At 59.8% G+C, this 57671-nt stretch carries 40 protein-coding genes and 4 pseudogenes (2 of these 44 only partly in view); 16 read left to right on the top strand and 28 right to left on the bottom strand.

The features are described 5' to 3' along the window. Both ACZ9BB_RS11140 and ACZ9BB_RS11135 read left to right on the top strand, forming a co-directional pair. On the top strand, positions 1-943 hold the 3' portion of the coding sequence (locus tag ACZ9BB_RS11140) for a putative bifunctional diguanylate cyclase/phosphodiesterase (RefSeq protein WP_476213823.1). The gene continues 1139 nt to the left of window position 1, outside the view; 943 of the gene's 2082 nt are visible here — the last part of the coding sequence; its start codon lies beyond the left edge, outside the window; the stop codon is at positions 941-943. Between the two features lie 280 nt (positions 944-1223). After that, positions 1224-1970, top strand: coding sequence for an SDR family oxidoreductase (locus ACZ9BB_RS11135; RefSeq protein ID WP_476213822.1), 747 nt, complete (start codon positions 1224-1226; stop codon positions 1968-1970). 81 nt (positions 1971-2051) lie between these two features. Here the strand turns inward: ACZ9BB_RS11135 and mapR are convergent, their stop codons facing one another. The 3 genes from mapR to ACZ9BB_RS11120 all read right to left on the bottom strand — a co-directional run bounded on the left by mapR (position 2052) and on the right by ACZ9BB_RS11120 (position 5515). Next, positions 2052-3461, bottom strand: coding sequence for a GntR family transcriptional regulator MpaR (mapR, locus tag ACZ9BB_RS11130; protein ID WP_476213821.1), 1410 nt, complete (start codon positions 3459-3461; stop codon positions 2052-2054). Between the two features lie 194 nt (positions 3462-3655). Beyond that, positions 3656-5086, bottom strand: coding sequence for a cytochrome c oxidase accessory protein CcoG (gene ccoG, locus ACZ9BB_RS11125; protein ID WP_476213820.1), 1431 nt, complete (start codon positions 5084-5086; stop codon positions 3656-3658). Between the two features lie 195 nt (positions 5087-5281). Further along, entirely contained in the window at positions 5282-5515 is a 234-nt protein-coding gene (locus ACZ9BB_RS11120; RefSeq protein ID WP_476213819.1) for a DUF3203 family protein, read from the bottom strand. 423 nt (positions 5516-5938) lie between these two features. Between ACZ9BB_RS11120 and ACZ9BB_RS11115 the strand changes: the two genes are divergently transcribed. The 3 genes from ACZ9BB_RS11115 (at position 5939) to glgB (ending at position 13746) form a co-directional block, all read left to right on the top strand. After that, complete coding sequence (locus ACZ9BB_RS11115) at positions 5939-7936, top strand: alpha-1,4-glucan--maltose-1-phosphate maltosyltransferase (protein WP_476213818.1); 1998 nt, start codon at positions 5939-5941, stop codon at positions 7934-7936. Between the two features lie 234 nt (positions 7937-8170). Then, positions 8171-11512: a maltose alpha-D-glucosyltransferase gene (gene treS, locus ACZ9BB_RS11110; RefSeq protein WP_476213817.1), complete on the top strand. Its 3342-nt coding sequence runs from the start codon at positions 8171-8173 to the stop codon at positions 11510-11512. A 2-nt stretch (positions 11513-11514) separates the two neighbouring features. After that, positions 11515-13746: a 1,4-alpha-glucan branching protein GlgB gene (gene glgB, locus ACZ9BB_RS11105; RefSeq protein WP_476213816.1), complete on the top strand. Its 2232-nt coding sequence runs from the start codon at positions 11515-11517 to the stop codon at positions 13744-13746. Positions 13747-13855: 109 nt separating this feature from the next. On the opposite strand, the gene ACZ9BB_RS11100 is transcribed toward glgB, so the two are convergent. The 12 genes from ACZ9BB_RS11100 to ACZ9BB_RS11045 form a co-directional block, all read right to left on the bottom strand. After that, positions 13856-14920, bottom strand: a complete 1065-nt coding sequence (locus tag ACZ9BB_RS11100) for an autotransporter domain-containing protein (protein ID WP_476213815.1) — start codon at positions 14918-14920, stop codon at positions 13856-13858. A gap of 426 nt (positions 14921-15346) precedes the next feature. Continuing rightward, the gene (locus tag ACZ9BB_RS11095) at positions 15347-16147 is read right to left on the bottom strand and encodes an endonuclease/exonuclease/phosphatase family protein (protein WP_476213814.1); all 801 of its coding nucleotides are present in this window, start codon (positions 16145-16147) and stop codon (positions 15347-15349) included. 272 nt (positions 16148-16419) lie between these two features. Then, positions 16420-17178, bottom strand: coding sequence for a PIG-L deacetylase family protein (locus ACZ9BB_RS11090; RefSeq protein WP_476213813.1), 759 nt, complete (start codon positions 17176-17178; stop codon positions 16420-16422). A gap of 303 nt (positions 17179-17481) precedes the next feature. Beyond that, a complete protein-coding gene (glgX, locus tag ACZ9BB_RS11085) occupies positions 17482-19638 on the bottom strand; it encodes a glycogen debranching protein GlgX (RefSeq protein WP_476213812.1) in 2157 nt (718 codons plus the stop codon). Positions 19639-19844: 206 nt separating this feature from the next. Beyond that, the gene (locus ACZ9BB_RS11080) at positions 19845-20189 is read right to left on the bottom strand and encodes a DUF2934 domain-containing protein (RefSeq protein WP_476213811.1); all 345 of its coding nucleotides are present in this window, start codon (positions 20187-20189) and stop codon (positions 19845-19847) included. Positions 20190-20210: 21 nt separating this feature from the next. Then, on the bottom strand, positions 20211-23006 hold the full coding sequence (locus tag ACZ9BB_RS11075; RefSeq protein WP_476213810.1) for a malto-oligosyltrehalose synthase: 2796 nt from the start codon (positions 23004-23006) through the stop codon (positions 20211-20213). Beyond that, positions 23003-25081, bottom strand: a complete 2079-nt coding sequence (malQ, locus tag ACZ9BB_RS11070) for a 4-alpha-glucanotransferase (protein ID WP_476213809.1) — start codon at positions 25079-25081, stop codon at positions 23003-23005. The genes ACZ9BB_RS11075 and malQ overlap by 4 nt, the downstream gene beginning before the upstream one ends. Further along, positions 25078-26874: a malto-oligosyltrehalose trehalohydrolase gene (treZ, locus tag ACZ9BB_RS11065; RefSeq protein ID WP_476213808.1), complete on the bottom strand. Its 1797-nt coding sequence runs from the start codon at positions 26872-26874 to the stop codon at positions 25078-25080. The genes malQ and treZ overlap by 4 nt, the downstream gene beginning before the upstream one ends. A gap of 13 nt (positions 26875-26887) precedes the next feature. Then, positions 26888-28474, bottom strand: a complete 1587-nt coding sequence (glgA, locus tag ACZ9BB_RS11060) for a glycogen synthase GlgA (RefSeq protein ID WP_476213807.1) — start codon at positions 28472-28474, stop codon at positions 26888-26890. Positions 28475-29000: 526 nt separating this feature from the next. After that, positions 29001-29954 (bottom strand): D-2-hydroxyacid dehydrogenase family protein, encoded by a 954-nt coding sequence (locus tag ACZ9BB_RS11055; protein WP_476213806.1) that lies wholly within the window; start codon positions 29952-29954, stop codon positions 29001-29003. A 144-nt stretch (positions 29955-30098) separates the two neighbouring features. Further along, positions 30099-30533 carry a YqaA family protein gene (locus tag ACZ9BB_RS11050; protein WP_476213805.1) on the bottom strand — a complete coding sequence of 145 codons (435 nt, stop codon included), beginning with the start codon at positions 30531-30533 and terminating at the stop codon, positions 30099-30101. Further along, a complete protein-coding gene (locus tag ACZ9BB_RS11045; RefSeq protein ID WP_476213804.1) occupies positions 30533-30979 on the bottom strand; it encodes a DUF411 domain-containing protein in 447 nt (148 codons plus the stop codon). Before ACZ9BB_RS11045 ends, ACZ9BB_RS11050 begins: the two co-directional genes overlap by 1 nt. 345 nt (positions 30980-31324) lie before the next feature. Between ACZ9BB_RS11045 and ACZ9BB_RS11040 the strand changes: the two are divergent. Further along, a pseudogene (locus tag ACZ9BB_RS11040) lies at positions 31325-31507 on the top strand (hypothetical protein); the annotation flags it as partial. A gap of 61 nt (positions 31508-31568) precedes the next feature. Here ACZ9BB_RS11040 and ACZ9BB_RS11035 read toward each other — a convergent pair. After that, positions 31569-32564: an aldo/keto reductase gene (locus tag ACZ9BB_RS11035; RefSeq protein ID WP_476213803.1), complete on the bottom strand. Its 996-nt coding sequence runs from the start codon at positions 32562-32564 to the stop codon at positions 31569-31571. A gap of 117 nt (positions 32565-32681) precedes the next feature. Between ACZ9BB_RS11035 and ACZ9BB_RS11030 the strand changes: the two genes are divergently transcribed. Continuing rightward, complete coding sequence (locus ACZ9BB_RS11030; RefSeq protein ID WP_476213802.1) at positions 32682-33608, top strand: LysR family transcriptional regulator; 927 nt, start codon at positions 32682-32684, stop codon at positions 33606-33608. On the opposite strand, the pseudogene ACZ9BB_RS11025 reads toward ACZ9BB_RS11030, so the two are convergent. The 5 genes and pseudogenes from ACZ9BB_RS11025 to ACZ9BB_RS11005 all read right to left on the bottom strand — a co-directional run bounded on the left by ACZ9BB_RS11025 (position 33597) and on the right by ACZ9BB_RS11005 (position 38938). Further along, positions 33597-34564 (bottom strand): annotated as a pseudogene (locus ACZ9BB_RS11025) (GNAT family N-acetyltransferase). The gene ACZ9BB_RS11030 and the pseudogene ACZ9BB_RS11025 sit on opposite strands and share 12 nt — an antisense overlap. Then, a complete protein-coding gene (locus ACZ9BB_RS11020; RefSeq protein ID WP_476213801.1) occupies positions 34564-35853 on the bottom strand; it encodes an AMP-binding protein in 1290 nt (429 codons plus the stop codon). Before ACZ9BB_RS11020 ends, ACZ9BB_RS11025 begins: the two are co-directional and overlap by 1 nt. Positions 35854-35894: 41 nt before the next feature. Beyond that, a pseudogene (locus ACZ9BB_RS11015) lies at positions 35895-37256 on the bottom strand (phenylacetate--CoA ligase family protein); the annotation flags it as partial. A gap of 2 nt (positions 37257-37258) precedes the next feature. Then, on the bottom strand, positions 37259-38500 hold the full coding sequence (locus ACZ9BB_RS11010) for an MFS transporter (protein WP_476213800.1): 1242 nt from the start codon (positions 38498-38500) through the stop codon (positions 37259-37261). Between the two features lie 300 nt (positions 38501-38800). Beyond that, entirely contained in the window at positions 38801-38938 is a 138-nt protein-coding gene (locus ACZ9BB_RS11005; RefSeq protein ID WP_476213799.1) for a hypothetical protein, read from the bottom strand. A gap of 156 nt (positions 38939-39094) precedes the next feature. Here ACZ9BB_RS11005 and ACZ9BB_RS11000 point away from each other — a divergent pair, with 156 nt between their 5' ends. Continuing rightward, a complete protein-coding gene (locus ACZ9BB_RS11000) occupies positions 39095-39283 on the top strand; it encodes a hypothetical protein (protein ID WP_476213798.1) in 189 nt (62 codons plus the stop codon). Here the strand turns inward: ACZ9BB_RS11000 and ACZ9BB_RS10995 are convergent. Next, positions 39273-39662: a fe2+ zn2+ uptake regulation protein gene (locus ACZ9BB_RS10995; protein ID WP_476213797.1), complete on the bottom strand. Its 390-nt coding sequence runs from the start codon at positions 39660-39662 to the stop codon at positions 39273-39275. The genes ACZ9BB_RS11000 and ACZ9BB_RS10995 overlap by 11 nt on opposite strands. A gap of 230 nt (positions 39663-39892) precedes the next feature. On the opposite strand from ACZ9BB_RS10995, the gene pvdQ reads away from it, so the two are divergent. Next, on the top strand, positions 39893-42229 hold the full coding sequence (gene pvdQ / locus ACZ9BB_RS10990) for a bifunctional acylase PvdQ (protein WP_476213796.1): 2337 nt from the start codon (positions 39893-39895) through the stop codon (positions 42227-42229). A gap of 54 nt (positions 42230-42283) precedes the next feature. Here pvdQ and ACZ9BB_RS10985 read toward each other — a convergent pair whose 3' ends face one another. Further along, positions 42284-43285: a FecR family protein gene (locus ACZ9BB_RS10985; RefSeq protein ID WP_476213795.1), complete on the bottom strand. Its 1002-nt coding sequence runs from the start codon at positions 43283-43285 to the stop codon at positions 42284-42286. Positions 43286-43556: 271 nt separating this feature from the next. Beyond that, a complete protein-coding gene (locus ACZ9BB_RS10980) occupies positions 43557-47273 on the bottom strand; it encodes a dermonecrotic toxin domain-containing protein (RefSeq protein ID WP_476213794.1) in 3717 nt (1238 codons plus the stop codon). Here ACZ9BB_RS10980 and ACZ9BB_RS10975 point away from each other — a divergent pair. After that, entirely contained in the window at positions 47262-48245 is a 984-nt protein-coding gene (locus ACZ9BB_RS10975) for a hypothetical protein (RefSeq protein ID WP_476213793.1), read from the top strand. The two genes, ACZ9BB_RS10980 and ACZ9BB_RS10975, sit on opposite strands and share 12 nt — an antisense overlap. A 405-nt stretch (positions 48246-48650) precedes the next feature. Next, positions 48651-49691, top strand: coding sequence for an Ldh family oxidoreductase (locus tag ACZ9BB_RS10970; protein ID WP_476213792.1), 1041 nt, complete (start codon positions 48651-48653; stop codon positions 49689-49691). Positions 49692-49923: 232 nt separating this feature from the next. On the opposite strand, the gene ACZ9BB_RS10965 is transcribed toward ACZ9BB_RS10970, so the two are convergent. Further along, complete coding sequence (locus ACZ9BB_RS10965; protein ID WP_476213791.1) at positions 49924-50241, bottom strand: ElaB/YgaM/YqjD family protein; 318 nt, start codon at positions 50239-50241, stop codon at positions 49924-49926. 165 nt (positions 50242-50406) lie between these two features. On the opposite strand from ACZ9BB_RS10965, the gene ACZ9BB_RS10960 reads away from it, so the two are divergent. Continuing rightward, positions 50407-50658 carry a hypothetical protein gene (locus ACZ9BB_RS10960; RefSeq protein ID WP_007983592.1) on the top strand — a complete coding sequence of 84 codons (252 nt, stop codon included), beginning with the start codon at positions 50407-50409 and terminating at the stop codon, positions 50656-50658. Positions 50659-50670: 12 nt separating this feature from the next. Here ACZ9BB_RS10960 and ACZ9BB_RS10955 read toward each other — a convergent pair whose 3' ends face one another. Beyond that, complete coding sequence (locus ACZ9BB_RS10955; RefSeq protein WP_476213790.1) at positions 50671-51579, bottom strand: LysR family transcriptional regulator; 909 nt, start codon at positions 51577-51579, stop codon at positions 50671-50673. An 85-nt stretch (positions 51580-51664) separates the two neighbouring features. Here ACZ9BB_RS10955 and ACZ9BB_RS10950 point away from each other — a divergent pair. Then, a pseudogene (locus ACZ9BB_RS10950) lies at positions 51665-52589 on the top strand (carbon-nitrogen hydrolase family protein). 67 nt (positions 52590-52656) lie between these two features. Then, positions 52657-54219: an alkaline phosphatase D family protein gene (locus ACZ9BB_RS10945; RefSeq protein WP_476213789.1), complete on the top strand. Its 1563-nt coding sequence runs from the start codon at positions 52657-52659 to the stop codon at positions 54217-54219. A gap of 7 nt (positions 54220-54226) precedes the next feature. Here ACZ9BB_RS10945 and ACZ9BB_RS10940 read toward each other — a convergent pair whose 3' ends face one another. Then, the gene (locus ACZ9BB_RS10940) at positions 54227-54694 is read right to left on the bottom strand and encodes an LEA/WHy family protein (protein WP_476213788.1); all 468 of its coding nucleotides are present in this window, start codon (positions 54692-54694) and stop codon (positions 54227-54229) included. Between the two features lie 127 nt (positions 54695-54821). Further along, positions 54822-55724: a LysR family transcriptional regulator gene (locus tag ACZ9BB_RS10935; protein WP_476213787.1), complete on the bottom strand. Its 903-nt coding sequence runs from the start codon at positions 55722-55724 to the stop codon at positions 54822-54824. A 101-nt stretch (positions 55725-55825) separates the two neighbouring features. On the opposite strand from ACZ9BB_RS10935, the gene ACZ9BB_RS10930 reads away from it, so the two are divergent. Then, the gene (locus ACZ9BB_RS10930) at positions 55826-56917 is read left to right on the top strand and encodes a polyamine ABC transporter substrate-binding protein (protein ID WP_476213786.1); all 1092 of its coding nucleotides are present in this window, start codon (positions 55826-55828) and stop codon (positions 56915-56917) included. 21 nt (positions 56918-56938) lie between these two features. Then, positions 56939-57671, top strand: partial view of an agmatinase gene (speB, locus tag ACZ9BB_RS10925; protein WP_476213785.1) — the 5' portion only. Its footprint extends 227 nt past the window's final position; 733 of the gene's 960 nt are visible here — the first part of the coding sequence; the start codon lies at positions 56939-56941; the stop codon falls past the right edge of the window.

Genomic DNA, 57671 nt, shown 5'->3' with positions numbered 1-57671 from the left:
GCAGATTTCCGCCAGCGTCGGCATCGCGCTCTATCCGGGTAACGGTCAAACCGCCGAGGAGTTGCTGATGAACGCCGACGCGGCGATGTACCACGCCAAGGGCGCTGGAAAAAACGGCCACAGCTTCTTCGACGCCTCGATGAACAGCAACGCGCGCAAACAGCTGCAATTGCTTCAGGACTTGCGCAACGCCCTGGATCAGCAGCAATTCAGCCTCTATTACCAGCCCAAGTTCGACGCCGGCCATGGCCGACCGGTGGGTGCCGAGGCGTTGCTGCGCTGGGAACACCCGACCCAGGGCATGCTTCAGCCGGACACGTTCATTGACCTGGCAGAGAAGACCGGCCTGATCATTCCGATTGGCGAATGGGTACTCAACGAAGCGTGCCGGCAGATGCGCGAGTGGTATGTACTCGGTTATACCGACTGGCGCATTGCGGTGAACCTCTCGGCCCTGCAGTTCTGCCACGCTGGGCTGGTGCAGAGCGTCGCCAAGGCTTTGGCCGCGCATCATTTGCCGGCCAACAGCCTGACCCTGGAAATCACCGAAACCACCGCCATGAGCGACGCCGATGCGAGCATGACGGTGCTGCGGGAGCTTTCGGAAATGGGCGTCGACCTGTCCATCGATGACTTTGGCACCGGCTATTCCAGCTTGATGTACCTCAAGCGTCTGCCGGCCAATGAATTGAAGATCGATCGGGGTTTCGTCCGCGATCTGGAGCATGACAGCGACGACGCGGCCATCGTCTCAGCCATCGTCGCCCTGGGCCAGGCATTGGGCTTGCGGATCGTGGCCGAAGGGGTGGAAACCGGTGTCCAGCAAGACTTCCTGACCCAACTGGGCTGCGACTCGTTGCAGGGCTACCTGCTGGGACACCCGCTGCCCGCCGATCGCTTCATGGCCGACATTCACCGTGGGGAGCAATTGGCGGCTGGCTGAAACTGGGCAGCTTACTGGGGGCAGACCTGTGGCGAGGGAGCTCTGTGGCGAGGGGGCTTGCCCCCGTTCGGCTGCGAAGCAGTCGTAAATTCAGGCAACTCGGTCAGGATGAAAAATCGAAGGGGGCCGCTTCGCGGCCCAACGGGGGCAAGCCCCCTCGCCACGGAGCCCCCTCACCACAGGTTGTCGTCATTGGAATTGACGCAGGCCCATGCAAAACCCGCCAATGGCGGTTATTCTTGGCCCCGACTGCTTACGCTTGAAACGGGGGAAAGCCAACATGGACAAAGTCATCGTCATCACGGGCGGCAGCCGCGGAATCGGCGCCGCCACGGCCCTGTTGGCCGCAGAGCAGGGCTATCGGATCTGTATCAACTATCAGTCCGACGAACAGGCGGCGCAAAGTGTGCTGGAACAAGTCCGCGCACTGGGCGCCCAAGCCATTGCGGTGCGCGCCGACGTCAGCATCGAAGACGAAGTGATCGGCCTGTTTCACCGGGTGGACACCGAACTGGGTCGGGTCACGGCGCTGGTGAACAACGCCGGCACCGTCGGGCAAAAGTCGCGGATCGACGAAATGTCCGAATTCCGTATTCTCAAAATCCTCAAGACCAACATCCTGGCACCGATCCTCTGCGCCAAACACGCGATATTGCGCATGTCGCCCAAACACGGCGGGCAGGGTGGCAGCATCGTCAATGTGTCGTCGGTCGCTGCACGCTTGGGCGCTCCCAGCGAATATGTCGACTACGCGGCGTCCAAAGGCGCGCTGGACACCTTCACCATCGGCCTGTCCAAAGAAGTGGCGGGCGAGGGCATTCGTGTCAACGCGGTGCGCCCGGGCTACATCTACACCGATTTCCATGCCTTGAGCGGCGATCCGGATCGGGTCAGCAAGCTGGAATCGGCGATCCCGATGGCCCGGGGTGGGCGGCCGGATGAAGTGGCGGAGGCGATTGTCTGGCTGTTGTCGGATAAAGCGTCGTATGCGACCGGGACGTTCGTCGATCTGGGTGGTGGGCGTTAAACCTTAGAGTGGTGTTATCTGTTCTGGCCCTATCGCGAGCAGCCTGCTCGCGATAGCAATCTTTCAAACGACACCGAACTTTCAGAACGACCGCACAATCCGCCCCAACGTCTCCATCGCCTTCTCCGAATCCTCAGTCCACGGGCTGCCGTAGTTCAGCCGGATACAATTCCTGAAGCGCTGGGTCGGTGAAAAAATCGGCCCCGGCGCAATGCTGATTCCTTGCGCCAGCGCCATTTGAAAGAGCTTCAGCGAGTCCATCTGCAGCGGCAGCTCCAGCCACAGGAAGTAGCCGCCGGCCGGTTGGCTGACGCGGGTCTGCGCCGGGAAGTAGCGGGCGATGGCGGCGAGCATGGCGCTTTGCTGTTCTTCCAGGGCGTAGCGCAGTTTGCGCAGGTGCCGGTCGTAGCCGCCATGTTGCAGGTAGTCGGCGATGGCAGCCTGGGCCGGCATTGAGGCGCAGAGCGAGGTCATGAGTTTCAGACGTTCGATTTTTTGTGCATAACGCCCGGCCGCGACCCAGCCGATGCGGTAACCGGGCGCCAGGCTCTTGGCGAACGAACCGCAGTGCATCACCAGCCCTTCGGTGTCGAAAGCCTTGGCCGGTTTTGGTGCCTGTTGCCCGTAATAAAGCTCGGCGTAGACGTCGTCCTCGATCAGCGGCACTTGATGACGGCGCAACAGCTCCACCAGTTCCTGCTTCTTCGCCTCGGGCATGGTCGCGCCCATCGGGTTCTGGAAACTGGTCATGCACCAGCAGGCTTTGATCGGATGTCGTTCCAGCGTCTGGGCCAGCACGCCAAGGTCGATGCCGTCGCGCGGGTGCACGGGAATTTCCACCGCTTTGAGCTTCAGCCGTTCCAGCACTTGCAGGCTGGCGTAAAACGCCGGGGCTTCGATGGCCACCAGGTCCCCGGGCTCGGTGACGGCTTGCAGGCACAGGTTCAGCGCTTCCAGCGCGCCGTTGGTGATCAGCAGTTCTTCCATCGGCAGCATCAGCCCGCCGACCATGTAGCGCAGGGCGATTTGCCGGCGCAATTGCGGGTTACCCGGCGACATGTCGGTGACCACCATGCGCGGGTCCATCTCCCGGGCGGCGCTGGCCAGTGAGCGCGACAGCCGCTGCAGCGGGAACAGCGTGGGGCTGGGGAAGGCCGAGCCGAAGGGCACGGTGTTCGGGTCCTTGATCGAGTCCAGTACCGAGAACACCAGTTCGCTGACGTCGACTTCGGTGGACTCGTTGACCTGGCTGCTGATCACCGGCTCCGAAAACGGGCTCGGTGCATGGGTATTGACGAAGTAACCGGAGCGCGGCCGGGCGCGGATCAGGCCGCGGCGCTCAAGCAGGTAATAGGCCTGGAACACCGTGGACGGGCTGACCCCGTAAGTCTGGCTGGCGTAGCGCACCGAAGGCACCCGCTGGCCAGGACCGAGGACGCCGGAGCGGATCAGTTCAGCGATGTCGTCGGCGAATTTTTCGTAGCGTTTCATTTAAGTCCCGGTTTGGAGCGCGCTATTGGGCAAATGGAGCTTTATGTGGCGAGGGGGCTTGCCCCCGTTGGGTTGCGCAGCAGCCCCTTCATTTGTTCATACAAGAGAATCTGACATGCAGGTTTTACGACTGCTTCGCAGCCGAACGGGGGCAAGCCCCCTCGCCACAGGACAAAGGATTGCATCTTAAAGGCTCAACGGTTCATCGGTGCAACAAACCGGCTCTTGGCCACGCTGTGGATGTCTGGCTCATCGCTGTCGACAATCTTGAAGCTGATGGTCTGCGAGCTGCTGCTCGGCCGTTCCACGGTCATAGCCACCGATACCGGTACGTCAACGATCTCACCGGGGGCCAGGCTCAGTTCGGTCTTGCCTTGCAACTGGAAGCCGTCGCCATCGACCAGCGTCAGGCGGTAATCCTGACGTTGCTGGGTCTTGTTGATGACCTTCAGGCTGTAGATGTTTTCGATCTGGCCTTCACTGTTCTCGCGGAACAGGCCGCGGTCCTTGCTCACGTCCAGCGACACCATCGGCCGTTCCACCAGCGCCAGGGCGAGGGCGCCGATCATCACCAGCAGCACCGCGGTATAACCGATCAAGCGCGGGCGCAGCAGATGGGTCTTGCCACCCTGCAATTGATGCTCCGAGGTGTAGCTGATCAGCCCACGGGCGTAGCCCATTTTGTCCATGATCGAATCGCAGGCGTCGATACACGCGGCGCAACCGATGCATTCCATCTGCAAGCCATCGCGGATATCGATGCCGGTCGGGCAAACCTGCACGCACAACTGGCAGTCGATGCAATCACCCAGTCCGACCTCGGCCGGTTTCACGTCGCGTTTGCGCGGGCCACGGTTTTCGCCGCGCGCCACGTCGTAGGAAATGGTCAGGGTGTCTTTGTCGAACATCACGCTCTGGAACCGCGCATACGGGCACATGTGCATGCACACCGCTTCGCGCAGCCAACCGGCATTGATGTAGGTGGCACCGGTGAAAAACAGCACCCAGAACAGGCTGACCCCGCCGATTTGCAAGGTCAGCAGTTCTTCGGCCAGTGGCCGGATCGGCGTGAAATAGCCGACAAAGGTCAGGCCGGTGAGCAGGCTGATCGCCAGCCACAGGGTGTGCTTGGCCGAGCGACGAAGCAGTTTGTTCAGGCCCCAGGGCGCGGCTTGCAGCTTGATTCGCTGGTTGCGCTCGCCTTCGGTGATCTTCTCGCACCACATGAAGATCCAGGTCCAGGAACTCTGCGGGCAGGTGTAGCCGCACCAGACCCGGCCGGCGAACACGGTGATCGCAAACAGGCCGAATGCGGCAATGATCAGCAGTGCCGAGAGCAGAATGAAATCCTGCGGCCAGAAGGTCGCGCCGAAGATGTGGAATTTACTGTCGGCAAGGTCCCAGAGCACCGCCTGGCGGCCGCCCCAGTTCAGCCACACCGTGCCGAAGAACAGCACAAACAGAAACCCCGCGCCGCTCATGCGCAGGGTGCGGAACAAACCAGTGAAGCTGCGGGTGTGGATCAGGTTGTCGCTGGACTTGGCCTTCATCTTTGGACGCGAAGGCTCATAGTGCTGTACTGCCGGGGCGCTTTCTACTAATCGGACGGGGATTCTATCGCTCATGGTCTTTCGCTCATCAGCCTCCATCAGGCCTGAGCACTATGACCAGCGATCTGTTTGCATAACAGACTCAGCTAAAGCAATAAAAAGCGGATCAGATGGGCTGCCGGCACCCGCCTGCGACAACTTGATGCACCCGCAATGGCTGGCCGCAAACGCTCGTGTCAGGTGTTTGCGGCGCGTGTTGATGCAGGTCAGTCAAATCACCGAATCACTGTCGGTGGCCTTCAAATGCCGGCGACCGTCCACTGCGCCTGCTACGGTCAATGCATCGGCTTCTGCTTCGGTGATGTAGATGCGCTGGCCGTCGAGCTCGACCGCCGACATGGCCTTTTCCGGGTCGGTGATGATGGTGACGTCGGGGCAAAGACGAATTTCTTCGCCGTTTTGGGTGATGAAGAAGCAGGTCTGGTTTTCGATGCGCACGGTCATGGGGGTGTCCTTTTTTGCAGGTTCTAGATCGTTAGGACGCAGCTGCCGCTCATCGTTCTGTGCAACCGATTAATGGTGGGGGCGGTTCACCCGGCGGTTCCTGTTCTGGGACCGGGGCGGGCTCGGTCGGTGGTGTGGGTTGTGTCGGTGGCAGCGTCGGCTTGTCGATGTTCGGATCGGGTGTTTCTGGCGGGGTGGGAATGTTCATCGATGCCGTCTCCGGTGGCAGGTGGCGCGAGTCGTGCTTAAGTGGATTGACACATGGATGGGGGATTTGATTCCCCGAAAAATTGGCAAACCCTCTGAACTTTTACCGGCGCTTGCCGCTCGGAACCTAAGTGAGTTCATGTCGGGGCGGACACGCTCCATGTGAATGGCGACCAGGCACAAGAGCGTCCTTGGGGCGTAAAGGAGAGATGCTCGATGACCGCTGAAAAACCCACAGAGCTGAGCTACAACCCTCATATCCCGCTGTCCCAGGCTTTACTGCTGCCGCGCATCGTGTTCGAAAACACCATGCCGACCCTCGATGGCGGGCAATTCGCCGTGAAAGCCGTGGTCGACCAGGACGTGGTGGTGACCAGCAAAGTGTTTGCCGATGGTCACGAAAAACTGGCGGTGCGAATTCGCTGGCGTGCCGACAGCGACGAAATCTGGCAGAGCGAGGTGATGGCCGAGCTGGGTAATAACGGCTGGCAGGGCCAGTTCCGGGTCCAGAAGCAGGGCCGTTATGTGTTCTGCCTCGAAGCCTGGATCGATCAGTTCGCCAGCTTTTGTTATGAGCTGAAAAAAAAGCACGACGCCGGCGTTTCGGTCAGTCTGGAATTGCAGGAAGGCCGCACGCATGTCCAGCAGGCGGCCGAACGCAGCGAAGGCCCCCTCAGTGAGCAACTGGCGGCGTTGCACCATAAGCTGTCCGGTCTGCTCGAAACCGAGCAGGTCGCCTTGTTTCTGCACCAACGCAGCGCGGACTTGATGGCCCAGGCCGACCATCGTCCCTTCCTGAGCCTGAGCCCTGAATACCCGGTGGACGTGGAGCGCACGCTTGCGCAGTTCGCCAGTTGGTATGAATTGTTTCCGCGCTCGATCACCGACGATCCGGCCCGCCATGGCACCTTCAACGACGTGCATTCGCGGCTGGCGATGATCCAGGACATGGGCTTTGATGTGCTGTACTTCACGCCGATCCACCCGATCGGCCGCAGTTACCGCAAAGGCCCGAACAACTCATTGATCGCCGGCCCCGACGATCCGGGCAGCCCTTATGCCATCGGCAGTGAAGAGGGCGGGCATGAGGCGATTCACTCGGAACTGGGCACTCGCGAAGATTTTCGCCGGCTCGTCGCGGCCGCCGCCGAGCATGGGCTGGAAGTCGCCCTCGACTTTGCAATTCAGTGTTCCCAGGATCACCCGTGGCTCAAACAGCATCCGGGCTGGTTCAACTGGCGGCCGGACGGCACAATCAAATACGCCGAGAACCCGCCGAAGAAATACCAGGACATCGTCAACGTCGACTTCTATGCCGTGGACGCGATTCCCGGCCTGTGGCTCGAGTTGCGGGACATTGTGGTGGGCTGGGTCGAGGAGGGCGTGAAGCTGTTTCGCGTCGACAACCCCCACACCAAACCGTTGCCGTTCTGGCAGTGGATGATCGCCGATGTGCGGGCGCTGTACCCCGAGGTGATCTTCCTGGCCGAAGCCTTTACCACGCCGGCGATGATGGCGCGTCTGGGCAAGGTCGGTTATTCCCAGAGCTACACCTATTTCACCTGGCGTAACACCAAGACCGAGCTGGCGACCTATTTCACCGAACTCAACGAGTCGCCGTGGCGTGAATGCTACCGGCCGAATTTTTTCGTCAACACCCCGGACATCAACCCGGCGTTCCTGCATGAATCCGGACGCCCCGGTTTTCTCATCCGTGCCGCGCTGGCGACCATGGGCTCCGGCCTGTGGGGCATGTATTCGGGGTTTGAGCTATGTGAAGCGGCACCAGTGCCGGGCCGGGAGGAATACCTCAATTCCGAGAAGTATGAAATCCGCCCACGGGACTTCAATGCGCCGGGCAACATCATTGCCGAAATCGCCCAGCTCAACCGTATCCGCCGACAGAACCCGGCGCTGCACACCCATCTGGGCCTGAAGGTCTACAACGCCTGGAACGACAACATTCTGTACTTCGGCAAGCGCAGCGTTGACGGCAGCAATTTCATTCTGGTGGCCGTCAGTCTCGATCCGCATCACGCCCAGGAAGCGAATTTCGAATTGCCGCTGTGGGAAATGGGCCTGCCCGACGATGCCAGCACCCAGGGCGAAGACTTGATGAACGGCCACCGCTGGACCTGGCATGGCAAATACCAGTTCATGCGGATCGAGCCGTGGCATCTGCCGTTCGGGATTTGGAGGATTACCGCTTCTTGACTGTGGCGAGCAGGCTCTGTGGCGAGGGGGCTTGCCTGTGGCGAGGGGGCTTGCCCCCGTTGGGTCGCGAAGCGGCCCCCACATAACCCAGGCAATACATTCCCCCAGCCAGATTCAGATACACAGGTTTACGACTGCTTCGCAGCCGAACGGGGGCAAGCCCCCTCGCCACAAAAGCACCATCACCATCAGTTGGTGCTCGGCTCATGACGAATTCTTCAACAGGAGTTACAAATGGCGAAGAAACCCAGGTCAGCCACCTTCATCAAGGACCCGCTCTGGTACAAGGATGCGGTGATTTACCAGGTTCACGTTAAGTCTTTTTTCGACTCCAACAATGACGGGATCGGCGACTTTCCCGGCCTTATCGCCAAACTCGATTACATCGCCGACCTCGGCGTCAACACCATCTGGCTGTTGCCGTTCTACCCCTCACCACGGCGCGACGATGGCTATGACATCGCCGAATACCGTGGCGTACACGCCGACTACGGCACCATGGCCGATGCCAAGCGCTTCATTTTCGAGGCCCATAAACGTGGCCTGCGGGTGATTACCGAATTGGTCATCAACCACACCTCGGACCAGCACCCGTGGTTCCAGCGTGCGCGCAAGGCCAAACCCGGCTCGGCGGCCCGTGACTTCTATGTCTGGTCCGATAACGACCAGAAATACGACGGCACCCGCATCATCTTTCTCGACACCGAAAAGTCCAACTGGACCTGGGACCCGGTGGCCGGTCAGTACTTCTGGCACCGTTTCTATTCCCATCAGCCGGACCTGAATTTCGACAACCCGCAAGTGATGAAAGCGGTGTTGTCGGTGATGCGTTACTGGCTCGACATGGGCATCGACGGTCTGCGGCTGGACGCGATCCCGTACCTGATCGAGCGCGATGGCACCAACAATGAAAACCTCCCCGAGACCCACGACGTCCTCAAGCAGATCCGCGCCGAGATCGACGCCAATTACCCCGACCGCATGCTACTGGCCGAGGCCAATCAGTGGCCGGAGGACACCCAGTTGTACTTCGGCAACACAGACGCCAGCGGCCAGAACGGCGACGAATGCCACATGGCCTTTCACTTCCCGTTGATGCCGCGCATGTACATGGCGCTGGCCCAGGAAGATCGTTTCCCGATCACCGACATTCTGCGCCAGACTCCAGAAATTCCGGCCAACTGCCAATGGGCGATTTTCCTGCGCAATCACGATGAGCTGACCCTGGAGATGGTCACCGACAGGGAGCGCGACTACCTGTGGAATTACTACGCGGCCGACCGTCGGGCGCGGATCAACCTGGGGATTCGTCGGCGCCTGGCGCCGTTGATGGAACGTGATCGCCGCCGGGTGGAACTGCTCAACAGTCTGCTGCTGTCGATGCCTGGCACGCCGACCCTGTATTACGGCGATGAAATCGGCATGGGCGACAACATCTACCTCGGCGATCGCGATGGGGTGCGCACGCCGATGCAATGGTCCATCGACCGTAATGGTGGTTTCTCCCGCGCCGATCCGGCCAGCCTGGTGCTGCCGCCGATCATGGACCCGCTCTACGGCTACCTGTCGGTCAACGTCGAAACCCAGGCCGGTGACCCGCATTCGTTGTTGAACTGGAACCGGCGCCTGCTCGCGGTGCGCAAGCAGTCCAAGGCTTTCGGTCGCGGGACGCTGAAGATGCTCTCGCCGAGCAATCGGCGGATTCTGGCTTATACCCGCGAATACACCGGTGCGGACGGCAAGTACGAGGTCATTCTGTGTGTGGCCAACGTGTCCCGCAGCGCGCAAGCGGCGGAGCTGGACCTGTCGGCGTACGTCGGCATGGTTCCGGTGGAGATGCTCGGTGGCAATGCGTTCCCGCCCATCGGCCAGTTGAATTTCCTGCTGACACTGGCGCCTTACGGTTTCTATTGGTTCGGGCTGGCGGCGGAAAACCAAATGCCAAGCTGGCACGTGGAGCCGGCGCAAAGCTTGCCGGACTTCACCACTCTGGTGCTGAAGAAACGCATGGAAGAGCTGCTCGAAGCGCCGAGCCGCCACGCGCTGGAGCAGGGCGTGCTGCCGAGCTGGTTGCAGAACCGCCGCTGGTTCGCCGGTAAGGACGGCGCTATCGACAAGGTCAACCTTGCTTACGGCGTGCGCTTCGGCGATCCGCAGCATCCAGTGCTGCTGGGTGAAATCGACGTCACCAGCGGCGGGCAGACCAGTCGTTATCAACTGCCTTTCGGTTTTATCTCCGAGGAACAGGTTGGCGCGGCGTTGCCGCAGCAATTGGCACTGGCCAGGGTCCGGCGCGGTCGTCAGGTCGGCCTGATCACCGACGCCTTCAGCCTCGAGAGCTTTATTCATGCTGTGTTGCAGAGCATGCAGGCCAGCATGGTGTTGCCGTCGGATGGCGGCGAGATCCGCTTCGAACCTACCGACGAATTGGCCAGGCTCGGCCTGAGCGCCGAGTCGGAGGTGCGTTACCTGTCCGCCGAGCAATCCAACAGTTCGGTGGTGATCGGCGGCAGCCTGGTGCTGAAACTGATCCGCAAGGTCGCCTCAGGCGTGCACCCGGAGCTGGAAATGAGCGCGTACCTGACCGGTGCCGGTTTCCGCAATATTTCGCCGCTGCTGGGGGCGGTGATCCGTCGCGACGCGGCGGGCGAGGACACGCTGTTGATGATCGCCCAAGGCTATTTGAGCAATCAGGGCGATGCGTGGGAGTGGACCCAGAACAACCTCGAACGGGCGCTTCGCGACGAACTCGCCGATGCCGTGTCCGAACAGGAGCAGCATTACAACGCCCTCGGCGAGCTGAAGGATTTTGCCGGCATGCTCGGCCAGCGTCTGGGGGAAATGCATCAGGTGCTGGCGGCCCCGAGCGCTAACCCGGACTTCGCCCCACAGATCACCACCCAGAAAGATGCCCTGGCCTCGGCCAAGGACGTGGCGGCGCAAGTGGAACATGCCCTGAAGCTGCTCAAACAGCATCAAACTGAACTGCACGCGGCGGACCAGGCATTGGTCAGTCGATTGCTGGATAACAAAAAAGCCATCCTCAGCCACGTTCAGGAGTTGGGTAAGAAAGCGGTCGGTGGCCTGCGCATTCGCGTGCATGGCGACTTGCATCTGGGGCAGGTGCTGGTGATCAAGGGCGATGCCTACCTGATCGATTTCGAGGGTGAACCGGCGCGGCCGCTGCGTGAGCGCCGGGGCAAACACAGCCCCTATAAAGATGTCAGCGGCGTGTTGCGCTCCTTCGATTACGCCGCGGCGATGACGATCAACGTGCACAACGTCGATAACACCGCCGACGTCCAGGCGGCGCGTCAAAGAGTCGCCGAGCGTTATCTGAGAGAGGCACGGCAAGCATTTGTCGACGCTTATCGGCTGGCGGCAGCTAGTCTTGCTCATGCATGGCAAGATCCTGAAGGCGAGGACGCTGCGCTGGCGTTGCTCGGTCTGGAGAAGGCGGCTTATGAAGTGGCCTATGAGGCCGAAAATCGACCCACCTGGCTACCCGTGCCGTTGCACGGTTTGTACGGTTTATTAAGTGGGCTCAAACCCTTTTCCGATCTTGGTGGAGAGTAGTCATGAGTATCTCGAACAAGGAACAGGGGCACGTTAAAGAGGCGCTGCTGCCCAGGGCGCGGGATATCGACGCATTGGTACGCGCCGAGTACCAGGACCCCTTTGCAATACTCGGCCCGCATAGTGATGGCGCAGGGGGGCAATTCATTCGGGCTTATCTGCCGGGGGCCTTGAGCGTGCAGGTGGTGGACAAAGCGTCCGGGGAGGAACTCGGCAGTCTTGAAACCACGTCAACCCCAGGGTTGTTCGTCGGGCACTTCGAGCGGGCCCAGCCATATCTGTTGCGAACCCGCTGGGCCGGCGGCGAGCAACTTGCCGAGGATCCTTACAGCTTTGGCCCGTTACTCGGCGAAATGGACTTGTACCTGTTCGCCGAGGGCAATCACCGTGACTTGAGCAGTTGCCTCGGCGCACAGCTGAATACGGTCGATGGCGTGGACGGCGTGCGTTTTGCCGTGTGGGCGCCGAACGCCAAAAGGGTCTCGGTGGTCGGTGATTTCAACGTCTGGGACGGCCGCCGGCATCCGATGCGCCTGCGCCATCCCAGCGGGGTCTGGGAATTGTTCATCCCGCGCCTGCAAGCGGGGGAGGCCTACAAATACGAAATCCTCGGCGCCCACGGCATTCTGCCGCTCAAGGCCGATCCGGTGGCCCTTGCCACGGCGCTGCCGCCAGACACCGCGTCGAAAGTCGCCTCACCGCTGACAATCGACTGGCAGGACCAGGGCTGGATGCAGTCGCGGGGCGAGCGTCAGCGAACCAGCGCACCGCTGTCGATCTACGAGTTGCACGCCGGTTCCTGGCAATGTGAGCTGGATGACTTGGGCGAGGTCGCCCGTCAGTACACCTGGCCCGAACTGGCCGAGCGGCTGATTCCTTACGTGAAGGAGCTGGGTTTTACCCACATCGAACTGATGCCGATCATGGAACATCCGTTCGGTGGCTCGTGGGGTTATCAACTGCTGTCGCAATTCGCCCCGAGTGCCCGTTACGGCACGCCGGATGAGTTCGCCGCTTTCGTCAATGCCTGTCACCAGGCCGAGATCGGTGTGATCCTCGATTGGGTGCCGGCGCATTTCCCCACCGACACCCACGGCCTGGCACAGTTCGATGGCACCGCGTTGTATGAGTACGGCAACCCGCTGGAAGGTTTTCACCAGGACTGGGACACGCTGATCTACAACCTGGGCCGCACCGAGGTGCACGGTTACATGCTGGCGTCGGCGCTGCACTGGCTCAAGCATTTCCATGTCGATGGCCTGCGGGTCGATGCGGTGGCGTCGATGCTGTATCGCGATTACTCGCGCAAGGCCGGCGAATGGGTGCCCAATCGTCACGGTGGTCGGGAAAATCTGGAGGCTATCGATTTCCTGCGTCATCTCAACGATGTGGTGGCCCTGGAAGCACCGGGGGCGCTGGTGATTGCCGAAGAGTCCACGGCGTGGCCGGGTGTCAGCCAGGGTACGCAACAGGGCGGCCTGGGTTTTGCCTATAAGTGGAACATGGGCTGGATGCACGATTCGCTGCATTACATTCAGCAGGATCCGGTGTACCGCGCCCATCATCACAACGAGCTGAGTTTTGGCCTGGTGTATGCCTGGTCCGAGCGCTTCATCCTGCCGATTTCCCATGACGAAGTGGTCCATGGCAAACATTCGCTGATCGACAAGATGCCCGGCGATCGCTGGCAGAAATTCGCCAACCTGCGGGCTTACCTGAGTTTCATGTGGACCCATCCCGGCAAGAAACTGTTGTTCATGGGCTGCGAATTCGGCCAGTGGCGTGAGTGGAATCACGATCAGCAACTGGACTGGTATTTACTGCAATACCCGGAACACCAGGGTGTACGCAAACTGGTCGGTGACCTGAATCGGTTGTATCGCGAAGAACCGGCGCTGCACGATCAGGACGATGCGCCGCAAGGCTTCCAGTGGTTGATCGGTGATGATGCGATCAACAGCGTCTATGCCTGGCTGCGCTGGAGCAAGGAGGGCAGGCCGGTATTGGTGGTGGCCAACTTTACCCCGGTGCCGCGTCAGTCCTACCGCGTCGGCGTACCGTTTGCCGGGCGCTGGGTCGAGTTGATCAACAGCGATGCCGACACTTACGCCGGGTCCAATTACGGCAACGGTGGCGGGGTGTTCACCGAAGAAGAGCCGAGCCATGGGCAGGCACTTTCACTGGTGTTGAATTTGCCGCCGTTGGCGGTGTTGATTTTGCGGCCGGAGGGCTGATCGAAAAGATCGCAGGCTTCGCCAGCTACTACAGGATCGGGGTGGTCCCAGGTGGGCGGGACAGCGCTGAACTGTAGGAGCTGGCGAAGGCTGCGATCTTTTGATCTTTTTACCACCGCATCCGCACCCCCAGGCTGCCAATCAATCCGTTCAAATCATTGTCATCCACATTGCTGCTGTAATCGGCGCTGACATACAGGCTGACCAACGGTGTCACTCTGGCGACCAGCCCCAGACCCACGTCCACCGACGAGGAGTTGCGGCTGCTGCTGATTTTGTCGACCTGATCCAGGCTCACGGTATTACCGGTGTACATCGTGTGCCACACGTTGGTCCGCACATAAGGTTCTACCGCCAAGCCATTGATATCGTAACTGCCCTTCAATCGTGCGCCGACCCGTCCGCTCCAGGATGTCAGGTCGCTGGATGAGGCATTGCCTGACCCGGCATACGGCGTATCCAGCGTGATGCGTTGATTGATCAACTGCGCCTGGGGTTCAACCACCCAGTTTTCGCTCAAGCCAATCGGGAAACCACCTTCCACCGACAATGTCACTGCGCTGCCTTCGGTGGTTTGTCGCACGCCCTGGTCGTTGCGGCTAAAACCGTTGACCCGGCCACCGCTGGCCGTCAAGTCGACGTGCCAGCCTTGCGGCCCGGTCAGGCTCCAGTAGGCACCAAGGCTTTGGCCCTGAAGGTTGAGCGCGTCATGGCTGGGGTCGGCGAGGGCGCGACTGGTCAGCAGGCCGTTGTCGTTGCCCTGGAATTGAGCGGTGCCGCCGATCAGTCCGACCCGCTGGGTACTACCGCTGTTGCTTTGCACGGTCAGAAGCGCCGGGCCTTTGAATTCGCTGGCGCCGGGGATCGTGCCCTGGGCCAGATAATCGGTTTGGGCCTGCCGCGACGTCGGCCCATAGGCGTGGTCCCAGGCCAAGGGCGCGGCGTCTTCGATCGTCAGGCGTGAGCTGGGTAAGTCGGAATTGACGCGTAAACGGTCGGGATACGTGGCGACGCCGAAGGGCAAGGTGAGTGTCGGCAGTTGCTGGCTGTACCAGGGCGTTGTTTCGACCTCGGCAGACGACGCTCGCACCTCCATGGATGAGCACAGCAGGAGTGAACCGGAGACAACGCAAAAAGTGAATTTTATCTCTTGTGGGGTGAAAGAAGTTCTCATGGAGGTCTACCTTGCAATCGCATGCGTATCTCGCTGTGGCGTCTCTCCTACCCCGAATGAGGGGCGACCGAATGGATTGAGGCAAGGTCCGACCCGCCCGTTTTACGGGTGTCTGGAGGCATGCCCCTGATGGATTTCCGGGGGTAGTAAGGACTAGCTAAGAAGACCGATGGCACTGCGTCAAGAAAATGGCCGATAAGTGGTACGGCTATTTTAGAGTCTGTAAATGACTGATTTTTGGCGCTGATCTAAGTTATTGTTTGTGCAAAAAATCATGCTGAAAGGTGCGGCCCAGACGTGTTGGGTAGTGGGCTATCGATTGCATGAAGGAAGAGCAGTGCAAAACTCATGAGCAAGTCGGGTACACGATTGCTGTCATTTTTTCTGTTGCAGGCGGCAGTTCTTGGCGCCTGTTGCTTGACGGTGTTACAGACGCACCTCCACCGTCAGCGGTAAATGGTCCGACAGGTGCGTCCAGGGTTTGTGGCCGAGTATTCGCGGTTCATGACTGCTGGCATTGCGCAGGTAGACCCGGTCCAGGCGCAGCAGGGGAAAACGCGCCGGGTAAGTTTTTGCCGGTCGACCGTGGTGACGCTCGAACGCTTCATGCAGGTAGTCGCGTCGAGCAAGGGCGGCGTTGCCTTGCAACTGCCAGTCGTTGAAGTCGCCAGCAATGATCACCGGGGCATCGTCGGGCAGCGATTCAAGCAACAGGCAGAGCAGCTGGAGCTGGAGTTGTCGGTGGCTTTCCAACAGGCTCAGGTGCACGCAAATGGCGTGCACTTCGGCATGCCCCGGCACATCCAGTACGCAGTGCAGCAATCCGCGACGCTCGGGACCGGTGATCGAGACATCAAGGTTGCGAAATTCGCGGATCGGGTATTTCGACAGCAGGGCATTACCATGGTGGCCGTCGGGGTAGACCGCGTTGCGACCGTATGCGTAGTCGCTCCACATGCTGTCGGCCAGGAATTCGTATTGCGAGGTTTGCGGCCAGTCGTTGTAACGGAAAGCATGTCGGTCGTGTTCACCGACCACTTCCTGCAGAAACACCAGGTCTGCCGAGGTACTGCGTACCGCTTCGCGCAGTTCCGGGAGGATGAAGCGCCGGTTGAGGGCGGTGAAGCCCTTGTGAGTGTTGACCGTCAGCACTCTGAGTCGATGAATCGCCGCGGTCGTGTTCAATGGCACTGATTCGACAGCTTGGCGTTCGAAATCGCTGGTCACGTTCACTCCTGGGAAATCAGGGGGTGGTGTATGTATGCGACTGATGGATGGAGAAGCAGTTCAGCGTGATTTATAGCAAAGGAGCTTTTGTAAGGGAGCTTGCTTGTAGTGGGGGTAGCTTGCTTGTGGCGAGGGAGCTTGCTCCCGTTCGGCTGCGAAGCAGTCGCAAAGCTTTTGGGGCCGCTTCGCGCCCCAGCGGGAGCAAGCTCCCTCGCCACAAGCAAGCTCCCTCACCACAAAAGCCCTCTCGCCTAAGACATTCCTCGAATGATTCAGACAAACACGATTTCATACGGCAAACGCATGCGCTCCAGGATTATCCGGGGCAGCATCGGGGCGATGCCGATCGCCGGTTCGCCGTCGAGTTGGCTGGCGTAGGCGTAGGTAGCGTGGCTTTTGCGCGCGACGGTCCAGGTATCGAGGCGTACCTTGCGCGCGCGATGCCAGGGGATCAGCCCGTGGTCGCGTGTCGGCCAGTGCCAGGCCCAAACCGGTATTTCGTTGAGCGTCGCACCGACCAGCGCTGCTGCCCTGGCGCTGGCCCGGCCGACGGCGTCGTGGTCGACATTGCCGTCTTCGCGCCAAGTGGTGAACACCACATCACCGGGGCGCAGGTAGCGGACGATGAATTGGGTCAACTCAAACTCTCGCTCGGTCAGACCATTGTCGGTGAAGCCACCGCGAATCCACTTCAGGCTGTGCATCGGCAACCCGAGCCGGCGCAAGGCTTCGACGCTTTCCTGGGGGCGGAACACGCTCAGGCGTTTCTTCGACCACTGTCGCGATCCCGGATGACTGGCGCTGCCATCGGTGATCGAGATCAATTGCAGAGGATGGCCAAGGGTACACAGCTGTTGCAGCAGGCCACCGCAGGTCACCACTTCATCGCCAGGATGCGGCGCGATCACCACTGCGCGAGCGCCGGCCGGGACCAGGGTTTCGGTATTGATGACAGGGATGTTGTCCAGTTGCTGGGCGCTGTTCCAGATTTGCGCGGACAGACCACTTTCGCTGATGGAAACTGTTTTCATGGGCGCTACGTCCTTGTTCTGTCTTGCCCTCAGTTGTGCGCAATGCTTGCAAGGGCGCAAGCCTGGCAGGCCCGTGAGAGCGGGTAGATAGCAATATGCAGCGCTCCGAACCCTGGATTGCCGCGGGCAGAGTATTGCTCATGGAACGCTATTCGTCGCCCCAGTCTTTGGTCTGATACGTTTTTTTTAAGCCGGGCTGTGTCAGGTTTCGCAAATAATCAGCGAAACCGTCCCTTGTAGCAGCTGCCTGGCAAGCTCGGCAGCTGCTACAGATTTCATTACGGCTTGCCCCCGAGGGCCCGCTCACTCTTCTTCCTCATGCTGCAATTCGAACAGCAGCAGCGAACGGCCGGTGACCGAATATTCGTGACCGAACTCGAAGCGTTCCTGGCCACGAATCGACGGTTGATTGGTGTCGATCATGCACGTCCAGAAACCGCCGTCGGGCACTTCCGGCAGCAGGAAATTGACGATGTCATGGTGGGCATTGACCACCAGCAACAGGGTTGCATCGGCGCCCTTGCGGCGAATGCCGGTTTCCTGGGCTCGACCGTCGAGCAGTATGCCCAGGCAGCGGCCGTGGCCTTCCTCCCATTGTTCGGTGCTCATTTCGCTGCCGTCCGGCGCCAGCCAGGTGACGTCCTTGACGCCGATGTCTTCGTTGTAATTGCCCACCAGGAAGCGCCCGCGCCGCAGGATCGGATAGGTCAGGCGCAACTTGATCAGGCGTTTGACGAACTTGAGCAGGGCCTTGCCGTCTTCGCTCAGGTCCCAATTGACCCAGCCGATCTCGCTGTCCTGGCAATAAGCGTTGTTGTTGCCTTCCTGGGTGCGGGCGAACTCGTCGCCGGCCACCAGCATCGGCGTGCCTTGGGACAGCAGCAACGTGGCGAAGAAGTTGCGCATCTGCCGCTGGCGCAGGGCATTGATCTCGGGATCGTCGGTGGGGCCTTCGACGCCGTGGTTCCAGGACAGGTTGTTGTTGCTGCCGTCCTGATTGTTCTCGTCGTTAGCCTCGTTGTGTTTGTCGTTGTACGACACCAGATCGTTGAGGGTGAAGCCGTCATGGGCGGTGATGAAGTTCAGCGAAGCATACGGTCTACGGCCGCGCTGGTTGAACATCTCACCGGAGGCGGTCATGCGGCCGGCGAAGTCGGCGAGCTGGCCGTCGTCGCCTTTCCAGAACGCGCGCACGGTGTCGCGGAATTTGTCGTTCCATTCGACCCAGCCCGGCGGGAAGTTGCCGACCTGATAACCCCCGGGGCCACAGTCCCACGACTCGGAAATCAACTTCACCTGACGCAGCACCGGGTCCTGACGGCAGGCCACCAGAAAGCTGTGGCGCTCGTCGAAACCGTCGTGGTAGCGGCCGAGGATAGTCGCCAGGTCGAAACGGAAACCGTCGACGTGCATTTCCGTGGCCCAGTAACGCAGCGAGTCGGTGACCATTTGCAGCACACACGGGTGACTCAGGTCCAGGGTGTTGCCGGTGCCGGAATCGTTGATGTAGTAGCGTTTGTCGTCGGGCCTCAAACGGTAGTAAGAGGCGTTGTCGATGCCGCGCATCGACAGGGTCGGGCCTTGTTCGTTGCCTTCGGCGGTGTGGTTGTAGACCACGTCGAGAATGACTTCCAGATTGGCCTCGTGCAGGTGCGCGACCATCTCCTTGAACTCGGCGATCTTGCCGCTGGCCAGATAGCGCGGGTCGGGGGCAAAGAACGCAATGCTGTTGTACCCCCAGTAATTGGTCATGCCTTTGTGCAGCAGATGCTGGTCATTGACGAAGGCATGAATCGGCAGCAATTCCACAGTCGACACGCCGAGCTTGCGGATATGTTCCAGCACGTCATCGACCATCAACCCGGCGAAGGTGCCGCGCAGGTTCTCGGGAACGGAGGGATGACGCATGCTGAAACCGCGTACGTGAGTCTCATAAATGATCGTCTTGTCCCACGGCACGCTGACCCGATGGTCGTGGCCCCAGGTGTGGGCCGGGTCGATCACTTTGCATTTGGGCACGAAGGGCGCGCTGTCCCGTTCATCGAAACTGAGGTCGGCGTCAGGATGGCCGATGGTGAAACCGAACAACGCTTCGGACCATTTCAATTGGCCGACCAATTGTTTGGCGTAGGGATCGATCAGCAGCTTGTTCGGGTTGAAGCGATGACCGTTGGCCGGGTCGTACGGCCCATGCACGCGATAACCGTAGATCAACCCCGGGTGGGCGTCGGGCAAGTAGCCGTGGTAGATCTCGTCGGTGTATTCCGGCAACTCGATACGCTCGATCTCTACCTCGCCGGCATCGTCGAAGATGCACAGTTCGACCTTGGTCGCGTTAGCCGAAAACAGCGCGAAATTGACTCCCAGGCCATCCCAGGTCGCGCCTAGCGGGAAGGGCAAGCCTTCACGGATTCGCGAGGCCTCGTGAAAGTCGGGCGCGGTTTTCTTTGGACTGGTCATAGCTGCTCCTGCAACGTTTTTTTTCGAGGGCGCTCTGTGGCGAGGGGGCTTGTCGGAACGCCGCATCGCCCCGTTGGGTCGCAAAGCGACCCTTAAACCAGTCACTGCGATTCTTTAATCAGCAACGTGGCGTCTGGTTTACGACTGCTTCGCAGCCGAACGGGGGCAAGCCCCCTCGCCACAAATCAGGACAAGACAGTGAAGCGTCAGACCTCGGGTGGTTTACGCGCGGCGCGAGGCTTTTTCACCGTGGTTTTTTCGCCCGGCGGGATCACTGCCGAAGCGGCGGCGGGTTTGGCTTTGGGCTTGGCACGGGGTTTGGTTTCGATGCCCTTGGCATTGACCAGCTTGCCGTCTGGTTTGCCGACCGCGGGCTTGGCGCTTGCGGTTTTGCTGCTGCTCGCTTTGGCTGGTTTGCCGGGCGCCAGCGCTTCGGCCTCGGCCAGTTTGCAGGCCATCTCCCAATGGCGCGCTTCCTGGCCTTCGGGTTTTCCTTCGGATTCCCAGATTTGATAGGCAAATTCGCGAATGCGTTTCTCGTCGGTACTCATCGCAATGCTCCTGAACTGAACTCAAGCTTGGATCGTTTGGATAAAGAGATTGACCGGGAAATCCCCCAGCGCGGCGCTGACCATCAGCTCCCTGTGTTTTGTGACTGTGACGCTTGCAAAAAGTCCCTTCAGATTTTCTTCAGGAACGGCGAATGGCAATTTGACCCGGGTGTCGCCCCACAGCGGCGCGTCAACCTGCGGGTTGGCACTGTTTTCCAGCATTTGGGAACAACGTATAGGTACGATCACGATAGCCCGTTCTCCTTGCCATTCACGAGCAAACGCCAATGCTCGATGAGCCTGGCTGCCGATGACTTCCAGGGCTTGATAAGCCCCTTTTTGAAACAACCCGGCATGCTCGGCCCGCCGGTGTAACGCTTGGGCGATCAGGGTTTGCTTGATGCGCCCGTCACGCCAGTTCGCCAACAGATCGGGCAGGCTCTGGGGCGTATGCATGGCCTGCTGACGACTGAGGTAATCCACCGGCCGGCGGTTGTCCGGATCGACCAGCGTGAAGTCCCAGAAATCGTTGCCCTGATAGAGGTCCGGCACCCCCGGCACAGTCATTCGCAGCAAGGTTTGCGCCAAGCCATTGAGTGCGCCCGGGACGGCAATGCTCTGGGCAGCCGCACCGATGGCCGCGCGCAGTGACTGGCCTTCGGGGCTCAGGAGCAGGCGATCGAGAAACTCATGAGTCGCCTGTTCATAGCCCTCGTTCGGCGCGCTCCAGCTGCTTTGCAACTTGGCTTCGCGCAGGGCTTTCTGTTGCCACTGCCACAGGCGTTTGGCGTAGTCCTCGAGCGCCAGTTGATCGTCACTGCGTAGTGCCAGCGGCCAACTGCCGAGCATCGTTTGATAGAGAATCAGCTCGTCGCCCGCCGAGGGCGCGTTGGGGTCAGTACGCAGTTCGCCGGCCAGGGTTCGCCAGTGTTCGACCTGCTCGGCGTACCAGGCGCTGCGCTCGCTCAACACGGCCAGCCGCGCACGGCTGTCTTCGCCGCGTTTGTGATCGTGGGTCGCGGTGGCGAGCAGGTTGTCGGGAAACTCGGCCAGACGATTGGCGCAGGCGGCATGGAAGTCGGCAACCGGCGCACTGAACTGCTCGGTGTTGTAGCCGACATCGTTGCGCGACAACAGCACGGCCGAGCGATAAAGCGCGGTGTCTTCCACCGCTTTGGCCGCCGCCGGTGAGGTCAGTTGCTGGAAGCGCACACACGCATGCTTGAGCAGCTTGCGCGAGCGGCCCACCGGACGCTTGCGCCAAGGTTGGCCTCCAAGCCAGCCGGCCAGGCAATCGAGCACCGGCCAGTCGGCCTCGCCAAGGGTTTGCCGGGCACCGTCCATGGCCTGCTGGAAAAACACCTCGTCCTGGGCGAAACGGCCCAGCGGGCTGATGTAAGTGCGGTACACCGGGAAGTGCACGATCAGTTCCTGCAACGCCCGACGGATCGCGCCGAGGGTCAGGTCCCGCGTCATCAGGTCGTCCCGGGCCACTTGCAACAGAGCGTGGGCAACGCTTTCGAAATCCCCGGCCAGGGAGCCGTTGAGAATCTGCTGGCGCGCCAGTTGCGCTTCCTGACAGAAGTCAGCCGGCCGTTCGCTGTGCCGGCTCCAGAGTTCACCCAAAGTCTGGGCGCCTTCGGGGTCGTGTTGCAGCAACGACAACTGGTTCATGAATTCGTAACCGGTGCTGCCATCGACGCACCAGTCGCGGTGCAGGGTTTCGCCTTCGCCGAGGATCTTCTCGACGTAGAGCGGCAGGTGCCGGCCCGGTGCCAGGCTATCGACCCTGCGCCGCAATTTGCGGCAGTAACCGCGCGGATCGGCGAGGCCGTCGATGTGGTCGATGCGTAAGCCGTCGATCAACCCTTCGGCCACCAGCTCGAAGATTTTTGCATGGGTTGCTTCGAACACCGCCGGACGTTCGACACGCAGGCCACCCAGTTCGTTGATATCGAAAAAGCGCCGCCAGTTGATGTCGTCCGCCGCGGTGCGCCAACTGGCCAGGCGATAACTCTGGCGCTCCAGCAGGTTATGCAGGCGCTGGAAACCCTCGGGGGTTAGCGAGTCGTAAGTGCCGAGGGTGTGCTGGATGGCGTGAAGAATGGCCGGATCGCTGGCCAGTTCAGCCAGTTCCGTTTTCAGCGGTATCGCCAGGCTGTGGGCGTCGGTCTGGTAACTCAAGGTAGTGAAGCGGTCTGCCAGGGATTTGAGTCGCTCGGCCTGCTCGGCATTCAATCGATCGTCGACCTTGAGCAGTTCGCCGTAATCGGTGGGGCAAATCGGAAAGTGATGCTCGTAATGCTCGGTATAAAAAGCACCACGCCGGGCATCGAAATGCAGGGGCAGGGTGCCGTCTTGCAAGGCGATGCCGTAATCGCTGCCCAGAAAAGGCAGCAGCAACTGACCTTCCATCAACGGGTCGGGCGAGTGCCATTGAATGTCGAAGAACGCGCCGTAAGGGCTCAGCCGCCCCCATTCCAGCAAATCGAGCCACCAGGGATTGTCGCCTCCACCAACGGCCATGTGGTTGGAGACGATGTCGAGGATCAGTCCCATGTGCTGTTCGCGCAATGCACTGACCAAACGGCGCAATGCGGCTTCGCCACCGAGTTCAGGGTTTACGGTGCTCGGGTCCACCACGTCGTAGCCATGCATGGAACCCGCGCGGGCGGTGAGCAGCGGCGAAGCGTAGAGGTGGCTGATGCCCAGGCTGGCGAAATACGGCACCAGCGGCACTGCGTGATCCAGTGTGAAGCCTTTATGAAACTGCAGCCGCAGGGTCGCCCGCAACGGCTGGATGAGCGGTTGATTCATTGGTCACGCTCGGCCGCCTGAAGTCGCGCACAGGCGAGCAGTTCCAGGCGGCGTGCGGCGTCCGGGTCATCGAGCAATGACTCGCTGTCACCGGGGAGCCTGCGGGACCAGTTGGGATGGGTATCGGTGGTGCCGGGCAGGTTGGCCTGCTGTTCGATACCCAAGGCATCTTCCATTGGCAGCAAAACCAGCGGCGTGCGGGTATGACCGAGGAACCGGATGGCGGCGTCGAGCACCTGATCGGTTTCATGGGACTCTTCGCGAAAGTTCTGCGGGTCCTGGCTCAGCACCCGGCGCAAACCTTCGCGCTCGCGTTCACGGTGTTGGCGCCATTCGATTTCACCCGGGGCGTCGGTCAGACCCAAGCGAGCGCTCCAGTCGATATCGCGAGCATGCCACCAGCCATTGAGCGTCGGCAGGTCATGGGTGCTGGTGGTCGCCAGTGCGTTGTCCGGCCAGTCGAGAATCGGCTTGAAGTGCGCGTTGTCCTGTTCGAACAGCAGCACGCGCATGCCGAGGATCGAGCGGGCGATGAGTTTTTCCCGCAGGCCTTCGGGCACGGTGCCGAGGTCTTCGCCAAGGACGATGGCTTGATGCCGATGGGATTCGAGGGTCAGCAAGCGCAGCAGGTCGTCCACCGGGTAATAGAGGTAAGCCCCGTCGCTGGGCGGCGCGTCCCTGGGGATCACCCACAGTCGTTGCAGGCCCATGACGTGATCGATGCGCAGGCCACCGGCGTGGGCGAAGTTGGCTCGCAGCATTTCGATGAACGCGCGAAAGCCGTTGCGCACCAGACCTTCCGGGGAAAACGCGGAAATCCCCCAACCCTGGCCGGTGCGGTTGAGGATGTCCGGTGGCGCACCCACGGTCAGTGAGGCGAGCAATTCGTCCTGGCGACTCCACGCCTGGCTGCCGCCGCCGTCGGCGCCCACCGCCAGGTCGGCGATCAGGCCGATGCCCATGCCGGCACCGCGAGCGGCCGTTTGGGCGCGCTCCAGGCTGCGCGCAATCAGCCATTGGCAGAACGCGTAATAGCCGATGCGGGTCGAATTTTCTTCGGCAAAATGCGCCAGGGCGGTGCTGCGCGGGTCACGCCATTGCTCGGGCCACTCACGCCAGTCGAGGCTTTCACCGCGCCTCGCACGGGCTTCCTGGATCGCTTCGAAGCGGCAATGATTTTCCAGCGCTTCGCCACCGGCATGGCGGAAGCTGCTGAAGTCTGGGTGCAAGGGGTGTTCGCCGTGGGTGAATCCTTCATACAAGGCTTCGAGCAAGCGATGCTTGGCTTCGGCGGCGGTCGGCCAGTCGATCAGCGGCAATGCTTCGAGGTGCTTGAGTTCAGCGGCAAGGCCGGTGGCGTCGATCGCGGCGCGCAGGGCACGTTCACCGAGAATCGCACCGGGCGCCGCGTACAGGCTATTGAGGAACAAACGGCTGGAGGGCGAGTAAGGGCTGTAGCGCTGGGTGTCGCCGCTGAACATCGCGTGCAGCGGGCTGATCGCCAGTGCTTCGGCGCCCCGTTCGCCGGCCACCCGGGCAAGATCTTCAAGGGCCTGGGTATCGCCGAAACCGCCATCGCCAGGACGGCGCAACGAGTACAACTGCACGCTCAGGCCCCAGACGCGCGGGTTTTGACTGTCAACGGCGTCGCCGACGCTGTAGCACCGCTGGGGCGCCACTGCCAGGGTGAAGGACTGGTCGCCGATACTGACGTGCTGATAACCCACCGGGACCAGACCGGGCAAAACCGCCTTGTCATCGAGCTTCAGGTTGAGCCGCGAGCCGTCTTCGAGATGGATTTCACACGGGGTCTGCGGTTCGAAGTAGTGGGCCAGATCAAGGCCGACGCCAACGTCACAGGTCAGCAGTGGCGGCAGGTGTCGGGTCTGCTGCACTTGCTGCAACTCCTGCAGGCTGGCGTCGATTTCCTGCGCGCTGCCAGCCGGGTGGCCGAGCCCGGTGAGCACTGCACGTAACACCGATGGAGTGACTTTCTGTGGGCGGCCGTTGGCGTCGATCCAGTCGACGGCCAGGCCGGCTCGGCTGGCCAGTATTTCCAGTTGCGCATCGCTCATGGGCGCTCTCCATCCAGGGGTAGCAAAGGGGCTGCGGCCGTGAGGCTGACGAGCGCGCAATAGGGGGCAAGTGTGCCCTGATCCAACAGGCCAGCCGATTGGGACGGGTATTCGAACAACAACGTAGCGCCGGCCTGTGAGGTGTGGACCACGGGTGTGTCGCTGAGGTTCAGGTCAATGCGCAACTGACTGCCGTCGCCCAGCCGCCAGCGCGCCGTCACTGCCCCCTCGGCCAGGACCTGCGCCCCCAGCGCCCTGGCACCGGGTAAATGCGCGATGAGGTGGCGATGGCGGATTTGCAGCAGTTGGCGATACAGCTCATACATGGCCGGACGCTGGGTGGCTGTGAGTTCGGGTCGTGACGCCTCGAAGGTTTGCGTCGCGTTCGGGTCGGGAATCCGCGCGCGTGTGTGTGGGTCGGCAAAGGCGCTGAAAGCCGCGAACTCGTTGCGTCGACCTTCGCGCACCAACTCCGCCAGTTCACCGTGGTGGTCGGTGAAAAACAGGAACGGTTGTTCGGCGGCGAACTCATCGCCCATGAACATCAACGGAATCATCGGCGACAACAGCAGCAATACGGTGGCGGCGTAGACGGCTTCGCAACGGGCCAGTTGATGCAGCCGCTCACCAAAGGCGCGGTTGCCGATCTGGTCGTGGTTTTGCAGGAAAAGCACGAAGGCCGTGGGCGGCAAGTGACCGCTCGGCTCACCTCGGGACGTACCGTGACGGGTGATGTGGCCCTGAAACACAAAGCCCTGGCTCAGGCAGCGGGCGAGCTGTTCGGTGGGATGCTCGGCGTAGTCGGCGTAATAGGCGTCGGTTTCACCGGTCAGTAAAACGTGCAGGGCGTTATGGCCGTCGTCGTTCCATTGCGCGTCGAAACCCTGCTCCAGCAGGCTGGCCTGGTTGTGCTCGTTTTCCGCCACGAGCCACACATGCCGCGCCGGATCGATTTGCCGGCGAACCCGCTGTGCCAGCTCCTGAAGGAAATCCGGGTCTTCGATGGCGTGCACGGCATCCAGGCGCAGGCCGTCGAAGCGGTACTCCAGCAACCACATCAGCGCGTTATCGATAAAGAAGTCGCGCACCTCACGCCGCCGGAAGTCGATGGCCGCGCCCCACGGGGTGTGTTGGTCCTCGCGAAAAAAGCTTTGGGCGTAGCGATGCAGGTAATTGCCGTCCGGGCCGAAGTGGTTGTAGACCACGTCCAGAATCACCGCCAGGCCATGGCCGTGGGCCGTGTCGATCAGGTGCTTGAGTTGTTCGGGAGTGCCGTAGGAGGCCTGAGGTGCGTACAGTAAAACCCCGTCATAGCCCCAGTTGCGCTCGCCGGGGAACTGCGCCAACGGCATCAGTTCGATAGCGGTAATACCCAGCTCGACCAGGCGCGCCAAATGCTGCTCGACCTCGCTGAAACCGCCGAGCGCACCGACGTGCAGTTCGTAGATCACCGCCTCGTTCCATGGCCGACCCTGCCAGGTGCGGTGTTGCCAGCGATAGGCGAGGGGATCGACCACCACGCTGTGGCTGCCGATATCGCCCGCCTGCGCGCGGGAGGCTGGGTCCGGCACCGTAAGCTCGCCATCGATGTTGTAGCGGTAACGGGTGCCCGCGGGGCAGCGGGTCTTGATCACAAACCAGCCATCGGCCTGGGGCTGTAGCGGCAGGGATTGGCCATTTTCCAGTTCCAGGCTGACGAAAAATGCATCTGGCGCCCACAAGGCAAAACGCGTGTGTTCTGCGTCCAGCATGATTGCGCCGTGGGGCCAGGTCTCAAGGGTCCGTAACGGCATCGTTGAAAACCTCTTACTGTTTGCCCGATTTACCCAGCGCTTTTGCCACCAGTTGTTCGTAGAGTTCGGCGTAGGGTTCGACCGCCTTGCACCAATTGAAGGGGGCCGCCATGGCCCGGCAACGCATGGCGTTGAGCAGGCCGGGGAAGGCAAACACCTTGAACGCCCGGCTCAGGGCTTCGCGATAACTCTCCACGGTGGATTCATCGAAGAGGAACCCGGTCACGCCGTTTTCAATGGTGTCGGCCAGGCCGCCGGTATTGCGGGCCACCGGTAATGAACCGAAACGTTGAGCATACATCTGGCTCAGGCCGCAGGGTTCGTAACGCGAAGGCATCAACAGGAAATCACTGCCGGCGAACATCCGGCGGGCGTCGGTTTCATTGAAGCCGATGTGCACTCCGATTTGCCCGGGGAAGCGCAACGCCAATTCACGCATGGCTTGTTCTTCTTCCGGCTCGCCACGGCCGATGATCGCGATCTGCCCGCCGTTGGCGACAATGTATTCGGCCACTGCTTCGGTCAGGTCCAGGCCTTTCTGGTAGACCAGCCGCGAGACTACGGCGAACAGCGGACCTTCGGAGTCGTCGAGGTCGAACAGCCGGCGAACATGCGCCGCGTTGACCGCTTTGCCGTCCCAGTCGCCGATGCCGAACGGGTGGAACAGGTGCGGATCGGTGGCCGCGTCCCAGCTTTCATCGATGCCGTTTGGAATCCCGCTGAGCAGGCCCTGCTGGGTCTTGGCGGCGAGAAAACCGTCGAGGCCGCAGCCGAAGGCCGGCGTGGTGATTTCCTGGGCATAGGTCGCGCTGACGGTGGTGATGTGGCTCGAGTAGGCCATGCCGGCCTTGAGGAACGACATCTTGCCGTAGAATTCCATGCCTTCCTGTTGCAAGGCATGCAGGGGGATCCCGAGTTCCGGGCACGAGCCGAGGCTGGTGACGCCCTGATACGCCAGATTGTGGATGGTGAACAGGGTTGGGGTACGTTGGCCGCGCCAGTGCATATAGGCAGGGGCCAGGCCGGCGGGCCAGTCGTGGGCGTGCACCAGGTCCGGGCACCAGTGAATTTGGGCGAGGTTGGCGGCGATATCGGCTGCCGCAAGGCCCAGGCGGGCGAAACGAATATGGTTGTCCGGCCAGTCGCGGCCGTTGTTGGCGCCGTAAGGTGAACCTTCGCGCTCGTACAGTTCAGGGCAGATCAACACGTAAATGACCAGGCCGTCGGGCATGTCCATGCGCCCGATCTTGCAGGGCGGCAACGCGGCGTGCCCCCCCAGCTCACCAATGATATGAATCGGGTTTTCGCTGTTCAGCACTTGCGGATAACCGGGGATCAACACCCGGACATCGTGCAGATGCGCCATCGCCCGTGGCAGTGCGGCGGAAACGTCGCCAAGACCTCCGGTTTTTACCAGGTCGGCAATCTCCGAGGTGACGAACAGGACTTTCTTCTTGTTGGGATTCTGGCTGGCTACCGGTACCAGCGTCTTGGGGGTCGGCGCTTTGACCGATTTGGCATTGAGGACACCGACGGTGCTCGTTTCCCCGACCTGCTGATGAGCACGTTCTCCCTGGATATCTAAAGCCGCACTGATCATATGAATCTCCCGTGTTGTTGATCTAATTCTAGGTCTGGCACAAACGGTGTTCGTGGCCAAATCCTGTGGCCGGGCGCAAACGCGCTACGCATCGGTGAGCAAGTGCTGCCCATGCGCTGAAGCAGAATGGGTGAAGTGGCTGTTGCAAGGAATGCACCAGTCGCTGTGGCCCTACTCTTAACCTGACACGAGGCCAGTACCAAAAGTTTCGATTTTTTTCACCGAATGACCAGCCGGTTTTACCCCGCGAAAATGAGTCTAGGCCAGAACTTAGAGCGGGGGCGGTCAACTGCGAAATTGTTCGACAATCGGTTGGAAGAGGGTACAAAACACGCGAGCTTTATGGGGGGGCGCACCGACGAAGGGCAGGTTGGTTTTTGGGTGTGGGTCAAATTGGGACCGGGAGGTCACGATAGTTGGGCGCGACAGAATGAGGGTTGCACCATTGCGGTGCGTAGGATTAAGGGGATGTGGTGGGTTTGAGGGCCTCTTCGCGGGCGAGCCCGCGAAGAACGATAACGCGGTCTCAGCCCAGAATCCGGATCGGCGCTCCCGCTGCCCAGGCTTGAATGTCTTCAATCATTTGCGAAAAAAACAGTTGGTAGTTCTGTCGGCTGACATACCCGACATGCGGCGTGGCCAGCACATTGTCCAGCGTCCTGAAGGGGTGATGGCGTGGCAACGGTTCGTGCTCGAACACGTCCAGCGCAGCACCCGCCAGGCGTTGTTTTTGCAGCGCCTTGATCAGCGCCGACTCATCGACAATCGGCCCGCGGGCGGTGTTGACCAGCCAGGCCGTGGGTTTCATCCAGTCCAGCGCCTGAGCATCCACCAGCCCTCGGCTGCGCTCGCTGAGTACCAGATGGACCGACAGCACATCGGCCTGCTCGAACAGTTCCTGCTTGCTGACAAAGGTCACATCGACTTCGGCGGCCCGTTCGGCAGTCAGGTTTTCGCTCCAGGCAATCACTCGCATGCCGAACACCTGACCGAACCGGGCGACCCGTTGACCGATGCTGCCCAAGCCCAGAATCGCCAGCGTCTTGCCCTGCAAGTCACCCCCCAGGCCTTGCTGCCATTGGCCTGCGCGCAAAGCGTTGGCTTCGGCCACAAGATTGCGGGTCGCGGCCATGATCAACGCCCAGGTCAGTTCGGGAGCGGCGTGTTTGTAACTGTCGGTGCCGCAGACCTGGATGCCCAGGGCCGCAGCCGCTTTCAGGTCCAGGGCGGCGTTACGCATGCCGCCGGTGACCAGCAGTTTGAGTGTGGGCAAGCGGCGCAGCAGGTCTTCGTCGAACCGGGTGCGTTCGCGCATCACGCAGATCACTTCGAATGAGCCCAGACGTTCGGCCAGGGCTTGGTTGTCGGCAGGGTAGTCATGAATAAAACTCACTTGGCCAATGCTGTCCAGCACCGACCAGTCCACCACGTCGCGAGCCACGTCCTGCCAGTCATCGATCACTGCAATCTGCACAGCCATCAGCTTTACCTCATCAACGAACGGGATTGGTTTTGTTCAGTCAGTCGAGCAATGCCCGGGAATTGGGAATTCGGTTTCGCCATTTGCGTGCCGAGTACCTGATGATGACTCATTTTCGCCTGGACCTCCGGCAGCTACCATCGTTCATCCCATCCACCCCAGCGTAGCCACGGCCAACACACCATAGCGGGCGCCCTTGGCGAGTGTCACGATCACCAGGAAACGCCCCAGCGGTTCGCGCATGACACCGGCCACCAGCGTCAAGGGGTCGCCGATGATGGGCACCCAGCTCAACAGCAACGACCAATGACCGTAGTGCTGATAGTGCTTTTGCGCTTGCTGAAGATGACGAGGACTGACTGGAAACCAGCGACGGTGGCGAAACCGCTCGATGCCGCGCCCCAGCCACCAGTTCAGCAGCGAACCCAGCACATTGCCCAGCGTTGCCACCGCCAGCAGTGACCAGAGCCAATACTGGCCGCTGAGCAACAGCCCCACCAGCACCGCCTCGGACTGCAAGGGCAGCAGGGTCGCGGCACCAAACGCCGCGAAAAACAGCCCGAGGCATGCACCCGACATCAATTGGCGGGGTAGTCCGCCACCACTACGTCAGTACCGTCCTTTTTCAGGCCGATCACCTGGTAGGCGTCGCTCATACCGTCCATTTCCATGCCGGGTGAGCCCATCGGCATGCCGGGGGCGGCAACCCCCAGCAGATCGTCACGCTTGCTCAAGGCCAATACTTGCTCGGCTGGCACATGGCCTTCGACGAATTTGCCGTTGATCACGGCGGTGTGGCAGGACGCCAGGCGCGGTGGCACGCCATGTTGTTGCTTGAATTGGCTCATGTCGGCTTCGACGTGGTCTTCGACCTTGAAGCCGTTGGCTTCCAGATGGCTGACCCATTTTTTGCAGCAGCCGCAATTGGCATCGCGATGAACTTCGATAGGGATCAGGTCGGCGGCCTGGGCCACGGATGAAATGAAGAGGGCGCTCAGGGCTGCCAGACGCAGGTAGGTTCGCATGGGGGCTCGTCTCGGGTTGCGGCCAAAAAGAACGTATTTTGACCCTTTTCTCTCGAGAAGAGGGGGCGGATTGTTTCGAAGTAATACAGCTTTGGTAATCATTGTGGCGAGGGAGCTTGCTCCCGCTCGGCTGCGAAGCAGTCGCAAAACAGACGCTTGTATTCGATCTGGATCCCCACGTTGGCAGATTCGGGGTCGCCGCGCGCCCCGGCGGGAGCAAGCTCCCTCGCCACAGGGGGCCATGCCAGCCTGTTACAATCAACGAACCTTGAGCGCCAGCAAGTTGGTTTGCCCGGCACCATTGATACAAACAAACTAACCAGGCGTACATAAAGGCCTTCCTGGTTACTTGCTTTCTTGAGAAGCAAAGGCCTGATTTCCGATATTACTTCGATGACCCTGCTGAATGCCGGTGATAAGTTCGACCGGTTTGGCGTACAGAAAGACCCGGATGCGAAGTTCAATGCGCTGGAGTATTTCGCCACGCAACTGGACACCATCCAAGACAATAGCATCAGGGGCGTCAAGGCCAAGGCCTGACGTTTGTCAGTGCCGGCCCGCTCGAACAGTCGAGCGGGCCGGGTATCTGCTACCGGTCAAGCAACTTCATGACCTCTTCCGGATAACGCAAGCCTGCCGTGGCATTGGCCGGGAATATCGCTTCCAGGGCCTGCAACTCTTCGCGGCTCAACTTCACGTCCAGTGCGGCCACATTTTCTTCCAGGTATTTACGCTGTTTGGTGCCCGGAATCGGGATCAGGTAATCCCCTTGGGCCAAGACCCACGCCAACGCCAGTTGGCCCGCCGTCACACGCTTGTCGGCGGCCAGGGCCTGTACCTGTTGCACCAGCAACAGGTTCTTGGCGAAGTTTTCCCCTTGGAAACGCGGGCTGAAGCGACGGTAATCGTCGGCTGCGAAGTCATTCGGGCTGCTCAAAGCACCGGTCAAAAAGCCCCGGCCCAACGGGCTGTAAGGCACAAAGGCAACGCCCAGGCGCTGGCACGCGGCCAGGCAACCGTTCTCCTCTTGATCGCGGCTCCACAGCGAATACTCGCTTTGCAGTGCGCTGATTGGATGAACCTTGTGTGCACGCTCCAGCGTGGCGACCGATGCTTCACTCAAGCCCAGGTAACGCACCTTGCCGGCCTTCACCAGTTCTGCCATGGCGCCGACGGTTTCCTCGATGGCCACCTGTGGATCGATGCGGTGCTGGTAATACAAATCCAGGGTTTCCACCCCAAGGCGCTTGAGGGTGCCGTCGATAGATTTGCGAATGTATTCCGGTCGACCGTTGACGCCTCGGGCATCGGGGGTGGACGGGTCGCGGACAATGCCGAACTTGCTGGCCAGAAACACTTGGTCACGCTTGCCGACAATGGCCTTGCCGATCAGCTCTTCGTTGGTATGCGGGCCGTACATGTCTGCCGTGTCGAGCAGGTTGATCCCCAGTTCCAGTGCGCGGTGCAAAGTGGCCGTGGCTTCGCGGGTGTCGACGCCCGTGGTGTAGAAATCGGTCATGCCCATGCAGCCCAGCCCGATCGCGCTCACCTGCGGACCGTTTTTGCCCAGTTGACGTGTTTGCATGAAATCAGCTCCCTGTGAATTGAAATCCCATTGTTAACCTCGACAGAAACGAGATAAACCGGCTAAAACTGCTATCACTATTTGTAATTTCTAAATAATCAGCCGGTAGCCAAAGCAATGGACCGTTTCAACGCCATGCGCGTGTTCACCCGAATCGTCGAACTGGGCGGCTTCGCCAGGGCGGCCGACAGCCTGCAATTGCCTCGCGCGTCGGTGACTATTTTGATCAAGCAACTTGAGGCACATCTGGGCGTGCAGCTGCTGCAACGCACCACCCGCCAGATCAGCCTGACGCTCGATGGCGCAGCCTATTACCCGCGTTGTGTGCGGTTGCTGGCGGATCTGGAAGAAACTGAAGCGGTATTTTCCGCTGCTCGCCATAACCCCAAAGGTCTGCTGCGAGTGGATATGCCGGCGGGAGTGGGGCGTTTGATCGTGATCCCGGCGTTGCCGCAATTTACCTCCCGGTATCCATTGATCGAACTGGAAATCGGTTTGAATGACCGGCCTGTGGATCTGATCCGCGAAGGTGTCGATTGCGTATTGCGCGGTGGCTCGGCCCTGGATGACTCACTGGTGGCGCGGCCGCTGGGCATGCTGGACCAGGTCACATGCGCCAGCCCCGACTATCTGCAGCTTCGCGGGACTCCGCTGTGCCTGGAGGATCTGAAGGGGCATCAGATGGTGGAATATTTTTCCAATAGCACCGGCAAACGCTACGGACTGGAATTTGTAGTCGATGACCAACTGCAACTGATCGACCTGCCCAAGCACGTGTCGGTCAACAGCTCCGATGGTTATCTGGCGGCGTGCGAGGCGGGATATGGCTTGGTCCAGACCCCGTATTATCACGTTGCCCGCCAGTTGAAGGAGGGGCGTTTGATCGAGGTCCTGAGGGACGTGCCGCCACCTGGTATGCCGCTGACGGCGCTCTATCCTCCTCACCGCCAGTTGTCCCGGCGGGTGCGGGTATTTGTCGATTGGTTGGTGGAACTTTGTGCGCAGCCAGGCAGTGACTTTTCTAGAAAACATTTACGCGGCTGAGCGGGCATCCATAGGCGAGTGTATCGACGCAATCATGGGGTTCGTGGCGTTGGTGTTCTGCTGCAATTCGTCATGCAACTGTTGCATGCGTGCGCAGTGCAGGTTGAGGGATCGAGAACGGACGCCCCGATGAAACAATGCGAACCAGCCATTGTCACCCGGCGCAGGCATCAGGCCGGTGAAGGCGAAGCCCAGAGCCGATAAGTTGCGCAGGTTGCGGGCGCGAAGTGCCGGGATAGCCCGATTCGTGCCGAGATCAGCCAGTGCCTGGGTAGTTGCCAGAGCTGCTCGAGCAAATCTTTGTTCAAGTGCTGAATGACAATGTCGTACCGGTGCTGATGTTGTTTGATTTGCAACGGCATCGCGGGTCGTGACGCCTTGTCCTGGCAGGTTCCAAACACCGAGCACAGGTGCTGCATGAACGCTCGGCAGCTTTCGGGCCAGGGGATGTCGGGGAGCGGGCGCGTGTTTCCTTCGATCATGTGACTGCCCATCACGATGGTTTCCGGGAGCGATTCACCGAATGGCGAAGGGACGTAATCGGGAAGCAGTCCAGTGCTGTGAAAACCGATATTTTCTGCCATGCGCTGTGTGTAGGGATGGTGGGTCACTTGCTTGATCGATACGCTCTGGATCCCCAGAGAACCTGACAACATCAATAACTCTCGGCCCAGGCGCGTCGCGATATGCTGTCCCTGGGCGACGGGGTGCACCACGCTGAGGGCCAGTTCCGCGGTATTCGAAGCCGTGTCGCGACACAACGCGGCATGCCCGAGTACGCGAGCGTCATCCACGGCCAGCATGGATTGCCAACGGCCTTCGGTGTTGTGCTGACTGATCATGTTCGGCAGGTAGACATCGGGCTGGACGTAATGATCGCCGTAGACTTCTCGAAATAACCGGCTTACGGCCTCGGCGTCAGAGGGACGGTAAGGTCGAACAACCAATCCGGTCATCACGCGGGCTCCTGGGAGGGAGCGTCATACACGCGCAAATCCAGCACCCGCAGTTGTTTGCCCGAGCGAGGGTGGAGTTTCAGGTCTATGGTTGCGCAGGCCAGCACCCGCAACTCCAGGAGACCCTCGCGGCTCAGCTCGTCGATGGCCGGATAGTGGGCAAGCAGCGCTTCACGCAATGCGCGGCGCGCCGGCTCGACAGTTTGTAATTGAGGTTCAGGCACCCACATCAGGCTCAACAGATCCTTGTGGCCCGCCTGTTCGATCAGTAATTGCCATTGTTCGCTGTGTGCAGCGCTTTGAACGATCTGGTGTATTTCTTCGGTAAACAGCGACAGCACGCCCACTCGTATCCGCTGACTGTGAGCGCTACGGCCCTTGAGGGCGAATTTACGCCTCGGGCTCGTGGCCGGTTCACGCCAACAGGCACGGTCGCCAACCGGATAGCGCAGCAGCGGCATGAGCCGGCGGGTCAGGTTGGTCAGCACCAACAACCCGGTGCGATCGCATTCTTCAATCACTTCACCGGTGTGTTCATCGACGATTTCCAGCAGGGTTTGTTGTTCGAACATCCGATGTTCGCCCAATGCACAGTCGCGATCGCTGGCGCCTATGAGCCCGGCGTCCACGCTGGCATAGCCAATAGAGGCAATACGGGCGTTGGGGAACACTTCGCCGAGAATCGCCAACTGCGGGGCAAACAGGCTTTCACCGCCATACAACAACGTCTCGACCCCGCACAACACTCGTCGATGCTGTGCCAGGTAGGCGCAGAATCGCAGTAGTTGTGCCGGTACTCCGGCCAGAACGTTGATCCGATGCCGCGCAATGGCATCCGCCAAGACGTCCAGTTCGACGTCCCCGGTAAACGGAAACTCACAGATGGATCGTCCGACATGAGCCAGGGAGTCGTGGATAAACAGAAAACTGGCGTAGAGATCCCCTGAAAAAAACAGATTGGCGACCCGGTCGCCGTTGTTCAGCTGAGAGGAGAGGCTGGCTCCGAACGTGCTGACCAAGGCTTGCCATTCTTCGTAGGAGTAAACCGCAAGTTTTCCCTGGCTGGTTGAGCCTCCGGTTTTAAACACCAGTGCATCATCGACATTTGCGGTCAGGACCGGCCAATGACTCAGCTCGTTGCTGCCAGCCCAATAGTCGGCCACATCGGTTAACGGTAGATCCTTTAAAGTAATGCCTTTCGCGGGTAAGTACTCCAAGTGTTTACGGTAGAAGTTGGAGTGCTGTCTTACATAAGGTACTAGTTGTTCAAGCGAATAAATGGGTTTCATCGGGTTCTCTTTTTATATCAGGCATCTTTGGAAGACGGTTTTTATTTTCTTTGATCGATAACTAATGGAGTTTTGCCACTGTGTTTGTTTGGGGTGAATGTTTGTTCGGCGCACTTCGTCACTTGCACAATTAAAAGTTCGGCACTCACCGCATCCGCCAAGGCTTCGTGTGTCAGCAGTTTTTCGTGAACCCAGGCGGCGTCTGCATCCGCTAGAACGTGCATTCGCTCGACGCCGTCGGCGGTGCGGTCCAGAACAATTTGAATGGGTACTCCCATGCTGTGTGCCAGCGCCGAAGACGAGATGAACTGCGTGCCGATCCGCACCAGATTGCCGTGGCGCTGCAGCAGTTCGAATCGCGGCGACTCCAGCCCGCAAGGGCAGGCGCCGGGTATCCAGCGGCCGGTGTCACCGATGTCGTATCGGCGTACGTGCTGACCTTGCCGGGCGCGGGAAGTAAATAGCAGCCGGCCGATCTCATTGGCCCGCACTGGCACATCCCGTTCGAGCTGAACGATTTCCAGATGCTGGGTTTCGCACATCAGGTGAAACACGCCGTCTGCGGTCGCCCGGCAGGCATGCCCCAGGGGGCCCGCGTCGACTGAGCCATAGATGGCTGAACGAACCGTCGACACCCCACAACTTTCCATCAACTGCCGACTGGCTTCTCCCGGGTGTTCGCCGCCAAGGAACACTTTGCCGATACCGGCATAGGCGCGAAGTCGGGTTTGCTCGTTGAGAAACAGGCGATGCAACGTACTCGGCATACCGATCAGCACGCTGACATGCCGCTCTACGATCAACCGGGCGATTTCGCTGAAGTCGTCGTCCTGAGGAGCCCCCATGGGCAAATGAACAACCTCCATCTGTTCAAGAATTTTCGAAAAGCTGAAAAAACCACCGTACAGGTTGCCGCCGTAGAACAGGTTCATCACCCGGTCCTTTGACGGATCGAGCCCGGCGCAGAACATGCCATCAGCCGCGGCGCGCATTTGCTGTTGAAAGTCTCGATAGCTGAAACCGGCGAGGGCGGGAGTCCCGCTGCTACCGCCGGAGCGGAAGTACAACTGCGCTGCGGAGCCAATCGGCCGGGTCATGAAGGTGTCTTTGTCCATGATTGGCTCATGGGCGGTGTCGGGTGCGGGCGGGACCGGGTCGAGCGTTGCACGGCCCGTAGAGACGTCGGGGGCGAGACTCACCGACAGGCGGCGGCTCAGACGCGACAGTGCGTAGACGCCATCATGGGGTTCACCGGCGTAGCCGTCATGAATCGACTGGCAAGGCGTAATGCGGCTGACGCCGGCATTGACCAGGGTTCGAACGAACCCGGGCGTTTCTGCCGGGAGGCATATCAGCGCGCAGCTTTGCAGAACGTTGCGCCAGGGCAACAACGATTCGGTTAGTGTCAGACGGCAAGCGCGATGTGAGAGCGCCGTAGAAAAGACCGCAGGGGCACCAGGCACAGGAGCCCCGCGAGCCCGGTCGTCAGCGCGAAGGCTTCAAGGCTGTCGCCAGCACCGAGCGCAGCGATAATCGAACCGCCGCCTCCCATGACGACGATGGAGATCATGCCGATCGCGGCTGAAATAAGGCCTTTGCTATCGTCGCTGGAAAACAGCGCAAGCCGGTACAGCGCGGCGTTGCTCATGCCCAGTCCGACGGCGTAAAGCGACAGGCAGCTGATTAGCAGGAGCGTCGAAGCACCGGTGAAAGTGATGGCGACCAATGCGATGAGCCCACTGCAAAATGGCCAGAGCGCGTATCGAATCAGTTGGCTCAGTCCAGTGTCGGCAATCAGTTGATTGAGTATCAGGTTGCCGAGAATGACTGCTGTAAATACCGGGATCTGCCACAGGCCATAATGCAGTGGGGGAAGTCCCTGGTTCTGAATCAGCAAGAGCGGCGCCAGCCCGATCCAGGCAATCAACGGCAGGCTCATCAGCCCCAGGGCGAAGGTGGCGCTCAGGAATCGTGTATTGGTGAGCAAAGCGCCGTAGCGGCGTAGCGTGCCGCCCCATTCAAAGGGCACCGCAGCCAGCCGTTGACCGTCCAGGCGCAAGGTGCCTACGGTTTCGGGCATGAACATGTAAAGCCCCAGCCAGACCATCACACCGCCAACGCCCAAGAGTAAAAACAGCTCTCTCCAGGAGAGCCATTCCAGTGCCAGGCTGCCGAGCAGGGGGCCGAGCAGCGGGGAAAGCAGCGCAACGTTCCCCAGCAGCGCCATGATTTTTACCGCGTCGGCTTCGCAGAAGGTTTCCTGCAGGGCCGGATAACTGACGGCGATAACAAATCCCAACCCCATGCCCTGAATCAGGCGCAAGCCGTTGAAGGCAAGAATGCTCTGCGCGTAGAACGCCGAGGCACAGGCCAGAGCGAACAGCGCACAGCCAATGAGCAACAGCTTGCGACGACCGAAGTGATCGGACAGCGGACCTATAAGCCATTGCAGAAGAATGCCGCCAATCAAGTAAAGATTGAAGGCATAAGGAACATGGTTCGGACTGGCATCCAGTTGATCGGTTACCGTCAACATGGCCGGCATGATCATGTCGCTGCCCATATAAGTCAGCAGTTCGAAAAGAGTGATTGCAAGGCAAAAGCCAAACAAATGGTGGGGGCTGACATTTATTAAAGGTTTGAGCATGACATCCCTGTTTTACTCGAAGTTTGAGGAGTGGTTATCTGTGATGTATCGAGAGTAGACATCGATCACGAACATCTCAACTGTACGATTGAGACTTAAAGCTTCAATGCTTTTCGCTATATGTCGAGGCGTGGGAGCAAGTAAAAAACAGCACATTTCGAAGAATTAATCTGACAGCTCGATTAGAACAGTCGTGTACGAAAAATGCCCGCTAGAGAGCGGGCATTTGTTCGATGGGCCAAGAAGTTATTTTTTTCTTACGAGTGATTGGCTGAATACTCTTTGTTTATGTCCGTAAAATTATCGATGTTGATAATAACCCGGTCCGCCACGGTCGTGATGGTGGCCGCCATGCCAGCCGTTGTTGGGGAAAATGATGCAGCCGCTCAAGGTCAGGAGCGCGAGCAGGGGAATCAGCCGTGTGATTCGACGGAACATTTCAAAATCCTCATGGTTATCGCCGCAATGAAGTCAAAACTCTTCATCGGCTGTAACATGAGACCCCGTTTGCAGCCCCTCATTCCCGCAGGACGGTAGGGGTTTGGTATGCAATCGGATACAAACCGGATACATTTTTTGGTTCAGGAACCCGCAATGACCCAGTCGCAACGTTTGAAATACTCGATTCTGATTTCCCTGGTGGTACTGGGGATCATGTTCGGCCTTTCCTGGCTGCAAAATGCCGGGATCATCAGCGAAAAGCTGTTCCAGTACATCGCCATTGGCGTGGCGGTGGTCGTGGTGGTGATCAACGGCGTGATGCGGCGCAAGGTCAAGCCTTGAACGATGCCCCCAGGCCGGATTGCTCGCTGTAAAGGACGGCGGCGGCCTGTGGATGCAGGCTGTAGCTTTTGTCCGGGTTGAGGGTGACCACGCCTTCACAGCACAAGCGCTTCAACACTTCACGGACACTGAGAAAGGACAGGGGAATGTCCAGGTCCAGCAAGTGGCTATGCACGCCGCGCACCCCAAGGCTGCGGTCGCTTTCGGCGGCGGTCAGCAAGGCGTCGATGACTTTCAGGCGGATCAGGCTGGTTCGCAGGCCAAAGCTCTTGAGCAAAAACCTGATTCGTTCGTTGCCGTGGCGTTCGGTCTGTTGATTGAATGCGCCAGAGCCCTTTGGCGCACGGCTACCATCCGTTGGCAGTTGCGGGTTGTACATGCAAAAACTCCTTTTCAGAGCCTGATCAGGAAAATGTGATGGGTGCTCTCAATCAATAAGACGAATGAGCAAGTCAATAATGAAGGCCTGCATGTAGAAAATTTGTCGTCGTTATGTCAGCGGCCCGTGAGCCGGGCGCGGGGACCCTCGAAGGCCTAAATTTTTGCGGTCTGCTTCGTTTCAAGGGGAGGCGCATTGCGTGTCATACGTCTTTTCGATCAGGAGCGAGCGTGATTATTTCCAGGCAGTTAACCAGGTTGAGCCTTGCGGGTGTGTTTCTGGGGCTGAGTCTTGCGGCAAACGCGCGTAGCCAGCCAGAGCAGGCGACGGCCGACATTCGCCGAACCAGTTTCGGTGTGCCGCATATTCGTGCCGAAAATGAGCGCGGGCTCGGCTATGGCATTGGCTATGCCTACGCCCAGGACAATCTGTGCTTGCTGGCCAATGAGATCGTCACCGTTAATGGCGAGCGTTCACGGTATTTTGGCCCGGACCAGTTTACCGTCGAAGAACGCGGGAACCTGGCCAGTGATCTGTTTTTCACCTGGCTGAATACTCCCCAGGCCGTCTCCGGTTTCTGGCAGGCGCAAACACCTGAAGTCCGTGAACTCATCGACGGTTATGTGGCGGGTTACAACCGTTCGCTGACAGAGCGTCAGGTTCAGGGGTTGCCGCAGCAGTGTCAGGGGGAATGGGTGCGCCCGATTACCGCCCAGGATCTGGTCAAGTTGACCCGTCGTCTGTTGGTCGAAGGCGGTGTGGGGCAATTTGCCGAAGCGTTGGCCGGCGCAACCCCGCCGAAAACCGTCGCACATGTGGCAGGCGAACCGGCATCGTTCCAGGTTGCGGCCTCACGCATGCAACGGTTCGCCCTGGATCGCGGCAGCAACGCCGTGGCGGTCGGCAGCGAGCGTTCGTTCAATGGTCGCGGGATGCTGCTGGCGAACCCGCATTTTCCTTGGGTCGGAGGGATGCGTTTTTATCAGATGCACCTGACCATTCCCGGCAAGCTGGATGTGATGGGCGCCGCATTGCCCGGTCTGCCCATGATCAACATTGGGTTCAACCAGCATCTGGCGTGGACCCACACGGTGGATTCGTCCAAACACTTCACGCTGTATCGTCTGCAACTCGATCCCAAGGATCCGACCCGTTACCTGCTCGATGGCAAGTCCTTGTCGATGGAAAAGCAGACGCTGGCAATTAACGTGAAGCAACCCGATGGCCAGACCCGGCAGATTTCCCATGTGGTCTATAGCTCGGAATTCGGCCCGATTGTGCAATGGCCCGGAAAACTGGACTGGAACAACCAGTTCGCCTACAGCCTGCGCGACGCCAATCTGGATAACGACCGGGTCTTGCAGCAGTGGTACGCGATGAACCGTGCCGCCAACCTCAAGGATTTTCAGGCCTCGGTGCACAAGATTCAGGGGATTCCATGGGTCAATACCCTGGCGGTGGACGATCAGGGGCAGACGCTTTACATGAACCTGTCGGTGGTGCCGAACGTCAGCGCGGAAAAACTGGCCAAGTGCAGCGATCCGCGTGCTGGATTGCAGATGATCCTGCTTGACGGTTCCAACAGCGCCTGCGCCTGGGACATCGATCCGAAAGCAGCACAAAAAGGTATTTATGCGGCAGACAAGTTGCCACAACTGCTACGTAAAGACTTTGTGCAGCACTCCAACGATTCGGCGTGGATGGCTAACCCGGCACAACCGCTCACCGGTTTCTCGCCGCTGATCAGTCAGGACAATCAGCCATTGGGGTTGCGCTCGCGCTTCGCACTGGAGCGCCTGGGCAGTTTGAACACTGTCGCTGCGGCAGATCTGCAACACATGGTGATGGACGATCAGGTGTATCAGGCGGCGCAAGTGATGCCGGATCTGCTGCAGTTTTGCGCCGCGGACCTCGGCCCCGATGCGCCGACGCTTACGCCGTTGTGTGCCAGCCTCAAGACCTGGGATCGCAGTGTGAATCTGAACAGTGGGCTGGGGTTTGTGCATTTTCAAAACGTCATGGGACCGTTACAGCAGATCCCTGACATCTGGCGTGTGGCGTTCGACCCGAAGGATCCGCAACACACACCGCGTGGCCTGGCAATTGAACAGCCAGACGTCGCCAAAGCAATTCGGGCGGCGATGCTGGCCTCGGTCGAGCAGGTAAAAACCCTTGGCCTGAAGGCCGATAGCCGCTGGGGCGATATCCAGGTAGTCAGCAGTGGCGGGCAGCAAACGCCGATCCACGGCGGCCCGGGTACGCTGGGGGTCTATAACGCCATTCAAAGCGTGCCGAGAAGCGACGGCAAACGCGAGGTCGTCAGTGGCACCAGCTATTTGCAGGTGGTGACCTTCGACGACAAGGGGCCACAGGCTCAGGGCCTGTTGGCATTCTCGTTGTCCAGTGACCCGGCGTCGAAGTACTCCCGGGACCAGACACTGGCATTTTCGAAGAAACAGTTGAGTGTGTTGCCGTTTACCGAGCAGCAGATCACATCCGATCCGCAGTACCAGGCTCAGACAATTCGCGAGCAGGATGAAAAAACACGCAAGATCGCCGCGCAGTAATCGAAGTGGCGTTTGCATCAAGCATGGAGGCCGCGCCCGCAGGGGTGGCGGCCTTCAGCTTTTTGGGGCTTGTTGCGGTATCGAATTGAGGACTGGATTACCGTCCTTGTTGCGGGTCAGGTACACCGGCAGCACCTTGGGGAGCGAAGGCACCAGGTTGTCGAGTTCTTTGATGTTGTAGATACCGCCTAGGCGAATCGAGCCGGTGCTGTGGTCCGCGACCATGACAGGCTTGTTCAAATAACGATTGATCAAGGGCAGGGCATCGGTCAGCGCCAGGTCATCGAGTACCAGTTTGCCGCTACGCCAGGCCAGCGATTGGTCGTTGGCAGAGGTCTGGCTGATTTGAGGCGTGTAGTCACCGTGCCTGTAACGCGCCTGCATGGCCGGCTCCAGATGCAGACCATCACCAGGCACGGCATCGTTGCTGGTGACCAGAACGGAACCCTCGATCAGGTTCACGCGTACCTGGTCTTCATACATCCAGACGTTGAATCGGGTTCCGGTGACACGAATCCTGCCGTCGGCCGCTTTGACGATGAAAGGGTGCTGCGTATCGTGGCTGACATTGAAGAAGGCTTCGCCTTTTTTCAGCGTGACACGACGCTGATCCTTGTAATTGCTGAACGTCAGTTCACTGCCCAGGTTCAGCTCCACCTGGCTGCCGTCGTTCAGTGTGACCTGACGAACATTATCGGTCGCCTCGAAATGTTGGTAGTCATTGGGCAGCCAGCCCAGGTTCCAGCCGGTATACGCCGCCAGTGGCAGCGCCAGGGCGCAGACGGCGGCGGCAATGCCGAAGGTGCGCCAGGGTGTTGTCGGTTTGAGGCGAACAGCCGGCGCGGGGGCTTCGAGCCGAGGCAAATGCTCCGCCACATCCCAGATCTCCAGCATGGCTTCGTACTCAAAGGCGTGCAGAGGATGAGCATCACGCCATTGCTCGAACGCCAGGCGTTCTTCGGCCGTGCAGTCGATGGCATGCAGACGCATGCACCAGTGCGCAGCCGCATCGGTGATGGCATCGTATTGGGCTTGCGAGAGAGAGTGGTCGGTCATTGACTCATCCTGATTTCCGGCATTCTAACCTTGAGGGGAAGTCTGCGAGAACAACCGTCATGGCAATTGCCCATCAAAGTACAACTTATTTTCACATGGACGCTCTGAAAGCCGGACGTCACCAGGCAGTATCCATAAATGGAGTGAAAAAATGGTCAAGACCTCCAGGACTGATCCCGCCGTCCCGGACTGTAGCAGCTGTCGAGCCCCAGCGAGGCTGCGTTAGGCCGTAGCAGCCTCGCTAGAGCTCGACAGCTGCTACGGCCGGACGTCAGGCAGTGGGCGGGGCTGGCACCGGATCCAGTTGTCGACCCATTTCACAGATCAAGTAAGCGATCGAGTCGGCGTTGCGTAAAATGGTGTCGATTCTCAGGGCCACATTCTGTGGATTCAGAAAGGCGTCACGTGCTTCATCCATCGTCGTACAAGCGGTTGCTTTCAGGATTTCCTTACCTACAATTTCCAGACCCGCGATCGAATCCACATCGTCCCAGAAGTCCAGTTCGCTGTTCCAGCGCGCAAACAGTTGTTCCCTCGGGGTTGCCAGGGACAGTGCCTCTCGCTGGAATTCCTGCTGATTCTGTTTCAGCTTTGCGCTAGAAACGACTATTGGCGTGACAAGATCGCAGAACGGACGTCTTGACTCGAGCGTCGCGATATCCACTGTTTCTGAATAGATGTGGGAGAACTCGTGAATCAGGGTGGCGGCCTGGGCATGGCCGTCGATATCGAAAGGCTCCGTCAAATAGTGTTTGTAGTAATCGAGTTGTTGATTGAAAAACTTGTCCGTGAAATACACTTGTTTCTTAAGGTCCGTCGACACAACAAAAGCGATTGTGGTGTCACGCTCGTATTTATTTGAACCGACCACAAAACGTTCGGTATTCATCAACTCCTCGTTTGGGTCAACCAGCGCTGTGCAAATGGGAACGATGGCGCTTTTGATTTTGTCGAGAGTGTTGGCGTCGATGTTGTCCGCATCAAAAAAGGTTTTGAGGAAGGTATCCAGTCGCGTACCGGGGAGGAGTTGTCTGAGCTGCGCCAGGTTATGCAGGCTGTTAAACGCGTAGTAGCGAGCCAGGTCTATGGCCTGCACGAGCATGCGTGCTTTTTTCGGGTGTTTTGTCCGAATGTCTGCCATTCCTCGCGCTTCGATATTCAATACGTCGCTGGCTATGCGACTCGAAACATATTGATTGTGCATTTTCGACAGGGCTTTGCCGTAATGGACCGTGTGGATGTCCGGATCGATCACTAGCTGCTGGCCGGGAGCCGCCAGCAACGCGGGACCCTGCTGTCGGTCTTTGATCATTCGCCAGATCGGCCCGGTTTTGACCACGGGGTAAACCTTTCCCTCGACGGGGGCGTACGTACGATTGTTGACCGAGTCCAGGTAAGTTCCATTGGTGCTGCTCTTCTTCAGATCCTTTAATGCAGTGTCCGAGGCCTCGAAAGGCTGCAACACCGTGCGCATCAGAGCCGTCGGTTTCACTTTTGACCATTGCAGGGCGGCCACCGGTTTGGCAACAGGCGCGGTGGAGGTTGCTTGCGCAGGGGGCGCTGAAGCCTCCAGCGACAACTTGCCTAACGTCACCATTTGCGCGGTGCCGGCAATAAACGCCTGCAATGCCTGTTTCCAGTGATGATCCTGTAGCGCTTCGGCGGAGTTCTTGAAGTCCTTGTAGCTTTGCCACAGTAACTGCCCATAGGCGAGTTTGCCCGGCAACAGGCCCGAAATCAGTCTGATGCCGGCGCTGAACAGGTTTTTGGCGGTTTCCCAGTCGGCCTGGCCGGTGATCTCTGACTGGCTGCCCAGCATTTTTGATAGAAGGCCGACATTATCGCTGAACAGTTGTGCAAGCAGGTTGCCGTTAATGGGGGTGGACGCGAGAGTGATTTCGCTTTGTTGTCCGACGGTGGACTTGAGCAGGTTGCCGAACAAGGTTTGCTCACCCTCGGGAAGCCGGCGAAGGATCAGATTCTGCAGTGCCCCTGGCACATTGATCGCAGATACAACGCTGGCTTCGTTCTCGAATTCGGTGAACACGGAGCCTGTGTGGTAGGGCGCATACAGGATTTGCGGCCCTTGATGTCCGACACCGGGGCCGATCAGGTACAGCCCCAGGGTTTTAACGGCTGCGGCGCCTGCGGTCTTGATCAGTTCCAGCGGCCTGACGATGGCGTGGGCACCTGTTACAGCCGCGCGGGCAATGGCGTCCGGCATGTCGAGAACCTGCCGGATCAAATCGAAGGCGCTGGCACTGAGATGTTGCTGCAGTTTCAGTGCATGAGCGTGTTGCAACAGTTGCCACGGTAGTTGCTGAATAAAACGCTGCTTTCGTCTGTCGGCATCGGTGCCGGCTTTAGTCAATGCATCCGTCACCCGCGTTGCATAATCGCTGTGGATATTCAGTGACTGCACAAGCTGGCGCACGGTGTTCTGATTCAGGCGATCGGGAAGGGCCGTCGAGGTTGTCGAGGCGATCTTGAAGCCGATGCCTTGAGCTGCGTTGACAGGGTTCAGGGCAAACTCGGTCAGGCTACGCGCCGGCCCGGCCAGGGCCAGGTTGGGCGTGATTTTGATGTGGTCGGGGTCCAGTTGCGTTCCTGTGAATCGGCTGCCGAGCAATGACACCAATCGGTCATGCACATAGGACTTCAGGGGCTGGACCCCGTGCAGGTAGTCTTTATCGTCGGTGACGCTGTTGTGGTATTGCTCCAGCAGTTCAATGTGTAACTGCTGTTCTTCGACAGGGGGCATGCCAAGCCATGCAGGCAGGGACTGCTGTCGGGTGATTGCCTGCGAGATCAACCTGGCTCTTTGCAAGTTGGTGTCGATGACCCGTTGCGTCATTTCGTTAAGCGCTTTGATCTGCTGTGCAGCGTCCAGCTTCAGGCTGCGCAGGTGTTCGCAACGGGCCAGGAAGTGGTCTATGGAGGATTGCGCAAGGCGCCGCAGGACGTTGCCCTCAATCAGTCGCAACGAGTTGAACGTGTAGCGCTGGTGGAATTTGCGCTGGGCAGGGGGGAGGTTCTCCAGCAGTTCCAGGCGTTTGCTGGCATCGAGCAGGCGCCGGTTCAATTCCGTCGTTGCGCTACTGACCGTCGCGAAGACTTCCAGCCCGGTCGCAGGCGTCCACAGAATTGCCCGGCCGGAATGTTGAACATCGAGCCCGCCACGTTCGGTCAACAGTACGCAATTGGCCAAGGGCAGCAGATTCTTCTGCCCGGAGCACTCAAGGAGCAGTGAATAAGCGTCAGGCCTGAAACCATTGAGGGCAAGGCGCGTTTCTCGATCCGGTTGATCCGGGTTGAGCACCGTATCGACAATGGCCCGATCGGCGTCTCGCAGTGTTGCGTTGAGCACTCGAAGGCTGGCTTCTCCGCGTACACCCACGGAAAGCGCGTGGGCCAGGCGCGGTTTCAGATTCTCCAGGTAAATGCGCTGCAGGGCCCCAGAGGCGATCGGCTGGGAGGCGAATTCCGCGCTGATCAGCGATTCGACATCGCTGAAGGTTTTTACGAAAGCAGCGGCTCTATCCGCCAAGACCATGGAGGGCAGCTGGTTGCCAGACAACGCCGGCCGGGTACTCCAGCGTCCCTGAACATCCAGCGTCAGTAATTGATCGCTGATCATGGCGCGGATATCCAGTGCCTTGTCGAATAAGGCATGGAGGTCCACGGTGCCGTCGCTGTGACGGAAAACCTGCAGAACGTATTCCATGTTTTGCCGTTGCTTGGTGATGATCGCCTCAAACAGCGTTTTGAATATCGAGCCTGAAATCACCTCGCCGGAGACCTGTGGCTGATTGAAACCGATGAACCGGTTACGCTCCTCCAGGCTCAGCAGGCCATAGAGCTCATCTTCGTGACCGACCGCGCTGAATTTGCTCAGCAAGGTATCTTTGAGGTCCTGATAGTCCTTCAGCACCTGAAGTCCTTGCGTGGGGGTGTAAAGAAAGGCCTTGGAATTGGCGTGACTGATCATCAGTGCGCCCGCCAGTTCGACATAATTGGCTGCGTGTTCCCAAAGACGCACCGTCTCGAGGCTGAGTGCCGAGGACGTACCCGCCGTCGGCTGAATCAACGAGTGCAAGGCCTGGCTTTGTTCAGGGCTGATGATCTCGGCCTCGCGCTTGATCAGGAACTCTGCGCGCGCCTTTTCACGGATGGCCCGGCTGAAAAAAACGCGGCGGGATGCACCGTCAGCCGCCGCATCGTTCCAGTAGCGCTGCAGTTTCCCGGAAAGCAGGCTGATCAGTTTGCTGGAAGCGGTCTTTACCGCGGTTTCCCATTGGTGTTGGTCAGAACTCGTCGGCTTTTTTTCCGGATGGGAGAATTCATGAACCTGCCCGATCGGCCATCGCTGATGGCGGTAATACGACAGTACCGCGTCACTCAGAGACATGGAATTGATCCAGCGCCGGGGCGGGGCACTATCCTGGTCGGCGTCATGGGCCGGTGCAACGGAGTAGAAGTCGAGTCGGGTCTGGCGTTGATCAAGACCCGGGAATGGCGATTTCAGCAACTCATCGAGCAGCGTGTTGAGCAGCGAGGTGAGCGTTGGCAGCTTGACCAACTCATCCAGCAGGGCTTGCTCGTTCGTTCGCTGGTTACTGGCGATGACCGTGCGCTGGTCTTCGAATACGTCGCCCTCAATGGCCTGAAAACTCACCTGGATATTGACCGCGGCCGCCAGCGTTTTGCGCGTAGACAACGACATGAAGGCCAGCAAGTCGTCGTCCTCGGTCACGCTGCTCAGTTGGTGTTCGAGGTGTTCGGTCAAGGCTGCGCGGCTGTGGAACTTCTTTATGCCGGCGTACGGGGTGTAGAGAATTTCACCGTTGTCGTCCGGAGTGAGGCTCAACACGAAGCTGCCGGCCAAGGGGATGGAGGCCAAGTCTTGCGCATTGAGCAGGATTTTTTCGGCAAACATGGGCGGAGTCTGTTGACTGCGTAACGTTTGGCTGGCCAGTTCCAGATGACTGAACCATTCGAAATCCTTGCGCGTCAGCCCATGGGTTCTACCCAGGTCATTCCAGTGGCCGGGCGATTGCAGGGTCTGGGGGAAAAACAGCGGAGCGGGAGGTGTGGGCATCGTCGAGTCTCGTTCAGGGCGCGGCTGAATGCGCCTGTGGATTGAGGCTCAAGACTAGAAGTCACCGCTGAGTCGAAGGTGGTAAATAGTTAACGCACGGCTCCCCGGTGTTTGTGCAAACGTGCGCGAAAGCAACTGCTCGGTTCAACCGGTTGCGTTCAAGTGCGCCGGTTCAAGCGAAAGGTTGACAGGCTGCTCGTCGCGCGTTGTTAATCGGCTTGTCTTCATACGCTGTTGCCCCCTCCAATAATTACTCTGGAGCTTCAGATGTCTGCGCCACACGATCATGTGTCTACCGCTATCTCGCAAAACTTGTCCTTCGAAGCGCTGACAGCGTTGCTCGAACAGATCTTCCTGCGCCATGGCACCTCAGCCGATGTCGCCAAAACCCTGGCCCTCAACTGCGCCGGAGCCGAGCGCGACGGGGCTCATAGCCATGGCGTGTTTCGCATTCCCGGTTATGTCTCGACGCTGCAAAGTGGCTGGGTCAATGGTCAGGCCGTGCCGGTGGTCGAGGACGTGGCCTCGGGTTTTGTCCGGGTTGACGCCGGTAATGGTTTTGCCCAACCGGCCCTCGCGGCGGCGCGGCCATTGCTGGTCGAAAAAGCCCGTAGCGCCGGTATCGCGGTGCTGGCCATCCGTAACTCCCACCATTTCGCCGCCTTGTGGCCAGACGTCGAGCCCTTTGCCGATGAAGGGCTGGTGGCACTGAGCGTGGTCAACAGCATGACCTGCGTGGTGCCGCACGGTGCCGATCGGCCGCTGTTCGGGACCAACCCGATTGCCTTCGCCGCGCCCCGGGCTAACGGTGCTCCGATTGTCTTCGACCTGGCGACCAGCGCCATCGCCCATGGCGATGTACAGATCGCTGCCCGTAAAGGTGAACGTTTGCCTGCGGGAATGGGGGTGGACAGCCTGGGCCAGCCGACCCAGGACCCGAAAGCGATCCTCGAGGGTGGCGCCTTGCTGCCGTTTGGCGGGCACAAGGGCTCGGCGCTGTCGATGATGGTGGAGCTGTTGGCGGCGGCGTTGACCGGCGGCAATTTCTCTTTCGAGTTCGACTGGTCGAACCATCCGGGGGCCAAGACACCCTGGACCGGTCAATTGCTGATCGTGATCGATCCGGGCAAATCGGCGGGGCAGAATTTTGCCGAGCGCAGCCAGGAACTGGTGCGGCAGATGCACGGTGTGGGGCTCAAGCGGTTACCGGGTGATCGACGTCACCGGCAGCGCGCCAAGGCCAAGGTCGAAGGCATTGCGCTCGATGTTCAGACGCTGGCAAATCTGCGGGAATTGGCCGGGCTCTGAACGTGTGTGCAATCCCTGTGGGAGCGGGCTTTTGTGGCGAGGGCTTTTTGTGGCGAGGGGGCTTGCCCCCGTTGGGTCGCGAAGCGGCCCCAAAACCGTTTCCGCCTGAATCGTAGAGCCCGTGAGTAGGCTTCACGACTGCTTCGCAGCCGAACGGGGCGATGCGGCGTTCCGACAAGCCCCCTCGCCACACAAGCCCGCTCCCACAGGTTCTGTACTGGTGCTCAGTGGCTTAACGCCGGCCTAACAACAATCCAACCACCAAACCGAATCCGGCGGAGATGGCCACGGTTTGCCATGGATGACCGCCGATGTAGATTTCAGTGGCGTCGACTGCGGGTTTGGTCCGGTCACGAACGCTGGAAACTGAACTCCGGGCCTGCTGGAGTTTCTGGGCGATTTGCCCGCGAAGGGTGTCCGCTTCCTCTCCGACCAGTGATGCGCTGCTTTTCAGCAGCTTTTCCGACTCTTCGATCAGGGCCTGAAGTTCGCTGAAGACCTGATCCTTGATTTGATCGTCGGCGACTTGATCGGTGGTTTTGCGGGCCATTGGAGTACTCCTTGCAGGTGAATGGACAGTGAACAATGGAGTCTGCCGCGATTGAAAAAGTTGCAGCTATTTTGCGCGGTGACGCAACTCTGAAGAGAAATCCAGCGCAGGACATTTCGTCCTACGGTGTAAGATGTCGGCTATTTTACGTAGCAGGTAATTCCCATGAGCTTCAATCTGGCCGACAAACCCCTTGCCGAGCGCGCAGCGCTTGAAGATGAAAAATCCCGACTGTTCGAACTCTGGCAGAACAACCTGGGTAAAGCCAAGGGCGAAGCCGCGCGGTTGTTCGGTGAACGCGCCAAGCGCAAAGGTAAATGGGCCGAATGGGTGCGCGCCGAACTCGACGGCATGTCGCCCCCGGAATTCGCGAACATGGTGCGCAGTGAAGTCAATCGTCTGATGGCCGCTAAATAGTCCATCCGGTTTTCACGCAAAACTCGCGACAATCGCCTCACGCACTTTCAACACCACCGGATCGAGCTGCGTACTGGTGCGCCAGCCCAGTTCGATCGGGTAACGCGGCAGCGCCAAAGGGCAGGGCAGCAACGCCAATCCGCTGAGCGCCGCAATACTTTGCGCCGCATGGGCCGGAATGGTCGCCACCGCCTGACTGCCCTTGAGCAGATACGGCAACGCGGCGAAGTGCGTGGTCGACGCGCATACCCGCCGACTCAGCCCCAACGCCGCCAGTCCTTCATCGGTAATCCCGATAAAACCGCCCGAAGACACCAGAATGTGCTCGCGAGTGACGAACGCCTCAAGGCTGATGGTCTGCTGCCCCTCAGCCAGGCTGAGGGGATCGACCAGGCACAAGTAACCCCCTTCACCCAGCACCTGACGACTGAGCAAGCGTTCGGCGAACCCGCCTGCGGTGATCGCCAGATCGATGCTGCGTTCCATCAAGGCCCGGGCGACGATCTGGCTATGGGTTTGGCGAAAGATCAGCCGCAGCTTCGGCGCACGCTGGGCGATCTCTTCGATCAAACGTCGCCCGTAGGCGATTTCGAAATCATCTGACAACCCCACCGTCACCGAGCGTCCGTCGTAATGGTGGGCATCCGGATCGACCATCGCCAGGCTCTGGCGGCATTTATTCAGCGCATCGCTGACCACCGGTTTCAACTGGTTGGCCTTGAGCGTCGGCGCAAGGCCTCGCCCAGTGCGCACGAACAACTGATCGCCATACACCTCGCGCAACCGGCGCAAGGCTGCGCTGACCGCCGATTGCGTCACGCCAAGACGCAACGCGGCACGGCTGGCGCTGGATTCCTCATGCAGAGCTTCGAAGACTTTGAGCAGATTGAGATCGACGGTGGCGATATTCATTTGGTTCATATCATTCAGCAGTGAATCGGGCTTTATTCATGATCCTGTGGCGCCGGAGAATGAGCAACACCTCATTACTAACGGAGTCACCGCGATGCCTAAGTCCATCGTTGCTGCCCTGCAAATCGGCGCCTTACCCGGCGGCAAGGCCGATACCCTGGAACAGATTCTCGCCTGGGAAAACGCCATTATCGAATCCGGTGCCGCGCTGGTGGTCATGCCGGAGGCGTTGCTCGGCGGTTATCCCAAAGGCGAGGGTTTTCGGTACCCAACTGGGCTATCGGTTGCCGGAGGGGCGGGAAGCGTTTGCCCGATATTTTGCCAACGCCATCGATGTGCCCGGTGCCGAGACAGAAGCCTTGGCCGGATTGTCTTCACGCACTGGCGCCAATCTGGTCATCGGCGTGATCGAACGCGCGGGCAGCACCTTGTACTGCACCGCGTTGTATTTCGATCCGCTGGCCGGACTGGTCGCCAAGCACCGCAAACTGATGCCCACCGGCACCGAACGGCTGATCTGGGGCAAGGGCGATGGCTCGACCTTGCCGGTGATCGACAGCCAGGTCGGGCGGATCGGTGCGGTGGTGTGCTGGGAAAACATGATGCCGTTGCTGCGCACCGCGATGTACGCCAAAGGGGTGGAGGTCTGGTGCGCGCCGACGGTGGACGAGCGGGAAATGTGGCAGGTCAGCATGCGCCACATCGCCCATGAAGGGCGCTGCTTTGTGGTCAGCGCCTGTCAGGTCCAGGACTCACCGCAAGCCTTGGGCCTGGACATCGCCAACTGGCCGGCGCAGCGCCCGTTGATTGCCGGTGGCAGCGTGATTGTCGGGCCCATGGGCGACATTCTCGCCGGGCCGCTGCGTGACGAGGCGGGTTTGCTGACTGCTGAAATCGACACCGACGACCTGATCCGCGCCCGGTACGACTACGACGTGGTCGGACACTATGCGCGCCCGGACGTGTTTGAGTTGACCGTGGATGAGCGAGCCAAACCGGGCGTGCGGTTCAACGCATAATCCGTCGGGGGGCGTGATTGTCGTCTAGTCTCCAGGCGTTCACACCCCGTCAACGGATGGACCCGCCATGAGTTTGTTACTAGGCCCGATTCTGCAGTTTCGTGGCATCAATAATAATGTCTACAACGTGTCTGCCCTGGTGGTTTTACCCTTGGGCGGGCCGTCACCCAGTGTCAAAGTCCCCAAGGGCGTCACTGCCGGCACACCGTTGGCCACCGCCGATATTCCGTTGCTCAATCCGCAGTACCGCGTCTGGCGCATCGATTTCAAAGCGGCACAAGACCAGGCCGTTGCCACCAGTTACACGGTCACGATTGACGGTGCGCAGGCCAACTTCGTCGTTCCGGCCAAGGGCCAGTCGCCGCGCATCGCGTATGTGTCGTGCAACGGCTTCTCGGACCCCAAGGACATGGAGAAAGTGGACAGGAACAACGAGCGCTGGGAGCACATGTGGGGCGCTCACCAAGGCGAGCCCTATCACCTGCTGTTGATGGGGGGCGATCAGGTTTACAGCGACGATATGCGCAGCAGTGTGGCGTCGATGAAAACCTGGTTCGCCAAACCCTTCGCCGCCCGTCAAAAAGCGGTCTACAGCAAAGTGATCGAAGCCGATCTGGACAAGTTTTTCACCCGGCTCTACCTGGAATGTTGGAAACAGCCTGAGGTGGCAAACGTATTTGGCGCCATCCCGACGGTAATGATGTGGGATGACCATGACATCATCGATGGCTGGGGCTCCTACGATGAGATATTGCATTCAAGTCCGGTGTTCCAGGGGCTGTTTGCCACGGCCAAGCGCTATTTCCGGATTTTCCAGCAGCAACTGATCCAGACTCATCCTCACCTCAAGCCGTCCGCTGACACTCATCCCTGCGCGATTCCCGGCACTGCCGACGGCTTTCACCTGGGGTTCACCGGACTGGGCGAGTTGGCATTGCTGGTTCCTGATCTGCGTAGCGAACGTGCGCCGGACTTGACGACCCCGCAGGCTCAACGAACCCGGGTCATTTCACCAATCAGTTGGGATGCGATTTATGCCTGGCTGGGCAAGCTCAAGGCGCATAAGCATCTGTTGCTGATGTCGAGCATTCCCGTGGGTTACCTCGATTTGCAGGCCGCCGAGAAGGCGCTGGACCTGATGACGGGGCAACAGGAACTCGAGGACGATTTGCGCGACCACTGGCGAAGCCAGCCCCACCGGGACGAACGCAAGCGGCTGGTCATGCGGTTGCTGGATTTCGCCAACGCCCAATCTTGCAAAGTCACGCTGGTGTCCGGCGATGTTCACGTGGCGGGGGCCTGTGTGATCGAGTCGAAGTTGGCCCGCCATGGCAATGACGGTTCAGGGAAGATCTACCAATTGATTTCCACCGGTGTGGTCCATCCTTCACCACCGGCGTTGGCGGTGCACTTTCTGGAATCCTTGGGTGGAACCCCGGAACAGATCGACTACGCCATCACCGGAACCATGTTGCCCATTGGTGCAAGGGGCCGTTATTTGATCGCCGCTCGAAACTGGCTGGCGATAGAGCCGGATAAAAGCAGCAACGGCAAAATCCGGTTATGGGCCAATTGGCACGTAGAAGGTCTCAAACATGGTGTGACGCAGGTAATCGACCCCGTGACATAGCGGGGCGTTACCAGCTGGCGTTGGTCGAACCCGGCAGGCTGAGTTTGCCGCGATCGACAAAACGCATGGTGCCGAATACGCCGCCCGCCAGCTTGCCCCGAAGCACGTAGGGCAGATTGTCCAGTGTCTGCGTCTGACTCAGCCCGAGGGTCTGACGCAGCACCGAGAAGGCCGAAACGCTCACGGGCACCACTAACACCGCCTCGGAAAAACGTGGGATCGAACCAGATTGGTCGCTGACGCCGGAGGCGAGTGCTCGGCCGTTAACCTCCAGATCCAACGCTACGCCGTTGTAGTCTATCGCCGTTTCGTTGGGATTTTGCACCCGCAGTTTTATCGCAAAGCGCACTTCCAGTTCCTGGCTTTGCAGCGGCTCGATACCAACTACGTTGATGTTCAGCGGGTCGCGATGGGGAAGCAGGGTGCAGGCGCTGAGGGAGAGCAAGAAGAGGGAAAGGATAAATGATCTGCGCATGAACAGGCTCTCGTAAAAGATAAAGGCCGAACCGGGCTCGGTCTTCGAGTATTACATGAGGGGGGCTTCCTGTGGCGAGGGAGCTCCCTCACCATAAGCAAGCCCCCAGCCACAGAGGTGAAGGCGATCAAACGGGCGCCGCGAACGCCGCAAGCAGATCCTCTTCGAAGGCTTTTTGCGCATCCCCCGGCACCTGGGCGCGATGACGGGCCAGATGGAACGCCACCTCGAAACTCATATCGGCCCGGCGCACGGCGCGCAGCAAGCCTTTGTCCTCCCAGCCGCGGGCGAAGTGACTGGGCAAGTAGCCAACATGCTTGCCGGAAAGAATGAAGGCGAGGGTGCCTTCGACCTGCTCGGAACGGGCCGAACACAAGGTGCCCTGAAACGGCTCGGCGCTGCGCAAAAAACGATAGGGGTGATCGACCCGGTCGCAGGCCTGCAGTGCTTGAGCGTCAGGAGCTTCATCGGTGAACAGCGGATGCCCGGGGGCGCAGTACAGGTGCTGGGTTTCCGTGAACAGTTGGCGGTAGTCAAAAGCGCTCTGCACCTGTGAGAAATAGCCGATCGCCAGGTCCAGGCGTTGTTGCAGCAACAGCCGCTCCATTTCGCCGGGCATGGCACTGATCAGCTCGATGCGCACCGATTCGTCCCGTTCGCGAAAGCGCCGGATCGCCTCGGCGACCCGTTGCAGCACCGACTGATCAAGCGCTTCGGACAAGCCCACACGCACCTCGCCGATCAAGCGCCCGGCCACGCCATTGGATTGATGACGGAACACTTCGATCGACTCGAACAGTGTGCGGATGGAAAGAAGCAACTGTTCGCCCTTGGGGGTGATTTTGAACCCGCCCTTGCCGCGACTGCACAGGCGATAACCGAGCCGGGTTTCGAGCTTGGCCATCTGCTGGCTGATGCTCGACTGGCTCAACCCCAGGTCACCCTGGGCCGCGCTGAAGCCTCCGCATTCCACCACGCTGACAAACAGGCGCAGCAGGTGCAGGTCCAGATCATGCAGTTGACCGAGCATCAAACATTACTCCGCAATAAAGTCAGGATAACTAACTTGGTATTTTTTCAATGTAACCGACGACGCATCCTGCAACCACTTCCTCCGGTCAGGTGTTCGTCATGGCTCCGCTCTTCAAGCTGTGTTTACCCGCGCTGTTCCTCGCCATGGCCGTTCCGGCCCAGGCTGAGGAAAAAGTCCTCAATCTTTACAGTTGGGCCGATTACGTAGCGCCCGACACCTTGCAGCGGTTCGAAAAGGAAACCGGCATTCACGTGCGCTACGACACGTTCGATACGCCGGAAGTGCTGGAAACCAAGCTGCTCACCGGCGGCAGCGGCTACGACGTGGTGGTGCCGTCGTCCAGCGTTCTGGCGCGAGGCCTGGCGGCGGGCGCGCTGAAGGAAATTCCTCATGATGGCCTCAAGGGCTACGCCAACCTTGACCCGGACATGCTGGAAAAACTCGCTGCTGTCGACCCCGGCAATCGTTATGGCGTGCCTTACACCTGGGGCACGCTCGGGTTGGGGATGAATGTCGAAGCGCTGCAGCAGCGCTTACCCAACGTACCGCTCAACAGCCTGGACCTGCTGTTCAAACCCGAATACGCCAGCAAGCTCAAAGACTGCGGCATCGCCATTCTCGACTCGCCGCAAGAGGTGATCGGCCTGGCGCTGCATTACCTGGGTAAAGATCCCTACAGCACCGACAAGGCTGATCTGACAGCCGCCGACGCCCTGTTGCGTCAGTTACAGCCGTCGGTGCTGTACGTCGCCACCGGGCGGCAGATCAATGATCTGGCCAATGGCAGCGTTTGCCTGGCGCTGACCTACAACGGTGATGCGAGCATGGCCGCTGACCAGGCGCGCAAGGCCAACAAGCCGTTCGAGGTGGCGTACCGCATTCCCCGGGAAGGCACGCTGGTGTGGCAGGACAACCTGGCGATCCCCAAGGACGCGCCGCACCCCGAAGCAGCCCGCACCTTCATCGAGTTCATGCTGCGTCCCGAGTCCGTCGCGGCGCTGACCAACACGCTGTTCTTCGCCACGGCCAATCGGGCAGCGACGCCGTTGGTGGATGAGGCGGTGCGCAACGATCCCGACATCTACCCGCAGAGCGAGGTGCGTGAACGGCTGTATGCCGACCGCAGCATGAGCCTCAAGGACATGCGGCAGCGCACCCGCTTGTGGACCACTTTCCGTAGTCGTCAATAAATCAATAATAAGGAACACACCATGGACGTCCCTGCACAGAACGATCAGGCCCTGACCCGCGACAGTCTTTACGGGACTGCTGCCGAAAGTACCTACGCCGGCATTACCAGTTTCATGCGCCGTCGCTACAGCCGCGACTTGCGCGGCGTCGATGTGGTGGTCAGCGGTGTGCCGTTCGACACTGCCACCAGCAACCGTCCCGGCGCGCGTTTCGGACCGCGCGGCATTCGGGCGGCGTCCACCGGGATCGCCTGGGAACGCCATTGGCCGTGGACGTTCGACCCGTTCGATCACTTGGCGGTGATCGACTACGGCGATTGCGCCTTCGACTACGGCTCGCCGCAGTCGGTGCCGGAAAGCATCGAAGCCCATGCCGGGCATATTCTTGGCAGTGGTTGCGCAATGCTGACCTTAGGCGGCGATCACTTCATCAGCTATCCGCTGCTCAAGGCCCATGCCCGCCAGCATGGCCCCTTGTCGTTGATTCACTTCGACGCCCACAGCGACACCTGGCCGGATGAAGAGGGCAAGCGCGTCGATCACGGCACGATGTTCTGGCATGCGGCCAAAGAAGGGTTGGTGGATCCGGCACGCTCGGTACAAATCGGGCTGCGCACCACCAATGACGATCATCAGGGCTTTCAGGTGCTGGATGCGCGGCAGGTGCATCGGCAAGGGTGCGAAGCAATCGTCGAGGCGATTCGGGCGCGGGTCGGTGATCATCCGGTGTATTTGACCTTCGATATCGATTGCC

This window comes from Pseudomonas sp. TE3552, from assembly GCF_056278945.1.
This window is presented reverse-complemented; position numbering and strand designations above follow the sequence as displayed.

Bases quoted from the DNA above. Each gene is read 5' to 3' on its own strand.
- ACZ9BB_RS11135 (WP_476213822.1), top strand. From the start codon at position 1,224: ATGGACAAAGTCATCGTCATCACGGGCGGCAGCCGCGGAATCGGCGCC.
- mapR (WP_476213821.1), bottom strand. From the start codon at position 3,461: ATGAAACGCTACGAAAAATTCGCCGACGACATCGCTGAACTGATCCGC.
- ccoG (WP_476213820.1), bottom strand. From the start codon at position 5,086: ATGAGCGATAGAATCCCCGTCCGATTAGTAGAAAGCGCCCCGGCAGTA.
- ACZ9BB_RS11120 (WP_476213819.1), bottom strand. From the start codon at position 5,515: ATGACCGTGCGCATCGAAAACCAGACCTGCTTCTTCATCACCCAAAAC.
- ACZ9BB_RS11115 (WP_476213818.1), top strand. From the start codon at position 5,939: ATGACCGCTGAAAAACCCACAGAGCTGAGCTACAACCCTCATATCCCG.
- treS (WP_476213817.1), top strand. From the start codon at position 8,171: ATGGCGAAGAAACCCAGGTCAGCCACCTTCATCAAGGACCCGCTCTGG.
- glgB (WP_476213816.1), top strand. From the start codon at position 11,515: ATGAGTATCTCGAACAAGGAACAGGGGCACGTTAAAGAGGCGCTGCTG.
- ACZ9BB_RS11100 (WP_476213815.1), bottom strand. From the start codon at position 14,920: ATGAGAACTTCTTTCACCCCACAAGAGATAAAATTCACTTTTTGCGTT.
- ACZ9BB_RS11090 (WP_476213813.1), bottom strand. From the start codon at position 17,178: ATGAAAACAGTTTCCATCAGCGAAAGTGGTCTGTCCGCGCAAATCTGG.
- glgX (WP_476213812.1), bottom strand. From the start codon at position 19,638: ATGACCAGTCCAAAGAAAACCGCGCCCGACTTTCACGAGGCCTCGCGA.
- ACZ9BB_RS11080 (WP_476213811.1), bottom strand. From the start codon at position 20,189: ATGAGTACCGACGAGAAACGCATTCGCGAATTTGCCTATCAAATCTGG.
- ACZ9BB_RS11075 (WP_476213810.1), bottom strand. From the start codon at position 23,006: ATGAATCAACCGCTCATCCAGCCGTTGCGGGCGACCCTGCGGCTGCAG.
- malQ (WP_476213809.1), bottom strand. From the start codon at position 25,081: ATGAGCGATGCGCAACTGGAAATACTGGCCAGCCGAGCCGGCCTGGCC.
- treZ (WP_476213808.1), bottom strand. From the start codon at position 26,874: ATGCCGTTACGGACCCTTGAGACCTGGCCCCACGGCGCAATCATGCTG.
- glgA (WP_476213807.1), bottom strand. From the start codon at position 28,474: ATGATCAGTGCGGCTTTAGATATCCAGGGAGAACGTGCTCATCAGCAG.
- ACZ9BB_RS11055 (WP_476213806.1), bottom strand. From the start codon at position 29,954: ATGGCTGTGCAGATTGCAGTGATCGATGACTGGCAGGACGTGGCTCGC.
- ACZ9BB_RS11050 (WP_476213805.1), bottom strand. From the start codon at position 30,533: ATGTCGGGTGCATGCCTCGGGCTGTTTTTCGCGGCGTTTGGTGCCGCG.
- ACZ9BB_RS11045 (WP_476213804.1), bottom strand. From the start codon at position 30,979: ATGCGAACCTACCTGCGTCTGGCAGCCCTGAGCGCCCTCTTCATTTCA.
- ACZ9BB_RS11035 (WP_476213803.1), bottom strand. From the start codon at position 32,564: ATGCAAACACGTCAACTGGGCAAAAACGGTCCGCAGGTGAGCGCGATC.
- ACZ9BB_RS11030 (WP_476213802.1), top strand. From the start codon at position 32,682: ATGGACCGTTTCAACGCCATGCGCGTGTTCACCCGAATCGTCGAACTG.
- ACZ9BB_RS11020 (WP_476213801.1), bottom strand. From the start codon at position 35,853: ATGAAACCCATTTATTCGCTTGAACAACTAGTACCTTATGTAAGACAG.
- ACZ9BB_RS11010 (WP_476213800.1), bottom strand. From the start codon at position 38,500: ATGCTCAAACCTTTAATAAATGTCAGCCCCCACCATTTGTTTGGCTTT.
- ACZ9BB_RS11005 (WP_476213799.1), bottom strand. From the start codon at position 38,938: ATGTTCCGTCGAATCACACGGCTGATTCCCCTGCTCGCGCTCCTGACC.
- ACZ9BB_RS11000 (WP_476213798.1), top strand. From the start codon at position 39,095: ATGACCCAGTCGCAACGTTTGAAATACTCGATTCTGATTTCCCTGGTG.
- ACZ9BB_RS10995 (WP_476213797.1), bottom strand. From the start codon at position 39,662: ATGTACAACCCGCAACTGCCAACGGATGGTAGCCGTGCGCCAAAGGGC.
- ACZ9BB_RS10985 (WP_476213795.1), bottom strand. From the start codon at position 43,285: ATGACCGACCACTCTCTCTCGCAAGCCCAATACGATGCCATCACCGAT.
- ACZ9BB_RS10980 (WP_476213794.1), bottom strand. From the start codon at position 47,273: ATGATCAGTCACGCCAATTCCAAGGCCTTTCTTTACACCCCCACGCAA.
- ACZ9BB_RS10970 (WP_476213792.1), top strand. From the start codon at position 48,651: ATGTCTGCGCCACACGATCATGTGTCTACCGCTATCTCGCAAAACTTG.
- ACZ9BB_RS10965 (WP_476213791.1), bottom strand. From the start codon at position 50,241: ATGGCCCGCAAAACCACCGATCAAGTCGCCGACGATCAAATCAAGGAT.
- ACZ9BB_RS10960 (WP_007983592.1), top strand. From the start codon at position 50,407: ATGAGCTTCAATCTGGCCGACAAACCCCTTGCCGAGCGCGCAGCGCTT.
- ACZ9BB_RS10955 (WP_476213790.1), bottom strand. From the start codon at position 51,579: ATGAACCAAATGAATATCGCCACCGTCGATCTCAATCTGCTCAAAGTC.
- ACZ9BB_RS10945 (WP_476213789.1), top strand. From the start codon at position 52,657: ATGAGTTTGTTACTAGGCCCGATTCTGCAGTTTCGTGGCATCAATAAT.
- ACZ9BB_RS10940 (WP_476213788.1), bottom strand. From the start codon at position 54,694: ATGCGCAGATCATTTATCCTTTCCCTCTTCTTGCTCTCCCTCAGCGCC.
- ACZ9BB_RS10935 (WP_476213787.1), bottom strand. From the start codon at position 55,724: ATGCTCGGTCAACTGCATGATCTGGACCTGCACCTGCTGCGCCTGTTT.
- ACZ9BB_RS10930 (WP_476213786.1), top strand. From the start codon at position 55,826: ATGGCTCCGCTCTTCAAGCTGTGTTTACCCGCGCTGTTCCTCGCCATG.